52 protein-coding genes are annotated in these 54,836 nt (G+C 72.1%); 26 read left to right on the top strand and 26 right to left on the bottom strand.

Annotated features, from left to right (window positions below):
• Positions 1 to 262 precede the first annotated feature (262 nt).
• Together ACZ4VK_RS16820 and ACZ4VK_RS16815 are read left to right on the top strand one after the other, a co-directional pair.
• Positions 263 to 2,017: an acetyl/propionyl/methylcrotonyl-CoA carboxylase subunit alpha gene (locus ACZ4VK_RS16820; protein ID WP_468352867.1), complete on the top strand. Its 1,755-nt coding sequence runs from the start codon at positions 263 to 265 to the stop codon at positions 2,015 to 2,017.
• A 77-nt stretch (positions 2,018 to 2,094) separates the two neighbouring features.
• Positions 2,095 to 2,640: a TetR/AcrR family transcriptional regulator gene (locus ACZ4VK_RS16815; RefSeq protein ID WP_468352865.1), complete on the top strand. Its 546-nt coding sequence runs from the start codon at positions 2,095 to 2,097 to the stop codon at positions 2,638 to 2,640.
• A 187-nt stretch (positions 2,641 to 2,827) separates the two neighbouring features.
• Here ACZ4VK_RS16815 and ACZ4VK_RS16810 read toward each other — a convergent pair whose 3' ends face one another.
• Together ACZ4VK_RS16810 and ACZ4VK_RS16805 are read right to left on the bottom strand one after the other, a co-directional pair.
• Positions 2,828 to 3,739, bottom strand: a complete 912-nt coding sequence (locus ACZ4VK_RS16810; RefSeq protein ID WP_468353297.1) for a DeoR/GlpR family DNA-binding transcription regulator — start codon at positions 3,737 to 3,739, stop codon at positions 2,828 to 2,830.
• A 237-nt stretch (positions 3,740 to 3,976) separates the two neighbouring features.
• Positions 3,977 to 5,416, bottom strand: coding sequence for an NAD(P)H-quinone dehydrogenase (locus ACZ4VK_RS16805; RefSeq protein ID WP_468352863.1), 1,440 nt, complete (start codon positions 5,414 to 5,416; stop codon positions 3,977 to 3,979).
• A 242-nt stretch (positions 5,417 to 5,658) separates the two neighbouring features.
• Between ACZ4VK_RS16805 and ACZ4VK_RS16800 the strand changes: the two genes are divergently transcribed.
• The 3 genes from ACZ4VK_RS16800 to ACZ4VK_RS16790 all read left to right on the top strand — a co-directional run bounded on the left by ACZ4VK_RS16800 (position 5,659) and on the right by ACZ4VK_RS16790 (position 9,026).
• Positions 5,659 to 6,096 carry a gamma-glutamylcyclotransferase family protein gene (locus ACZ4VK_RS16800; protein ID WP_468352861.1) on the top strand — a complete coding sequence of 146 codons (438 nt, stop codon included), beginning with the start codon at positions 5,659 to 5,661 and terminating at the stop codon, positions 6,094 to 6,096.
• A 190-nt stretch (positions 6,097 to 6,286) separates the two neighbouring features.
• Positions 6,287 to 7,090, top strand: a complete 804-nt coding sequence (locus ACZ4VK_RS16795) for a purine-nucleoside phosphorylase (RefSeq protein ID WP_468352859.1) — start codon at positions 6,287 to 6,289, stop codon at positions 7,088 to 7,090.
• Between the two features lie 283 nt (positions 7,091 to 7,373).
• Positions 7,374 to 9,026 carry a phospho-sugar mutase gene (locus ACZ4VK_RS16790; RefSeq protein WP_468352857.1) on the top strand — a complete coding sequence of 551 codons (1,653 nt, stop codon included), beginning with the start codon at positions 7,374 to 7,376 and terminating at the stop codon, positions 9,024 to 9,026.
• A 192-nt stretch (positions 9,027 to 9,218) separates the two neighbouring features.
• Here the strand turns inward: ACZ4VK_RS16790 and ACZ4VK_RS16785 are convergent, their stop codons facing one another.
• Positions 9,219 to 9,905, bottom strand: a complete 687-nt coding sequence (locus ACZ4VK_RS16785) for a PH domain-containing protein (protein ID WP_468352855.1) — start codon at positions 9,903 to 9,905, stop codon at positions 9,219 to 9,221.
• 316 nt (positions 9,906 to 10,221) lie between these two features.
• Here ACZ4VK_RS16785 and deoC point away from each other — a divergent pair, with 316 nt between their 5' ends.
• The 3 genes from deoC to ACZ4VK_RS16770 are packed head-to-tail and all read left to right on the top strand — an operon-like array spanning position 10,222 to position 13,515.
• Positions 10,222 to 11,181: a deoxyribose-phosphate aldolase gene (gene deoC, locus ACZ4VK_RS16780; RefSeq protein ID WP_468352854.1), complete on the top strand. Its 960-nt coding sequence runs from the start codon at positions 10,222 to 10,224 to the stop codon at positions 11,179 to 11,181.
• Positions 11,182 to 11,186: 5 nt separating this feature from the next.
• Entirely contained in the window at positions 11,187 to 12,623 is a 1,437-nt protein-coding gene (locus ACZ4VK_RS16775; protein ID WP_468352852.1) for an aldehyde dehydrogenase family protein, read from the top strand.
• Entirely contained in the window at positions 12,616 to 13,515 is a 900-nt protein-coding gene (locus ACZ4VK_RS16770; protein ID WP_468352850.1) for an aldehyde dehydrogenase family protein, read from the top strand. Before ACZ4VK_RS16775 ends, ACZ4VK_RS16770 begins: the two co-directional genes overlap by 8 nt.
• A gap of 45 nt (positions 13,516 to 13,560) precedes the next feature.
• Here the strand turns inward: ACZ4VK_RS16770 and ACZ4VK_RS16765 are convergent, their stop codons facing one another.
• Entirely contained in the window at positions 13,561 to 14,361 is an 801-nt protein-coding gene (locus ACZ4VK_RS16765; RefSeq protein ID WP_468352848.1) for a TetR/AcrR family transcriptional regulator, read from the bottom strand.
• Between the two features lie 114 nt (positions 14,362 to 14,475).
• On the opposite strand from ACZ4VK_RS16765, the gene ACZ4VK_RS16760 reads away from it, so the two are divergent.
• Genes ACZ4VK_RS16760 through ACZ4VK_RS16750 form a run of 3 tightly spaced genes read left to right on the top strand, consistent with a single transcriptional unit; the run spans position 14,476 to position 17,310 of the window.
• Positions 14,476 to 15,066 (top strand): NADPH-dependent FMN reductase, encoded by a 591-nt coding sequence (locus tag ACZ4VK_RS16760; RefSeq protein ID WP_468352846.1) that lies wholly within the window; start codon positions 14,476 to 14,478, stop codon positions 15,064 to 15,066.
• Between the two features lie 3 nt (positions 15,067 to 15,069).
• Entirely contained in the window at positions 15,070 to 16,572 is a 1,503-nt protein-coding gene (locus ACZ4VK_RS16755; RefSeq protein WP_468352844.1) for an MDR family MFS transporter, read from the top strand.
• Between the two features lie 42 nt (positions 16,573 to 16,614).
• Positions 16,615 to 17,310, top strand: a complete 696-nt coding sequence (locus ACZ4VK_RS16750) for a uridine kinase family protein (RefSeq protein WP_468352843.1) — start codon at positions 16,615 to 16,617, stop codon at positions 17,308 to 17,310.
• Between the two features lie 145 nt (positions 17,311 to 17,455).
• On the opposite strand, the gene ACZ4VK_RS16745 is transcribed toward ACZ4VK_RS16750, so the two are convergent.
• Complete coding sequence (locus ACZ4VK_RS16745) at positions 17,456 to 18,178, bottom strand: SigE family RNA polymerase sigma factor (RefSeq protein WP_468352841.1); 723 nt, start codon at positions 18,176 to 18,178, stop codon at positions 17,456 to 17,458.
• 168 nt (positions 18,179 to 18,346) lie between these two features.
• On the opposite strand from ACZ4VK_RS16745, the gene afsQ1 reads away from it, so the two are divergent.
• The 5 genes from afsQ1 to ACZ4VK_RS16720 all read left to right on the top strand — a co-directional run bounded on the left by afsQ1 (position 18,347) and on the right by ACZ4VK_RS16720 (position 22,145).
• Positions 18,347 to 19,024: a two-component system response regulator AfsQ1 gene (afsQ1, locus tag ACZ4VK_RS16740; protein ID WP_017239746.1), complete on the top strand. Its 678-nt coding sequence runs from the start codon at positions 18,347 to 18,349 to the stop codon at positions 19,022 to 19,024.
• Positions 19,021 to 20,553, top strand: coding sequence for an ATP-binding protein (locus ACZ4VK_RS16735; protein ID WP_468352839.1), 1,533 nt, complete (start codon positions 19,021 to 19,023; stop codon positions 20,551 to 20,553). Before afsQ1 ends, ACZ4VK_RS16735 begins: the two co-directional genes overlap by 4 nt.
• Entirely contained in the window at positions 20,550 to 21,176 is a 627-nt protein-coding gene (locus ACZ4VK_RS16730) for a hypothetical protein (RefSeq protein WP_468352837.1), read from the top strand. The genes ACZ4VK_RS16735 and ACZ4VK_RS16730 overlap by 4 nt, the downstream gene beginning before the upstream one ends.
• Before the next feature lie 82 nt (positions 21,177 to 21,258).
• Positions 21,259 to 21,855 carry a VanZ family protein gene (locus ACZ4VK_RS16725; RefSeq protein WP_468352835.1) on the top strand — a complete coding sequence of 199 codons (597 nt, stop codon included), beginning with the start codon at positions 21,259 to 21,261 and terminating at the stop codon, positions 21,853 to 21,855.
• Positions 21,856 to 21,944: 89 nt separating this feature from the next.
• Positions 21,945 to 22,145 (top strand): PspC domain-containing protein, encoded by a 201-nt coding sequence (locus ACZ4VK_RS16720; protein ID WP_468352833.1) that lies wholly within the window; start codon positions 21,945 to 21,947, stop codon positions 22,143 to 22,145.
• A 105-nt stretch (positions 22,146 to 22,250) separates the two neighbouring features.
• On the opposite strand, the gene ACZ4VK_RS16715 is transcribed toward ACZ4VK_RS16720, so the two are convergent.
• Together ACZ4VK_RS16715 and ACZ4VK_RS16710 are read right to left on the bottom strand one after the other, a co-directional pair.
• Positions 22,251 to 22,601 (bottom strand): hypothetical protein, encoded by a 351-nt coding sequence (locus ACZ4VK_RS16715; RefSeq protein ID WP_468352831.1) that lies wholly within the window; start codon positions 22,599 to 22,601, stop codon positions 22,251 to 22,253.
• A 180-nt stretch (positions 22,602 to 22,781) separates the two neighbouring features.
• A complete protein-coding gene (locus ACZ4VK_RS16710; protein WP_468352829.1) occupies positions 22,782 to 23,936 on the bottom strand; it encodes an adenosine deaminase in 1,155 nt (384 codons plus the stop codon).
• Positions 23,937 to 24,039: 103 nt separating this feature from the next.
• Between ACZ4VK_RS16710 and ACZ4VK_RS16705 the strand changes: the two genes are divergently transcribed.
• Together ACZ4VK_RS16705 and ACZ4VK_RS16700 are read left to right on the top strand one after the other, a co-directional pair.
• Positions 24,040 to 24,813, top strand: a complete 774-nt coding sequence (locus tag ACZ4VK_RS16705; protein WP_468352827.1) for a GNAT family N-acetyltransferase — start codon at positions 24,040 to 24,042, stop codon at positions 24,811 to 24,813.
• Between the two features lie 88 nt (positions 24,814 to 24,901).
• A complete protein-coding gene (locus ACZ4VK_RS16700) occupies positions 24,902 to 25,675 on the top strand; it encodes an alpha/beta hydrolase (protein ID WP_468352826.1) in 774 nt (257 codons plus the stop codon).
• Here the strand turns inward: ACZ4VK_RS16700 and ACZ4VK_RS16695 are convergent.
• Entirely contained in the window at positions 25,661 to 26,659 is a 999-nt protein-coding gene (locus ACZ4VK_RS16695) for a LysR family transcriptional regulator (protein ID WP_468352823.1), read from the bottom strand. The two genes, ACZ4VK_RS16700 and ACZ4VK_RS16695, sit on opposite strands and share 15 nt — an antisense overlap.
• A 62-nt stretch (positions 26,660 to 26,721) precedes the next feature.
• Here ACZ4VK_RS16695 and ACZ4VK_RS16690 point away from each other — a divergent pair, with 62 nt between their 5' ends.
• The 3 genes from ACZ4VK_RS16690 to ACZ4VK_RS16680 all read left to right on the top strand — a co-directional run bounded on the left by ACZ4VK_RS16690 (position 26,722) and on the right by ACZ4VK_RS16680 (position 29,843).
• Positions 26,722 to 27,999 (top strand): MFS transporter, encoded by a 1,278-nt coding sequence (locus ACZ4VK_RS16690; RefSeq protein WP_468352821.1) that lies wholly within the window; start codon positions 26,722 to 26,724, stop codon positions 27,997 to 27,999.
• Positions 28,000 to 28,077: 78 nt separating this feature from the next.
• On the top strand, positions 28,078 to 28,785 hold the full coding sequence (locus tag ACZ4VK_RS16685; protein ID WP_468352819.1) for a L,D-transpeptidase family protein: 708 nt from the start codon (positions 28,078 to 28,080) through the stop codon (positions 28,783 to 28,785).
• A gap of 86 nt (positions 28,786 to 28,871) precedes the next feature.
• The gene (locus tag ACZ4VK_RS16680; RefSeq protein ID WP_468352817.1) at positions 28,872 to 29,843 is read left to right on the top strand and encodes a sigma-70 family RNA polymerase sigma factor; all 972 of its coding nucleotides are present in this window, start codon (positions 28,872 to 28,874) and stop codon (positions 29,841 to 29,843) included.
• Here the strand turns inward: ACZ4VK_RS16680 and ACZ4VK_RS16675 are convergent.
• A complete protein-coding gene (locus ACZ4VK_RS16675) occupies positions 29,832 to 30,083 on the bottom strand; it encodes an STAS domain-containing protein (protein WP_468352815.1) in 252 nt (83 codons plus the stop codon). The two genes, ACZ4VK_RS16680 and ACZ4VK_RS16675, sit on opposite strands and share 12 nt — an antisense overlap.
• An 86-nt stretch (positions 30,084 to 30,169) precedes the next feature.
• Here ACZ4VK_RS16675 and ACZ4VK_RS16670 point away from each other — a divergent pair, with 86 nt between their 5' ends.
• Positions 30,170 to 30,817 carry an HAD family hydrolase gene (locus ACZ4VK_RS16670; RefSeq protein ID WP_468352813.1) on the top strand — a complete coding sequence of 216 codons (648 nt, stop codon included), beginning with the start codon at positions 30,170 to 30,172 and terminating at the stop codon, positions 30,815 to 30,817.
• Between the two features lie 67 nt (positions 30,818 to 30,884).
• On the opposite strand, the gene ACZ4VK_RS16665 is transcribed toward ACZ4VK_RS16670, so the two are convergent.
• The 11 genes from ACZ4VK_RS16665 to ACZ4VK_RS16615 all read right to left on the bottom strand — a co-directional run bounded on the left by ACZ4VK_RS16665 (position 30,885) and on the right by ACZ4VK_RS16615 (position 44,159).
• The gene (locus ACZ4VK_RS16665; RefSeq protein WP_468352811.1) at positions 30,885 to 32,162 is read right to left on the bottom strand and encodes a thymidine phosphorylase; all 1,278 of its coding nucleotides are present in this window, start codon (positions 32,160 to 32,162) and stop codon (positions 30,885 to 30,887) included.
• Between the two features lie 82 nt (positions 32,163 to 32,244).
• Positions 32,245 to 32,664 (bottom strand): cytidine deaminase, encoded by a 420-nt coding sequence (locus tag ACZ4VK_RS16660; protein WP_468352809.1) that lies wholly within the window; start codon positions 32,662 to 32,664, stop codon positions 32,245 to 32,247.
• Positions 32,661 to 33,923, bottom strand: coding sequence for an ABC transporter permease (locus ACZ4VK_RS16655; RefSeq protein WP_468352807.1), 1,263 nt, complete (start codon positions 33,921 to 33,923; stop codon positions 32,661 to 32,663). The genes ACZ4VK_RS16660 and ACZ4VK_RS16655 overlap by 4 nt, the downstream gene beginning before the upstream one ends.
• Positions 33,920 to 35,038, bottom strand: a complete 1,119-nt coding sequence (locus ACZ4VK_RS16650; RefSeq protein WP_468352805.1) for an ABC transporter permease — start codon at positions 35,036 to 35,038, stop codon at positions 33,920 to 33,922. The genes ACZ4VK_RS16655 and ACZ4VK_RS16650 overlap by 4 nt, the downstream gene beginning before the upstream one ends.
• On the bottom strand, positions 35,035 to 36,747 hold the full coding sequence (locus ACZ4VK_RS16645) for an ABC transporter ATP-binding protein (RefSeq protein ID WP_468352803.1): 1,713 nt from the start codon (positions 36,745 to 36,747) through the stop codon (positions 35,035 to 35,037). Before ACZ4VK_RS16645 ends, ACZ4VK_RS16650 begins: the two co-directional genes overlap by 4 nt.
• Before the next feature lie 106 nt (positions 36,748 to 36,853).
• Positions 36,854 to 37,906: a BMP family lipoprotein gene (locus tag ACZ4VK_RS16640; RefSeq protein ID WP_468352801.1), complete on the bottom strand. Its 1,053-nt coding sequence runs from the start codon at positions 37,904 to 37,906 to the stop codon at positions 36,854 to 36,856.
• 407 nt (positions 37,907 to 38,313) lie between these two features.
• Positions 38,314 to 39,534 (bottom strand): amidohydrolase, encoded by a 1,221-nt coding sequence (locus ACZ4VK_RS16635; RefSeq protein WP_468352799.1) that lies wholly within the window; start codon positions 39,532 to 39,534, stop codon positions 38,314 to 38,316.
• 116 nt (positions 39,535 to 39,650) lie between these two features.
• Entirely contained in the window at positions 39,651 to 40,766 is a 1,116-nt protein-coding gene (locus tag ACZ4VK_RS16630) for a hypothetical protein (protein ID WP_468352797.1), read from the bottom strand.
• Positions 40,763 to 41,656, bottom strand: coding sequence for an N-acetylneuraminate synthase family protein (locus tag ACZ4VK_RS16625; protein ID WP_398006930.1), 894 nt, complete (start codon positions 41,654 to 41,656; stop codon positions 40,763 to 40,765). Before ACZ4VK_RS16625 ends, ACZ4VK_RS16630 begins: the two co-directional genes overlap by 4 nt.
• Positions 41,657 to 41,667: 11 nt before the next feature.
• On the bottom strand, positions 41,668 to 42,870 hold the full coding sequence (locus ACZ4VK_RS16620) for a cytidylyltransferase domain-containing protein (protein ID WP_468352795.1): 1,203 nt from the start codon (positions 42,868 to 42,870) through the stop codon (positions 41,668 to 41,670).
• Entirely contained in the window at positions 42,870 to 44,159 is a 1,290-nt protein-coding gene (locus ACZ4VK_RS16615; protein ID WP_468352793.1) for a DUF6716 putative glycosyltransferase, read from the bottom strand. The genes ACZ4VK_RS16620 and ACZ4VK_RS16615 overlap by 1 nt, the downstream gene beginning before the upstream one ends.
• Positions 44,160 to 44,378: 219 nt before the next feature.
• Between ACZ4VK_RS16615 and ACZ4VK_RS16610 the strand changes: the two genes are divergently transcribed.
• Together ACZ4VK_RS16610 and ACZ4VK_RS16605 are read left to right on the top strand one after the other, a co-directional pair.
• A complete protein-coding gene (locus tag ACZ4VK_RS16610; RefSeq protein WP_468352791.1) occupies positions 44,379 to 45,407 on the top strand; it encodes a glycosyltransferase family 2 protein in 1,029 nt (342 codons plus the stop codon).
• Positions 45,404 to 46,723, top strand: coding sequence for a polysialyltransferase family glycosyltransferase (locus tag ACZ4VK_RS16605; RefSeq protein WP_468352789.1), 1,320 nt, complete (start codon positions 45,404 to 45,406; stop codon positions 46,721 to 46,723). The genes ACZ4VK_RS16610 and ACZ4VK_RS16605 overlap by 4 nt, the downstream gene beginning before the upstream one ends.
• Before the next feature lie 55 nt (positions 46,724 to 46,778).
• Here ACZ4VK_RS16605 and ACZ4VK_RS16600 read toward each other — a convergent pair whose 3' ends face one another.
• Genes ACZ4VK_RS16600 through ACZ4VK_RS16590 form a run of 3 tightly spaced genes read right to left on the bottom strand, consistent with a single transcriptional unit; the run spans position 46,779 to position 49,943 of the window.
• On the bottom strand, positions 46,779 to 47,600 hold the full coding sequence (locus tag ACZ4VK_RS16600) for a MerR family transcriptional regulator (protein WP_468352787.1): 822 nt from the start codon (positions 47,598 to 47,600) through the stop codon (positions 46,779 to 46,781).
• A 37-nt stretch (positions 47,601 to 47,637) separates the two neighbouring features.
• Positions 47,638 to 48,294 carry a leucine efflux protein LeuE gene (leuE, locus tag ACZ4VK_RS16595; protein WP_468352785.1) on the bottom strand — a complete coding sequence of 219 codons (657 nt, stop codon included), beginning with the start codon at positions 48,292 to 48,294 and terminating at the stop codon, positions 47,638 to 47,640.
• A gap of 59 nt (positions 48,295 to 48,353) precedes the next feature.
• Positions 48,354 to 49,943, bottom strand: coding sequence for an acyl-CoA mutase large subunit family protein (locus ACZ4VK_RS16590; protein ID WP_468352783.1), 1,590 nt, complete (start codon positions 49,941 to 49,943; stop codon positions 48,354 to 48,356).
• 204 nt (positions 49,944 to 50,147) lie between these two features.
• Between ACZ4VK_RS16590 and ACZ4VK_RS16585 the strand changes: the two genes are divergently transcribed.
• Positions 50,148 to 51,059 carry a L,D-transpeptidase family protein gene (locus tag ACZ4VK_RS16585; RefSeq protein WP_468352781.1) on the top strand — a complete coding sequence of 304 codons (912 nt, stop codon included), beginning with the start codon at positions 50,148 to 50,150 and terminating at the stop codon, positions 51,057 to 51,059.
• A gap of 167 nt (positions 51,060 to 51,226) precedes the next feature.
• Here the strand turns inward: ACZ4VK_RS16585 and ACZ4VK_RS16580 are convergent, their stop codons facing one another.
• Together ACZ4VK_RS16580 and ACZ4VK_RS16575 are read right to left on the bottom strand one after the other, a co-directional pair.
• A complete protein-coding gene (locus ACZ4VK_RS16580) occupies positions 51,227 to 52,348 on the bottom strand; it encodes a hypothetical protein (protein ID WP_468352779.1) in 1,122 nt (373 codons plus the stop codon).
• Complete coding sequence (locus ACZ4VK_RS16575) at positions 52,348 to 53,037, bottom strand: RNA polymerase sigma factor (protein WP_468352777.1); 690 nt, start codon at positions 53,035 to 53,037, stop codon at positions 52,348 to 52,350. Before ACZ4VK_RS16575 ends, ACZ4VK_RS16580 begins: the two co-directional genes overlap by 1 nt.
• 431 nt (positions 53,038 to 53,468) lie before the next feature.
• Between ACZ4VK_RS16575 and ACZ4VK_RS16570 the strand changes: the two genes are divergently transcribed.
• Positions 53,469 to 54,206, top strand: coding sequence for a Clp protease N-terminal domain-containing protein (locus ACZ4VK_RS16570; protein ID WP_468352775.1), 738 nt, complete (start codon positions 53,469 to 53,471; stop codon positions 54,204 to 54,206).
• Between the two features lie 14 nt (positions 54,207 to 54,220).
• Here ACZ4VK_RS16570 and ACZ4VK_RS16565 read toward each other — a convergent pair whose 3' ends face one another.
• Complete coding sequence (locus tag ACZ4VK_RS16565; protein WP_468352773.1) at positions 54,221 to 54,781, bottom strand: hypothetical protein; 561 nt, start codon at positions 54,779 to 54,781, stop codon at positions 54,221 to 54,223.
• Between the last annotated feature and the right edge of the window lie 55 nt (positions 54,782 to 54,836).

The following is a 54,836-nucleotide window of genomic DNA, read 5'->3' as shown; positions in this document are numbered from 1 at the left end:
GCTCGGCAAAGAATCATGGGCCCGTTCGTAGGGACCCGACAAAGAAACCCGAATGGCGACTGGCCGCGCGAACAGAGACCTGCGCCACACCTCAGAGCTACTGTGCCGTAAAGGAACCCTGCGTACCGTGGTGCGACAAGGGAATTCACGACCCGAGCAGGCCCGGGGTCACGCTCCGTGTGGGCAAGCTCACCACTGGGGACGGGTCGAAAGGCCGTGTCGGCAGTCCCTAAACTCAGCTTGTTTCAAGGAGGGAGCCATCGTGCGCAAGGTGCTCATCGCCAACCGTGGCGAAATCGCTGTCCGTGTGGCCCGGGCGTGCCGGGACGCGGGTATCGGCAGCGTGGCCGTGTACGCCGAGCCGGACCGGGATGCCCTGCATGTCCGGGCGGCCGACGAGGCGTTCGCTCTGGGCGGTGACACTCCGGCGACCAGTTATCTGGACATGGCGAAGGTGTTGCAGGCGGCGAAGGACTCCGGAGCGGACGCGGTCCACCCGGGGTACGGCTTCCTGTCGGAGAACGCGGAGTTCGCGCAGGCCGTGCTCGACGCGGGTCTGACGTGGATCGGCCCGCCGCCGCAGGCGATCCGGGACCTGGGCGACAAGGTGGCGGCGCGTCACATCGCGCAGCGCGCCGGCGCCCCGCTGGTCGCCGGCACCCCCGACCCGGTGTCGGGCGCCGACGAGGTCGTGGCGTTCGCCGAGGAGCACGGTCTGCCGATCGCGATCAAGGCCGCGTTCGGTGGTGGCGGCCGTGGTCTGAAGGTCGCCCGCACGCTCGAAGAGGTCCCCGAGCTGTACGACTCCGCCGTCCGTGAGGCCGTCGCGGCCTTCGGCCGTGGCGAGTGCTTCGTGGAGCGCTACCTCGACAAGCCGCGCCACGTGGAGACGCAGTGCCTGGCCGACTCCCACGGCAACGTGGTCGTCGTCTCCACGCGTGACTGTTCGCTGCAGCGCCGTCACCAGAAGCTGGTCGAGGAGGCCCCGGCCCCCTTCCTGAGCGAGGCGCAGAACGCGGAGCTGTACGCGGCGTCGAAGGCGATCCTGAAGGAGGCCGGCTACGTCGGCGCCGGCACGGTCGAGTTCCTCGTCGGCACCGACGGCACCATCTCCTTCCTGGAGGTCAACACCCGTCTCCAGGTGGAGCACCCGGTCACCGAGGAGGTCACAGGACTCGACCTCGTCCGCGAGATGTTCCGCATCGCGGACGGCGAGGAGCTCGGTTACGGCGACCCCGAGGTGCGGGGTCACTCCTTCGAGTTCCGTATCAACGGCGAGGACCCGGGCCGCGGCTTCCTGCCCGCCCCCGGCACCGTCACCGTCTTCAACCCGCCGAGCGGCCCGGGTGTCCGCCTCGACGCGGGCGTGGAGTCCGGCAGCGTCATCGGTCCGGCGTGGGACTCGCTCCTGGCCAAGCTGATCGTCACCGGCGCCACCCGTGAGCAGGCCCTCCAGCGTGCCGCGCGCGCCCTGGCCGAGTTCAAGGTCGAGGGCATGGCCACCGCCATCCCCTTCCACCAGGCCGTCGTGGTCGACCCGGCGTTCACCGCGGACCCGTTCCGGGTCCACACGCGCTGGATCGAGACGGAGTTCGTCAACGAGATCAAGCCGTTCGCCCCTGCGGGCGCCGAGGCCGACGAGGACGAGGCCGGCCGCGAGACGATCGTGGTCGAGGTCGGCGGCAAGCGCCTCGAGGTCTCCCTGCCGTCCTCGCTCGGCATGACACTGGCCCGCACGGGTCTGGCCGCCGGTGCCAAGCCGAAGCGCCGCGCCGCGAAGAAGTCCGGCCCGGCCGCCTCCGGCGACACCCTCGCCTCCCCGATGCAGGGCACGATCGTGAAGATCGCGGTCGAGGAGGGCCAGGAGGTCAAGGAGGGCGACCTGATCGTCGTCCTCGAGGCCATGAAGATGGAGCAGCCGCTCAACGCGCACCGCTCCGGCACCGTCAAAGGCCTGACCGCCGAGGTCGGCGCGTCGGTCACCTCCGGTGCCGCGATCTGCGACATCAAGGACTGACGGTCGCACCGAGTACGGTACGAAGGGCCCGCAGGCAGCAGCCTGCGGGCCCTTCGCCGAGGGGAGGGCCTTCCACCATGCGAGCCGACGCACGCCGCAACCACGAGCGGCTGCTCGTCGAAGCCCGTGGCACGTTCGCCGAGCAGGGCGCCGACGCGTCCCTCGAGGAGATCGCGCGGCGCGCGGGCGTGGGGATCGGGACCCTCTACCGTCACTTCCCGTCCCGGGCCGAACTGCTGAACGCCGTCTTCCAGGAGGCTCTCACCGCGCTCGTCCGCCGGGCGGCGGAGCTGGCGGAGGCGGAGGAGCCGTGCCGGGCGCTCGTGGAGTGGCTGCGGGCCCTGATCGCGCACGCGGGCGAGTACCGGGGCCTCGCGCATGCGCTGATGTCGGCGTCGTACGACCGGAGTTCGGCGCTCGCCGGATGCAGCGAGCCGCTGCGCGCGGCGGGTGAGCGGCTGCTCGCACGCGCCAGGGAGTCGGGCCGGGTGCGCGCCGACGTGTCGATCGGCGATCTGATGCAGCTGACCAACGCGATCGCGCTGGCGGCGGAACAGTGCCCGGAGGACCCGGAACTGGCGGACCGCCTGCTGGCGCTGACGCTACGGGGCATCAAGGACTGACGTCGTCCTGTACGTACGCGGGGACGGGCGTCGTTCTGTCCCTGAAGGACCGGACCGGGAGTACGACCGAAGGGCAGCCGTCGCTCTGTGCGTCTCGGGCGTCATGGAAGTACGGCCCGAGGACAGCCGTCTTTCCGTGCGTTCCAGGCGGCCCGGGACCCCTGGGGGAAGGTCCCTCGGGCCTCTCTCAGCGGCGGCGCATGTCCGCGACGCGTGCGGTGCGCTCCAGTGTCTCGGCGGCCATCCCTCCGCCCGGTCCCCGGAACTGACCTGCCGCCATCCGTCCGCGCTGGACCGGGAGCGGCATGTCACGGCGGGGCCGGGCGCCCGGGGGGACCTGCTCACCGCCCGGGGGTCCGCCGGCGACGGCGATCTGCACGCCCTGGTCGGCGAGGGCCTGGAGCTCGGTGGCGGCCCGGTCGTCGTGGGCGGGCGGTTCGTCGGTCACCAGGCGGGTGATCACGTCCGTCGGCACCGTCTGGAACATGGTGTCGGAGCCCAGCTTGGTGTGGTCGGCGAGGACCACGACCTCCGCCGCCGCCTGGACGAGCGCCCGGTCCACGCTCGCGGAGAGCATGTTGGACGTGGACAGGCCGCGCTCGGCGGTCAGTCCGCTCCCGGAGAGGAAGGCGCGGGAGACCCGGAGGCCCTGGAGCGACTGCTCGGCCCCGCTGCCCACCAGGGCGTAGTTGGAGCCGCGCAGGGTGCCGCCGGTCATGACGACCTCGACCCGGTTGGCGTGGGCGAGGGCCTGGGCGACGAGCAGGGAGTTGGTGACCACGGTCAGACCGGGCACGCGGGCGAGCCGGCGGGCCAGCTCCTGCGTGGTCGTCCCGGCGCCGACGACGATGGCCTCGCCCTCTTCGACGAGGCTCGCGGCGACGTCGGCGATGGCCGTCTTCTCCGCGGTCGCGAGATGGGATTTCTGCGGGAAGCCGGATTCTCGCGTGAATCCGCCCGGCAACACCGCACCGCCGTGCCGGCGGTCGAGGAGTCCTTCTGCCTCAAGGGCCCGTACGTCTCTCCGTACGGTCACTTCCGAGGTCTGGACGACGCGGGCGAGCTCGCGGAGCGACACGGCCCCATTGGCTCGCACCATTTCGAGGATCAACTGGCGACGTTCTGCAGCGAACACGAAACTGACAGTAACGTGACCGGCCGATAGTTTTCAGCAGTATGCACCGAATTGCAGAAGATGCACACAGACGGGGCCTCCAAGTGGTATGGGAGGCCCCGTCGTTGATCCGCCGCAGGCCTGGGCTATGCCCTGGCTTGCCGGGGGTTGTCCGAGTCGGCGAACCGTTCCCGCAGGCGGGAGCGGGCGCCTCACGGAGAGTTACGCCTCGCCCGAGGTCTTCCGGGTGTGCAACTGCCGTGCCACTTCCGCGATCGAACCCGACAGGGAGGGGTACACGGTGAAAGCATTTGCGATCTGTTCGACCGTCAGATTGTTGTCGACCGCGATCGAGATCGGATGGATCAGCTCGCTCGCCTTCGGGGCGACGACACAGCCGCCGACCACGATCCCGGTGCCCGGACGGCAGAAGATCTTGACGAAGCCGTCCCGGATGCCCTGCATCTTCGCGCGGGGGTTGCGCAGCAGCGGCAGCTTGACGACCTTGGCGTCGATCTTGCCCGCGTCCACGTCGGCCTGGGTGTAGCCGACGGTGGCGATCTCGGGGTCGGTGAAGACGTTCGACGAGACCGTCTTCAGGTTGAGCGGGGCCACCGCGTCGCCGAGGAAGTGGTACATCGCGATGCGGCCCTGCATGGCGGCCACCGAGGCGAGCGCGAAGACACCCGTGACGTCACCGGCCGCGTACACGCCGGGGGCGCTCGTGCGGGAGACCTTGTCGGTCCAGATGTGACCGGAGTCCTTCAGCTTGACCCCGGCCTCCTCCAGACCCATCCCGGCCGAGTTCGGGATCGCGCCGACGGCCATCAGGCAGTGGGTGCCGGAGATGACCCGGCCGTCCGCGAGGGTGACCTCGACCCGGTCGCCGACCCGCTTGGCGGACTCGGCGCGGGAGCGGGCCATGACGTTCATGCCGCGGCGCCGGAAGACGTCCTCGAGGACGGCGGCGGCGTCCGGGTCCTCACCGGGGAGGACCCGGTCGCGGGAGGAGACGAGGGTGACCCGGGAGCCGAGCGCCTGGTAGGCGCCGGCGAACTCGGCGCCGGTGACGCCGGAGCCGACCACGATGAGCTCCTCGGGGAGCTCCTTGAGGTCGTAGACCTGGGTCCAGTTCAGGATGCGCTCGCCGTCCGGCTTGGCGTCGGGCACCTCGCGCGGGTGGCCGCCCGTCGCGATGAGCACGGCGTCCGCGGTCAGCGTCTCCTCCGTGCCGTCGGCGGCCGTGACGACCACCTGGCGGGAGCCGTCCATCGCCTGCCGGCCGGAGAGCCGGCCGCGGCCGCGGAGCACCCGGGCGCCGGCCCGGGTGACGGAGGCGGTGATGTCGTGCGACTGGGCGAGCGCGAGGCGCTTCACCCGTCGGTTGACCTTGCCGAGGTCCACGCCCACGACCCGGGCGGCCTGCTCCAGGTGCGGGGTGTCGTCCGCGACGATGATGCCGAGCTCCTCGTAGGAGGAGTCGAAGGTGGTCATCACCTCCGCCGTGGCGATGAGCGTCTTGGAGGGGACGCAGTCGGTCAGGACGGACGCGCCGCCGAGGCCGTCGGTGTCGACGACGGTCACCTCCGCGCCGAGTTGGGCGCCCACCAGGGCCGCCTCGTATCCGCCGGGTCCGCCGCCGATGATCACGATCCGGGTCACTGGGATCTACGCCTCGCGCTCTCGTTCTGCTGCCGGGGGGTCCCCCGCTGGGATGCAGTGCGTACGCCATTGTCCCGCACGCCTCAAGTGCGTACCCCATTCTCCCGCACGCCCGGCGCGGTCTCACGCCGGGGCCCGCCGAAGGGCGCCCCCGCGCCCGTCCGGCCTCCCGCCGGGCGTGGCCCGCGGCCGCCACCTCGGAGTTCGGCGGACACCCCGCCCGCTCCCGTACCCTCGGTGCCATGTCGCTCTACGCCGCTTTCGCCGGCAACCTCGACGCGCGGCTGATGAGCCGCCGCGCACCGCACTCCCCGCTGCGCGGCACCGGCTGGCTGAACGGCTGGCGGCTGACCTTCGGCGGCGAGCAGATGGGCTGGGAGGGGGCGCTGGCCACCATCGTGGAGGCCCCCCGCTCGCAGGTCTTCGTGGCGCTGTACGACATCGCGCCGATGGACGAGGAGTCCATGGACCGGTGGGAGGGCGTCGGCCTCGACATCTACCGCAGGATGCGGGTCCGGGTGCACACCCTGGACGGCGAGGAGGCCGCCTGGGTGTACGTGCTCAACGCGTACGAGGGCGGACTGCCCTCGGCCCGTTACCTGGGAGAGGTCGCCGACGCGGCCGAGTCGGCGGGCGCGCCGCACGACTACGTGATGGAGCTGCGCAAGCGGCCCTGCTGACGGTGTACGAACGCCCGACAGGTGGGGACGGGGGTGCGCGTGCTCTTTTCGTCGGAAACGACAAGACAACGATCGCATGTCCGTCGGCATCGTCATCTACGCGCGTAGGCAAACTCCGGCTACGCTTCTGCGCGTAGGAAATCAGTCCGGGGCCGCGCCTCGGACCCCCCTCCCCGAGGCGAGAGAGTCAGTGAACGCAACTGCCACCCCGTACGAGGCCGCCGAGGCCGCTGCCGCACGTCTTCGCGAGCTGACCGGAGTCGAGAACCACGACGTCGCCCTGGTCATGGGCTCGGGCTGGGCGCCCGCCGTCGACGCGCTCGGTGCCCCCGAGTCCGAGTTCCCGGTGACCGACCTCCCCGGCTTCCCGCCGCCCGCCGTCGAGGGCCACGGCGGCAAGATCCGCTCGTACAAGATCGGTGAGAAGCGCGCCCTCGTCTTCCTCGGCCGCACGCACTTCTACGAGGGCCGCGGCGTCGCGTCCGTCGCCCACGGCGTCCGCACCGCCGTCGCCGCCGGCTGCAGGACCGTCATCCTCACCAACGGCTGCGGCGGCCTGCGCGAGGGCATGCGCCCCGGCCAGCCGGTCCTCATCAGCGACCACCTCAACCTGACGGCCGCCTCGCCGATCGTCGGCGCGAACTTCGTGGACCTCACCGACCTGTACTCGCCGCGGCTCCGCGCGCTCTGCAAGGAGGTCGACGAGACCCTCGAAGAGGGCGTCTACGTGCAGTTCCCCGGCCCGCACTACGAGACCCCGGCCGAGATCAACATGGTCCGCGTCCTCGGCGGCGACCTCGTCGGCATGTCCACCGTCCTCGAGGCCATCGCCGCCCGCGAGGCCGGCGCGGAGGTCCTCGGCATCTCCCTGGTCACCAACCTGGCGGCGGGGCTCTCGGGCGAGCCGCTGAACCACGAGGAGGTCCTCCAGGCGGGCCGTGACTCGGCGGCGCGGATGGGCGAGCTGCTGACGCGGGTCCTCGACCGGATCTGACACGGCCGGGTCACCGCTGCGCGGAGCTTCCTCCCCACCCCTCCCCCTACGCCTGGCGGCGTGGGGGGACCCCCACTTCCCGAAACTGGGGCTCCGCCCCAGACCCCGCGCCTCACACGCCGGCGAGGCTGGATTTTCCGCCCGGCGTTTGAGGGCACGGCCGCAGGCCGTACGGGGTCTGGGGGCCTGCCCCCAGTTTCGGGAAGGGGCGGGGTGGGGAACGGCTCCGCGCAGCGGCCCACCCCACCCGCGCCCCCTCCCGCCCCACCCCGAAAGGCACACCGTGACCCAGGACGACCTCCTCACCCGGGCCCAGGCCTGGCTCGCCGAGGACCCCGACAGCGAGACCCGCGAGGAGCTCGCCGAGCTGATCAAGGCCGGTGACACCGCCGAGATCGCCGCCCGTTTCGCCGGCACCCTCCAGTTCGGCACCGCCGGACTCCGTGGTGAGCTGGGCGCCGGGCCGATGCGCATGAACCGGTCCGTCGTCATCCGGGCCGCCGCCGGTCTCGCCGCGTACCTGAAGGCGAAGGGCGAGGACGGCGGGCTCGTCGTCATCGGCTACGACGCCCGCTACAAGTCCGCCGACTTCGCCCGCGACACCGCCGCCGTGATGACCGGCGCCGGGCTCCGCGCCGCGCTGCTCCCCCGCCCGCTGCCGACGCCCGTCCTCGCGTACGCCATAAGGCATCTGGGCGCCGTCGCGGGCGTCGAGGTCACCGCGAGCCACAACCCTCCCCGTGACAACGGCTACAAGGTCTACCTGGGCGACGGCTCGCAGATCGTGCCGCCCGCCGACGCGGAGATCGCCGCCGAGATCGACGCGATCCGCTCGCTGGACGACGTACCGCGTCCGGAGACCGGCTGGGAGACCCTCGGCGACGAGGTCCTCGACGCCTATCTGGAGCGTACGGACGCCGTCCTGACCCCCGGGTCCCCGCGGACCGCCCGGACCGTCTACACGGCCATGCACGGCGTCGGCAAGGACGTCCTGACGGCCGCGTTCGCCCGCGCCGGCTTCCCGCCGCCGGCGCTCGTCGCCGCGCAGGCCGAGCCGGACCCGGCCTTCCCGACGGTCGCCTTCCCCAACCCGGAGGAGCCGGGGGCCATGGACCTGGCCTTCGAGGCGGCCCGTGCCGTCGACCCCGACCTGGTCATCGCCAACGACCCGGACGCCGACCGCTGCGCGGTGGCCGTCCCCGACCCGACGGTCGTCGGGGGCTGGCGGATGCTCCGGGGCGACGAGGTCGGCGCGCTGCTCGCCGCGCACCTCGTGCACAAGGGCGCCACGGGCGTCTTCGCCGAGTCGATCGTGTCGTCCTCGCTGCTCGGCCGGATCGCCGAGGCGGCGGGCGTCGGCTACGAGGAGACCCTGACCGGCTTCAAGTGGATCGCCCGCGTCGAGGGCCTGCGGTACGGGTACGAGGAGGCGCTGGGCTACTGCGTCGACCCCGAGGGCGTCCGCGACAAGGACGGCATCACGGCGGCGCTGCTCGTCACCGAGCTGGCCTCGGTGCTCAGGGAGCAGGGCCGGACGCTGACCGACCTGCTCGACGACCTGGCGGTGGAGCACGGGCTGCACGCCACGGACCAGCTGTCGGTGCGGGTCGAGGACCTGACGGTCATCGCGAACGCCATGACGGCGCTGCGCGAGCGGCCGCCGGTCTCGCTGGCCGGTCTGACGGTCGTCTCGGCGGAGGACCTGACGAAGGGCACGGAGTCGCTGCCCCCGACGGACGGGCTGCGCTACCACCTGGAGGGCACGTACAAGGCCCGGGTGATCGTCCGCCCCAGCGGCACGGAGCCCAAGCTCAAGTGCTACCTGGAGGTCGTGGTGCCGGTCGCCTCGGCGGTCGACCTCGCGCCCGCGCGGGCGAAGGCCGCGGAAGTACTGGTCGCGATCAAGCGGGACCTGTCGGCGGCCGCGGGGCTCTGACGCCCGGCCGCGACCGCGAAGGGCCGGTACGGAGTCCACTCCGTACCGGCCCTTCGTCCGTCCGGGTGAACCTGTGCGGCGGGTTCGCCGGCCGCGGCGGATCAGCCCGACGGTGCGGATCAGGCCGACCGTACGCATTCCACGTCCGTACGGATCAGCCCACGTCCGTACGGATCAGCCCGACGCCACGGATCAGCCCGTCGCCATCAGAATCACAAGCAGCAGCAGTCCGGCCACGGCGGGCCCGACGATCTCGTACGCCCAGCGCACGCGCACCGCGCCCTGCGCCCCCGGGGCGGTGGAGCGCTGCTCGGCGAGCTCGCGCAGGTCGGCGACGGTCTGGTCGCTGGGCGCGGTCCGGGAGGCGCTGTCCCGTACGTCGGCGGAGACCGAGGTGCGGCCGTGCGGGTCGTCCTGGGAGGCGCGGGCGGCACGGCGGGCCGCCCTCTTGCGCTGGCGCAGCGAGACGGGGACGGCCCACAGCTGGTACTTGGTGCCGTCCTGGGTGAGGACCTCGCTCGAGTAGCCGGCGCGGACGTCGGCGACCGTCGCCCAGGGCAGCGTGATCGACCGGAACGGGTTGCGGATCCGGAGCCGGTCGTCGTTGGCGTACACGGCGGGCCGGATGGTGAAGGCGACGATCAGCGGGACGGCGAGGATCAGACCCGCGAGCGCGATCCAGGGTGAGCGGCCCTCGCCGCGCAGCAGCACGTCACCGGCGAACACGCACGCGAGGAGCAGCAGGAACACCCCGCTCGCGATTCCCAGCGGCGACCGGAAGACACGGTCGGGGGACGTCTGCTTCGCGGACGGCTGCTCGGGGGTCGACTCGCGGCTCGGCTCGTGGCTGGGCTCGGGGGTCGGCTCGGGGGTCGTCATGGCGCCGATTCTGCCTCAGCGGCCCGGTGGGGGCTCAGGCGGCCCGCACGGCCGTGAGATCCGCGTACGGAATGATGTCGTCGGGGTACAGAAGGATGTCGTCGGGCTTCTCGTCGCCGATCCGGACGCTTGGGCGGGGGACCGATCCGCTCCGTGGCACAGCCACGTGACAGAGGTCACCCCGGATCCCCCGGGTGTGGCCATCTCCGGTTCCCCCGCCGCCGGGACGCCTTCGCCGCGCGCCTTCCCGCACCCCTGAGCCGACCCGTTCCCCTGTACAGGTCGCTACGCGCGTAGATATGCTCGACTGGTGACCATGCCCACCACTGCACCCGCAGCTCTCGCATTCGCCGACGTGACCGCGTCCGACAGTGCGCTGCGCCGTTTCCTCCACGGGCTGCCCGGCGTCGACGCCGTCGGCCTGGAGGCGCGCGCCGCGTCCCTCGGCACCCGCTCGATCAAGACCACGTCCAAGGCGTACGCCATCGACCTGGCCATCTCCATGATCGACCTGACGACGCTCGAAGGCGCGGACACCCCGGGCAAGGTCCGGGCGCTCGCCGCCAAGGCCGTCCGTCCCGATCCGACCGACCGCTCGACCCCGACGACCGCCGCCGTCTGCGTCTATCCCGACATGGTGGCCACCGCCAAGGCCGCCACCGCGGGCTCGGGCGTCAAGGTCGCCTCGGTCGCCACCGCCTTCCCGGCCGGCCGCGCCGCCCTCCCGGTGAAGCTCGCCGACACGGCGGACGCCATCGCCGCCGGCGCCGACGAGATCGACATGGTCATCGACCGGGGCGCCTTCCTCTCCGGCCGCTACCTGGAGGTCTTCGAGCAGATCGCCGCGATCAAGGCGGAGTGCGGCGACCGCGCCCGCCTCAAGGTGATCTTCGAGACGGGCGAGCTGTCCACGTACGACAACATCCGCCGCGCCTCCTGGCTCGGCATGATGGCCGGCGCGGACTTCATCAAGACCTCGACCGGCAAGGTCGCGGTCAACGCCACCCCGGCGAACACGCTCCTCATGCTGGAGGCCGTGCGCGACTTCCGCGCCCAGACCGGTGTGCAGATCGGTGTGAAGCCGGCCGGCGGCATCCGCAACACCAAGGAAGCGATCAAGTTCCTGGTCCTCGTCAACGAGACCGTGGGCGAGGACTGGCTGGACAACCACTGGTTCCGCTTCGGCGCCTCCAGCCTGCTCAACGACCTGCTGATGCAGCGCCAGAAGCTGGCGACCGGCCGTTACTCCGGCCCCGATTACGTGACGGTGGACTGATCAACATGGCATCTGCATTCGAGTACGCACCGGCGCCGGAGTCCCGGTCCGTCGTCGACATCGCCCCCTCCTACGGCCTGTTCATCGACGGCGAGTTCGTCGAGGCGGCCGACGGGAAGGTCTTCAAGACCGTCTCGCCGTCCACCGAGGAGGTCCTCGCCGAGGTCGCCCGGGCGGGCGCCGAGGACGTCGACCGCGCGGTGAAGGCCGCCCGCAAGGCCTTCGAGAAGTGGTCGGCGCTGCCCGGCTCCGAGCGCGCCAAGTACCTGTTCCGCATCGCCCGGATCATCCAGGAGCGCAGCCGCGAGCTGGCCGTCCTGGAGACCCTGGACAACGGCAAGCCGATCAGGGAGACCCGCGACGCGGACCTCCCCCTGGTCGCCGCGCACTTCTTCTACTACGCGGGCTGGGCCGACAAGCTCGACCACGCCGGCTACGGCGCGAACCCGCGTCCGCTGGGCGTCGCCGGCCAGGTCATCCCGTGGAACTTCCCGCTGCTCATGCTGGCGTGGAAGATCGCCCCGGCGCTCGCGACCGGCAACACGGTCGTCCTGAAGCCGGCCGAGACGACCCCGCTCTCCGCCCTGTTCTTCGCGGACATCTGCCGTCAGGCGGGGCTGCCGAAGGGCGTCGTCAACATCCTTCCCGGTTACGGGGACACCGGCGCCGCGCTCGTCGAGCACCCGGACGTGAACAAGGTCGCGTTCACCGGCTCGACCGCCGTCGGCAAGGCCATCGCGCGGTCCGTCGCCGGTACCGACAAGAAGGTCACGCTCGAGCTGGGCGGCAAGGGCGCGAACATCGTCTTCGACGACGCCCCGATCGACCAGGCCGTCGAGGGCATCGTCACCGGCATCTTCTTCAACCAGGGCCAGGTCTGCTGCGCGGGCTCGCGCCTCCTTGTCCAGGAGTCGATCCAGGACGAGCTGCTCGACTCGCTCAAGCGCCGCCTGAGCACCCTCCGCCTCGGTGACCCGCTGGACAAGAACACCGACATCGGTGCCATCAACTCCTCGGAGCAGCTGGCCCGTATCACCACGCTGGTGGAGCAGGGCGAGGCGGAGGGCGCCGAGCGCTGGACCGCCGACTGCGAGATCCCGGCGGCCGGTTACTGGTTCGCCCCGACGCTCTTCACGAACGTCACGCAGGCGCACACCGTCGCCCGCGACGAGATCTTCGGCCCGGTCCTGTCGGTGCTGACCTTCCGTACGCCCGACGAGGCGGTCGCTAAGGCCAACAACAGCCAGTACGGCCTCTCCGCCGGCATCTGGACGGAGAAGGGCTCCCGCATCCTCGCGGTCGCCGGCAAGCTCCGCGCGGGTGTCGTCTGGGCCAACACGTTCAACAAGTTCGACCCGACCTCGCCCTTCGGCGGCTACAAGGAGTCGGGTTTCGGCCGCGAGGGCGGCCGTCACGGTCTGGAGGCCTACCTCGATGTCTGAGAAGTCCGAGCAGCGTCTGAGCGTCTTCAAGACCTACAAGCTGTACGTCGGGGGCAAGTTCCCCCGCTCCGAGAGCGGCCGGGTGTACGAAGTGCAGGACAGCAAGGGCAAGTGGCTGGCCAACGCCCCCCTCTCCTCCCGCAAGGACGCCCGTGACGCGGTCGTCGCGGCCCGCAAGGCGTTCGGCGGCTGGGCGGGCGCGACCGCGTACAACCGCGGCCAGATCCTCTACCGCGTCGCCGAGATGCTGGAGGGCCGCAAGGGCCAGTTCGTGCACGAGGTCGCGCACGCGGAGGGCCTGTCCAAGAACAAGGCGGCCGAGGTCGTCGAGGCGGCCATCGACCGCTGGGTCTGGTACGCGGGCTGGACGGACAAGATCTCGCAGGTCGTGGGCGGTGCCAACCCGGTCGCGGGCCCGTACTTCAACCTGTCGACGCCCGAGCCGACCGGAGTCGTCACGGTCGTGGCCCCGCAGGACTCGTCCTTCCTCGGCCTGGTCTCGGTGATCGCCCCGGTGATCGCGACGGGCAACACGGCCGTCGTGATCGCGAGCGAGAAGGCCCCGCTGCCGGCGCTCTCCCTGGGCGAGGTGCTCGCCACCTCCGACCTGCCGGGCGGCGTCGTGAACATCCTCTCCGGCAAGGCCGCGGAGATGGGCCCGCACCTGGCGGCCCACCAGGACGTCAACGCGATCGACCTGACGGGCGCGACCGAGGGCGACCTCGCCCGTGACCTGGAGATCGCGGCCGCGGACAACCTGAAGCGCGTCCTGCGCCCGCGTACGGAGGACTTCACCGAGTCCCCGGCCCTGGACCGCATGACCGCCTTCCTGGAGACGAAGACGGTCTGGCACCCGACGGGTTCGCTGGGCGCGAGCGGCTCCTCGTACTGATGCCGTATCGAACGGGCCTCCGGGGAAACCCGGGGGCCCGTTCCGTCATGCCCGCCCGTGGCGCTCGACCAGCCCGGCCACCCCGTCGAGGACGCAGTCGAGCCCGGTGAGGAACTGCCACTCCGCGTCGTCCTTGCGCGCGGCCCCCTGCGTGTACCGCCGGTAGGTCGGGTAGCGCCCGGTCTCCATCAGGTACGACATCTGCGGGGCGAGGCCCCGGCGCGTCTCGTCACCGCTCCCCCAGCCCCGCTCCGCCATGTACCGGCGCAGCGCGGCCTCCGCCTGTGTGGCCCCGTGGACGTAGGCGCTGACCGCGCGGAACGCGGCCATCATCGTGTCGGCGTCGAGCCCGAGACCGTCGAGGGCGGCGAGCTGGCGTTCGGCCGCCGCCATCCGGTTCGGGGTGATCGCGAAGAGCGGCGCCGGCATGTGGGCGAGCCAGGGGTGGCGCAGCATCGACTCCCGGGTCCGCAGCGCGTGCGCCCGAAGCGTGCCGCGCCAGTCCGCGACGCCTCCGGCCGACCCGGGCCCGACCGGTTCCGGCCCGGACCCGGGCCCAGGCTCAGCCGCGGCCGCTCCCACCGGTTCCAGTTCGGCCGACACCCGGTCGACCATGAGCGCCCACAGCTCGTCCTTGCCGTCGACGTGCCGGTAGGCGGCCATGGGCGCGACGCCGAGTTCCGCGGCGATCTTCCGCATGGTGACGGCCTCGAAGCCGTCGCGGTCCGCGATGCCGATCGCGACCTCGGCGATCCGCTGCGGGGTGAGGGACGTCCTCGGCGCCGCCGCGGGCCGCTCCAGGCGCTCCCACAGCGAGACGGTGCCCGTCTCTTCCTTCTTCGCCATTCCGGCCTCCCTCTCTCGCGTACAGCGTATGCCTTGTGGACGCTGTACACACCGACGTGTACGTTGTACACCCAAGCGTGTACGCCGTACACGTCACCGCTCCCAGGGGGACCCATGAACACACCGCTCCACCTCGCCGTGATCCAGGGCTCGACCCGCGACGGCCGCCTCGGCCCCACCGTCGCGAAGTGGCTGCTCGCCCACGCCGCCGCCCGCCCCGAGCTGACCACCGACCTGATCGACCTCGCCGAGACCCCGCTCCCGACCGTGTTCCCCCACCTCGGCCAGGCCCCCGAGCGCGCCGAGGACCGCGCCCTGCTCGCCGCCGTGTCACCGCGCCTGGCCGCCGCCGACGCCTTCGTCGTGGTGACGCCCGAGTACAACCACAGCTATCCGGCGTCCCTCAAGAACGCGATCGACTGGCACAACAGGGAGTGGCACGCCAAGCCCGTCGGCTTCGTCGCCTACGGCGGCTTCTCCGGCGGCCTGCGCGCCGTCGAACACCTCCGGGGCGTCTTCGCCGAACTGCACGCCGTCACCGTCCGCGAGGCCGTCGGACTCCAGGGAGTCTGGGGCCAGTTCGACGAGAACGGCCGGGCCGTCGACCCCGCTGCCGACGCCGCCGCGAAGTCGATGCTCGAACAGCTCACCTGGTGGGCGGAGGCGCTCCGCGAGGCCCGCGCCCGCAAGCCCTACGCGGCCTGAGCCATGACGACACCTCAGCGGGCACGCATCCCCTACCTCGGCATCACCGGCCTCATGCTCGGCATCGTCCTCGCCACCCTCGACGGCACGATCGTCGGCACGGCCCTGCCCACCATCGCGGGCGAACTCGGCGGCCTCGACCGGCTGTCCTGGGTCGTCACCGCCTACCTGCTCACCGCCGCCGTCGCCACCCCGCTCTGGGGCAAGCTCGGCGACCTCTACGGCCGCAAGGGCAGCTATCTGTCCGCCGTCGTCGTCTTCCTCGCCGGGTCGGTGCTCTCCGGCGTCGCCCAGACCATGGACCAGCTCATCGCCTTCCGCGCCCTCCAGGGCATCGGCGCCGGCGGTCTGATGGTCGGCGCCTTCGCGCTCATCGGCACCCTGGTGGACCCGAAGGACAGCCCCAGGGTCCAGGCCGTCACCGGCGCCATGCTGCCGGTCGCCTTCGCCGGCGGCCCGCTCCTCGGCGGCGTCCTCACCGACCACCTGAACTGGCGCTGGGCCTTCTACGTCAATCTGCCGGTCGGCCTCGCCGCCGTGCTGATCGTGGCGCTCGCCCTGCGCGTACGGACCGAACGCGTCCGCGCGCGCGTCGACTGGGCGGGCGCCCTGCTGCTCACCACCGGTGTCCTGGCGCTCACCCTGCTCGCCGGCTGGGCCGGCACCGCCCACGCCTGGACCTCGCCGCGGATCCTGGCCCTCGGCGCGGTCGCGGCGGCGGCCCTCGCCTGGTTCGTCCGGGTCGAGCGACGGGCCGAGGAGCCCGTGATCCCGCCCCGGCTCTTCCGCGGGCGCAACTTCACCCTCGCGCAGATCCTGAGCTTCCTGGTCGGCGCGGGGATGATCGCCGCGATGAACTACCTCCCGCAGTACCTGCAGTTCGTCCGCGGCCAGTCGTCCACGGCGAGCGGCCTGCTGCTGCTGCCGCTGATGCTGGCCATGGTCGCCGCACAGCTGGGCTCGGGCCGGTTCATCGCCCGCACCGGCCGCTACCGGATCTACCCGATCCTCGGCGGCGCGCTGATGACGGCGGGGGCACTCGTCCTGCTGCTGCTCGACGTGGAGACCCCCACGGCCGTCGCCTCCGGGCTCACCGTGGTCGTCGGGGCGGGCATGGGCTTCCTCATGCAGGCGACGCTGCTCGTCACCCTGTACGCCGCCGAGCCGCGTGACATGGGAGCGGCGAGCGGCACCGTGACCCTCGTGCGGACCCTCGGCGGCTCGCTCGGCGTGGCCGTCCTCGGCGCGGTCTTCACCGCCCGCCTCGCGGGGACCGACCCGAACGTGACCCCGGCGCAGGCGCAGCGGCTGCCGGAGCCGGTACGGGAGGGCCTGCGCGCGGCGGTGACAAGCGGGCTGCACGGGGTCCTGCTCGGCACGGCCGTGCTCGCCGCCCTGGCGTTCGCCGTGGCCTGGTTCGTACGGGAGGACCCGCTGCGGACGACCGCCGGAGCGGCTCCCGCCACGGAAGCGGCCCCCGCGTCGGCGGGCCCGGGCCGCGGGTGACCCGAGCGCGACCGGGTGGACACGGTCAGTAGTCGGGGTGTGATGCTCGATACCCAGGGCCTTCCTCGGGGGTCCCCCGCACGCGGGAATGGTTCACACTGGTGTCCCGTGAGTTCCCTACCGATCCCGACCCGGGTCGTCCTGCTCGCGGGCCCCTCCGGCTCCGGCAAGTCGTCCCTCGCCGCCGTCACCGGCCTCCCGGTCCTGCGCCTCGACGACTTCTACAAGGAGGCCGGCGACCCGACCCTCCCCGTCGTCGAAGGCAGCGCGGACATCGACTGGGACTCCCCACGGTCCTGGGACGCGGACGCCGCCGTCTCCGCGATCGTCGAACTGTGCCGTACGGGGCGGACCGAGGTCCCCGTGTACGACATCGCCACCAGCTCCCGGGTGGACCGCGAGCGGTTCGACATCGAGCGAACGCCGCTCTTCGTGGCGGAGGGGATCTTCGCGGCCGAGATCGTGGCCCGCTGCCGTGAACTCGACGTCCTCGCCGACGCGCTGTGCCTGCGCGGCCGCCCCTCGACGACGTTCCGCCGACGGCTCGTCCGCGATCTCCGCGAGGGCCGCAAGTCGGTGCCGTTCCTGCTGCGGCGCGGCTGGCGCCTGATGCGGGCCGAACGGGCGATCGTGGCCCGCCAGGCCTCCCTGGGCGCCCACCCCTGCGCGAAGCCCGAGGCCCTGGGCCGCCTGGCAGCGGCCGCGGCGGGCCGCCACCGGACCCCGGCGGCCGGCTGACACGCACGAAGCGGGTCGTACGTGGCCCCCCGGCCCGTACGACCCGCTTCGTTCAACCCGCACCCCCGTACGGGTCCCCCGTGAACAACAACCCCCGCCGGCCCCGTCTCCCCCGTAGGCCCTCGTGGGTCTTTCCCCCCGACCTTCAGGCCACCAGCTCGCCGAAGGACTCCTCCTCGTCACGGCCGAAGCTCAGCACCTCGTCCTCGCGCAGTCGCCGCAGCGAGCGCCAGATGCTCGACTTCACCGTGCCGACACTGATGTCCAGGATCTCCGCGATCTCCGGATCGGTCCGGCCCTCGTAGTAACGCAGCACCAACATGGTCCGCTGGAGCTCGGGCAGCCGGGCCAGGGCCTGCCACAGCACCGTGCGCAGCTCCGTGCCGCGCATCGCGTCCGTCTCGCCCACCGTCTCCGGGAGCTCCTCGGTCGGGTACTCGTTGAGCTTGCGCCGGCGCCAGGCGCTGATGTGCAGGTTGGTCATGGTGCGGCGGAGGTATCCGCCGACCGCGGCCTTGTCGCTGATCCGCTCCCAGGCGCGGTACGTGGAGAACAGCGCGCTCTGCAGCAGGTCCTCGGCCTCGAACCGGTCACCGGTGAGGTGGTAGGCGGTGGCGTACAGGGAGGCACGACGCTCCTGGACGTAAGCCGTGAACTCGGCCTCCGAGCAGGTGCGCTCCCCCGTGACCTCCCCGTACGCCGCTCCCCCGTCAGCGACGGCCACCATGTAAGGCGCCTTGCGCTGACGCCCGACGCTCCGAACGCACCCCCGTCCGTTCGTGATCGCGCCGGACTTCTCCGTGCTCCGTACGACGTCGTGGAGACGCGTGACTACTGCGCTTGAGGTGGTGCTGTGCAGTGCGTTCATCTCGCGCCCCCCGTCGGTTGGAGTGTGTTTCGGTCCGTGTGCCAGAAGCTTGCCCACCGGACTTCATGGCGTTGTCCGCCGACTGTCACAGACGTGTCACAGGGGCCCCGACAGATGCGCGCCTCCCAGCGGTCGAACTCGGACGGCCGCATGCGACAGAATGCGTCCGTGCCTTTTCTGCTGCTGATCGAGGACGACGACGCCATCCGCACGGCCCTCGAACTCTCCCTGTCCCGGCAGGGCCACCGGGTGGCCACCGCCGCGACCGGTGAGGACGGCCTCCAGCTGCTGCGCGAGCAGCGGCCCGACCTGGTCGTGCTCGACGTCATGCTGCCCGGCATCGACGGCTTCGAGGTGTGCCGGCGCATCCGCCGCACCGACCAGCTGCCGATCATCCTGCTGACCGCGCGCAGCGACGACATCGACGTGGTCGTGGGTCTGGAGTCCGGAGCCGACGACTACGTCGTGAAGCCGGTGCAGGGCCGCGTCCTGGACGCCCGTATCCGGGCCGTACTGCGGCGCGGCGAGCGGGAGTCGACGGATTCGGCGACGTACGGCTCGCTGGTGATCGACCGCTCCGCGATGACGGTCACCAAGAACGGCGAGGACCTCCAGCTCACCCCGACCGAGCTGCGGCTGCTTCTGGAGCTGAGCCGCCGGCCCGGTCAGGCGCTCTCCCGGCAGCAGTTGCTGAGGCTCGTCTGGGAGCACGACTACCTGGGCGACTCGCGGCTCGTCGACGCGTGTGTGCAGCGGCTGCGCGCCAAGGTGGAGGACGTGCCGTCCTCGCCGACGCTGATCCGTACCGTGCGCGGGGTCGGCTACCGGCTGGACGTCCCTGCGTGAGCAAGGGGATCCTCACGCGGCTGCGTCTCTCCAGCCTGCGGCTGCGGCTCGTCGTCGTCTTCGCCCTCGTCGCGCTCACCGCCGCCGTCGCCGCGTCCGGCATCGCGTACTGGCTGAACCGCGAGGCGGTGCTGACCCGCACCCAGGACGGGGCGCTCAACGACTTCCGGCAGGAGATGCAGAACCGGGCGGCGACCCTGCCGCTCCGGCCGAACCAGGACGACCTGCGGCGGACCGCCGAGCAGATCGCGAGCGGCAGCGGCGCCAACTACCAGGTGCTGCTGCTCGGGGAGCGGGCCGCGGGCAAGCCGATCGTCGGCGCGTCGGACCCGGACGACTTCACCCTGGCCGACGTGCCGCGCTCGCTGATGGACGCCGTGGACACGAAGCGGGCGGTGACGGAGGCCAACCCGTACCCGTACCACCTGTTCTGGCAGCGTACGGAGCGGAACGGGACGCCGTACCTGGTGGGCGGGACGCGGATCGACGGCGGCGGGCCCGCCGGCTACATGTTCAAGTCGCTGGCCGCGGAGAAGGCCGATCTGAACTCGCTCGCCTGGTCGCTCGGGATCGCGACGGCGCTCGCGGTGGCCGGTTCGGTGCTGCTCGCGCAGGTCGCGGCGACGACCGTGCTGCGTCCGGTGCACCGGCTCGGCGAGGCGGCGCGGCAGCTCGGCGAGGGCAAGCTCGACACCCGTCTGCGGGTCACCGGCGCGGACGAACTCGCGGATCTCTCCCGTACGTTCAACAGCGCGGCCGAGTCCCTGCAGAAGAAGGTCGCGGACATGAGCGCCCGGGAGGAGTCCTCCCGGCGGTTCGTGGCCGACATGTCGCACGAGCTGCGGACCCCGCTGACCGCGCTGACCGCGGTCACGGAGGTCCTGGAGGACGAGCAGGACTCCCTCGACCCGATGATCGCGCCGGCGGTGGCGCTCGTCGTCAGCGAGACGCGGCGGCTCAACAACCTGGTGGAGAACCTGATGGAGGTGACCCGTTTCGACGCGGGCACCGCCCGGCTCGTCCTCGACGAGGTGGACATCGCCGACCAGATCACCGCGTGCATCGACGCGCGGGCGTGGCTGGACGCGGTCGACCTGGACGCCGAGCGCGGGATCGTGGCACCGCTCGACCCGCGCCGGCTCGACGTCATCCTGGCGAACCTGATCGGCAACGCGCTGAAGCACGGCGGTTCGCCGGTGCGGGTCTCGGTGCGCACCGAGGACGACGAACTGGTCATCGCGGTACGCGACCACGGCCCCGGCATCCCCGAGGAGGTGCTGCCGCACGTCTTCGACCGGTTCTACAAGGCGAGCGCGTCCCGGCCCCGGTCCGACGGCAGCGGTCTCGGTCTTTCGATCGCCATGGAGAACGCGCTGATCCACGGCGGTTCGATCACCGCCTCCAATTCGGTCGGCGAGGACGGGACGGTGGACGGCGCGGTGTTCGTGCTGCGGCTGCCCCTGGACGCCTCGGGGATCACCCGCGAGGTGCAGACCCGCAGCAGTCAGGGCGAGGTGGAGGAAGCGTGAGGCGCCGCACCTTCGGGCGTACGGCCCTGACGGCGGTCGCGATGGCCGCCCTGGTCACCGGCTGTGGGATCAGGACGACGTCGGTCCCGGTCGACGCGGGCGCGGCCCCGTCCCGGGTCCCGTGCAGCACCGCCGAGGGCGGTACGACGGGGGCGGCGCTGCGGGGCGTGCCGGTCAGGGTGTTCCTGATCTGCGGGTCCCAGCTGGAGGCGGTGGACCGGCGCTCGCCGCTGCCGGAGGAGAAGGCGGGCGGCGACCCGGTGCGTACGGCCGGGGGGCTGCTCGCGCAGCTGCTGGCCGAGCCCTCGGAGAGTGAGCGGCAGGCCGGGTTCTCGACCGCGGTGCGCGGCCCGCTGGTGGTGCGCGGCGGCCGCGAGGGCGACCCGGCGGGCACGCTGCGGCTGAGCCGGCAGCCGGAGGACCTGGCGCCGGCGGCGCTGTCGCAGCTGGTCTGCACGTTCGCGGGGAGTTCGGCGGGCGCGGGTGACCACACGGTTCTGCTCGGCGGGCCCGGCGCGTACGCGCCGAAGCGCTACCGGTGCACGACGGACCTCAGGGAGCGGCCCGAGTCGGCGCCGCCGACGGCCGCCGTGCCCGGTCCTCCGGCCGCCCCCACGGGCTGACCCGAGGCCCTTCAGGGGTGCTCCGGCGGGCTGGGCCGCGTCCGGCGGAACCGATTCCGCGGTGCGGGGCGTCTTGGGGGGCGTGCAGCGTCAAGGTTCGGGCGGCAGTGCCGCCGTGGTCGTCCGCGTGGCGGGGTTCGTCCTCGTCGTCGCGCATCTGCTGCTCGTCGCCTGGGTCAGCCTGCGCCCACGGGACGTGGCCTGGGTGACCGCGCCGAACACCGTCCCCCTGAACGGCCTCCGGGCGGATCTCGCCCTCGGCGCCGCCGAGGCGGCCCGGCTGATCGGCGAGGGTCTGCTGCTTCTGGCCCCGCTCGGGGTGCTGCTGCCGATGGCCGACGGACGGCTCGACGTCTCCCACTGGGCCTCGCTGGTCCGGACGACCGCCGCCGGTGCGCTGGTGTCGCTCGGCGTGGAGCTGCTGCAGACCGCCGTACCCGGCCAGGTCGTGGACGTGGACTCGATCCTCCTGAACACCGCGGGGGTGGCGCTCGCGCATCTGCTGCTCGTGCCGGCCGGGCGGACGTGGCTGCGGCGCAGGGCGGACGCGGGGCGGTCGGACAGGGGGCGGTCGCGCTCCTCCGCGGGGACCAGCCGCGGTCAGGGTGCCGCCCTGCTGGGGGACGAGGGGTCTCAGGGTGCGACCCCGACGATTTCCAGGGTGCCGGTCGCCCGGTAGACCGACGCCGGGGATCCCGTACGGCGGCAGTATGGAGTCATCGGGAGCCCGACGGAGCGGCTCCCGGACCGACTCCGAAGGAGCCCACCATGGCCGCACTTGCCCGCCCCCGTGACGGACGCATGATCGGTGGAGTGTGCGCGGCGCTGGCCCGGCGCTTCGGCACCTCCGCGTCGACGATGCGCGTGATCTTCCTGGTCTCGTGTCTGCTGCCCGGCCCGCAGTTCCTCATCTATCTGGCCCTGTGGGTCTTCCTGCCGGCGGAGAAGGGCGCGAGCACCGCCTGGTGACCACCGCGCGCGGGACCGCCTGCCGGCCGGCGCACGCCGAAGGGGCGCGTGCCCGGAAGACCGGGTGCGCGCCCCTTCGGCGTCGTACGTGTCCCGTGGTGCGGGTCAGCCGAGCGGCAGACCGGTGGCGCCCAGCGGCAGGCCGCCGAGGAGGCCGCCGAGCGAGCCGCCGAGACCGCCGGTGACGCTGTCGAGGGGCTTGGTGGCCTGGCCGGCGGCGGCCGGGAGCGTCTTCGCCCCCTGGTCGAGGGCGCCCTGGCCGGCACCGAGGGAATCGGCGGCGCCGGCGGGGAGCTCGGTCAGGCCGTCCCCCAGCGGGACGGCCTGGGTCACCGTGCCCAGCACGTCGGCTCCGACGGGCAGGGACGGCGCGGCGGAGGCCGTGCCGGCGGCGGTGGCGGCGAAAGCGGCACCGAGAGCGGCGACACCGAGCTTCTTGGCGGCAGACTGCTTCATCTGAAAATCATCCTTGGGGAATCCGGGGGCTTCCGGGAAAGCCGGACGGGGAAATCCTGAGAATTGGGAATGCAGAGCGGCTCTGCAACCTAACCATCCCGAGATCTCTCCGCAAACACCGGAAAGCGGCCGGGTGTCGCGCTCACCCGGCCGCTCGCCTCCCCTTGACGGGGTACCGTCTCAGCCCGTCGTGCGGGAAGACTCGCTGGTCGTGGCGGTCTGCTGGAACAGCCATGCGGACTTCAGCTCCGCGTATCCGGGCTTGATGACGTCGTTGATCATGGCCAGGCGTTCATCGAAAGGAATGAACGCTGATTTCATCGCATTGACAGTGAACCACTGCATGTCATCGAGCGTGTAATCGAATGCCTCGGTCAGCAGCTCGAATTCCCGGCTCATCGACGTCCCGCTCATCAGCCGGTTGTCGGTGTTGACCGTGGCCCGGAAGTGCAGCTTGCGGAGCAGCCCGATGGGGTGCTCGGCGAACGAGGCGGCGGCCCCGGTCTGGAGGTTGGACGAGGGGCACATCTCCAGCGGGATCCGCTTGTCGCGGACGTACGCGGCGAGCCGGCCGAGGGTCACCGAGCCGTCGTCGGCGACCTCGATGTCGTCGATGATCCGGACGCCGTGCCCGAGCCGGTCGGCGCCGCACCACTGGAGCGCCTGCCAGATGGAGGGCAGTCCGAAGGCCTCGCCCGCGTGGATCGTGAAGTGGTTGTTCTCCCGCTTGAGGTACTCGAAGGCGTCGAGGTGGCGGGTGGGCGGGTAGCCGGCCTCGGCGCCCGCGATGTCGAAGCCGACGACACCGGAGTCGCGGTAGCGGTTGGCGAGTTCGGCGATCTCCAGGGCGCGGGCGGCGTGCCGCATGGCGGTCAGCAGGGCGCCGATCCGGATGCGGTACCCGTTGGCGATGGCCCGCCGCTCGCCCTCGCGGAAGCCCTCGTTGACGGCCTCCACGACCTCTTCGAGGGTGAGTCCGCCCTCCAGGTGCTGCTCGGGGGCGTAGCGCACCTCCGCGTAGACGACGCCGTCCTCGGCGAGGTCGACGGCGCACTCCGCGGCGACGCGGAAGAGGGCGTCGCGGGTCTGCATGACGGCACAGGTGTGCGCGAAGGTCTCCAGGTACCGCTCGAGGGAACCGGAGTCGGCGGCTTCGCGGAACCAGATGCCGAGCTTGTCGGGCTCCGTCTCGGGGAGCTGCTGATAGCCCTGCTCCCGGGCGAGTTCGATGATCGTGCCGGGGCGCAGCCCGCCGTCGAGGTGGTCGTGGAGCAGCACCTTCGGGGCGCGGCGGATCTGGTCCGCGGTGGGAACGCTGGGGGTCTGGCTCGTCATTTCCGCACTGTAGCGCCTACGCGCGTAGAACGGGCCTCCCTGCGCCGTACCGCGTGCGGTTTTCTCGCTTTCGGGCCCGGTGGTCCGCACCTAGTGTCACCGTATGACCGCATCCACGAACGACGTCGAACTCCCGCGTGTCCACGAGTTCATGGCCTCCTTCCACCGCGCGCAGGCGGGCCGCACGGCCGACTTCCCCGGGGGGTTCGCGGCGCTCGACGACACGTACGCGCACTCCCGGGGGAACAACCACCTCCTGGTGACCGGGTCCACCGACCCGGAGGCGCTGCCGGGTCTTGCCGACGAGTTGCTCGGCCACCTTCCGCACCGGCTCGTGTACGTCTTCCCCGAGGAGGTCGCGGCCGCCTGCCGGGGCCCCCTGGAGCGGGCGGGGTACGCGTACTCGACCACGTACGTCATGCGGCACACCGGCCGGGTCCCGGCGCACGGCGGGGCGCGGGAGGTGGACCTCGACGCGCTGCGCGAACCGGTCGCCGCGTCCTGGCGGCGGCTCGCGCCGGAGGTGACGGACGAGCAGGTCCACGACCTGGTGGAGCGGCGGACGGCCCGGCGCGGGGGCGCCGCGGACGTACGGTTCCTCGCCTCCCGCTCCGAGGACGGCGAGGTGGCCTCCTGGGCCGACCTCTACCTCGACCCGGCCGCCGGGATCGCCCATATCGAGGACCTGGTCGCCGCGGAGGCCCATCTCGGGAAGGGGCACGCCGGGCGGGTCCTGGACACCGCGCTGCACCTCGCCGCGGAGGCCGGCTGCGGCCTCCGCTTCCTGACGGCCCACGCCTCGGACTGGCCGCACCGCTGGTACGGGAGGAAGGGCTTCACCATCGTCGGCCGGATCCACATCTTCGAACGGGCGTGAGCCGCGCGGACGTTCGCTGACCGGACGATACGTAACAGTGACCGCGCGTACGGCTGGCGTACACCTCCGCTTCTGAGACTGTTCTGCCATGGCGCACTTCGCACTCGTGGGGCCGTCCGACGCCCGCAGACCCCGGCTCGGACGGCCTGTCGGAGGTTCACGGACGTCGGCGGCGGGCGGCGTGGTGCTGCTCCTGCCGGACGGCGAGCCGGTGTCGGGGCGGCGCGCCTCGGCGCGGGCCCACGCCGCGATGCTGCCGCTCGGGCGCGCGCTGGTCCGCGCGGGCCGGGCCGAGGGCCTCGTCGCCCATGTGGTGCGCTACCGGGGGCGCGGCTGGAACGGGGCCGACGCGAACCTGGCGGAGGACGCGGCCTGGGCGGTCTCCGAGGCGGTACGGCGGTACGGCGACGTCCCGGTCTGTCTCGTCGGGCACGGGCTCGGCGCCCGGGCCGCGCTGCGGGCGGCCGGGCACGGCGCGGTCGGCGCGGTCCTGGGGCTCGCCCCCTGGCTGCCGGAGGACGACGTGGCGGCGGAGCCGGAGGCCGTACGGCAGCTGGTGGGGCGCAGGGTGCTGCTTGTGCACGGCACGAACGACGCGAGGACGGACCCGGAGCTGTCGTTCCGGTTCGCCGAGCGGGCGAAGAAGGCGAACCGGGACACCTGCCGTTTCGAGGTGCACACGGACGGCCACGCGCTCCGCCAGTACGCGGACGAGGTGCGGGCCCTGGCCGCCGACTTCGTCCTCGGCGCGCTCTTCGCCCGCCCGGTCGCCCGCCCGGTGACCGACGCGATGGCCGCTCCCCCGCCGCTCGGCCTGCGGATGCCGCTCGCGGCGGGCTTCGGGGGCTCAACCCGGCGGTGAGGGCTCCGTCGCGAGCAGCGGTGCCGACGGCTCCTTCGGGAGCAGATGGCCCCTGCGGCTCAGCAGGAACTTCTTGAAGGCGGCCACCGGGGCGGTGTCCGGGTGGCCGTCGAGCCAGGCGACGCCGATCTCGCGGACCGCGCGCGGGGCGGTGACGGTGAGTTCGACGACGCCGGGGCGCGGGACGGCCGGCGGCGGCAGCAGGGCGACGCCGAGACCGGCGGCGACCAGGCCGCGCAGGGTCTCGGCCTCCTCGCCCTCGAAGGCGATCCGGGGCTTGAAGCCGGCGTCCGCGCACAGGTCGTCGGTGATGCGGCGGAGCCCGTACCCCGGTTCCAGGGTCACGAAGGTCTCGTCCGCGGCCTCGGCGAGGCGGACCCGCTTGCGGCCCGCGAGCCGGTGGTCGTCGGGGACGACGAGCCGCAGCCGCTGCTCGTCGAGGCGGCGGGCGACCAGGTCGGGGGCGTCCGGCACCGGGGAGGTCAGACAGAGGTCGAGGTCGCCGGCCCGTAGCCGTTCGATCATCGCCTCGCCGTAGTTCTGGACGAGGGTGAAGCGGATCCGGGGATGGTCCACGCGGAAGGCGCGGATGAGGCCGGGGACCGTCTCCGAGCCCATGGTGTGCAGGAACCCGAAGGCGACGCGGCCCGCCGTGGGGTCGGCGTCGGCCCGTACGGTGTCGGCGGCCCGCTCCACCTCGGCGAGCGCCCGCTCGGCGGCGGTGAGGAAGCGGCGCCCCGCGGGGGTGAGGGAGACCGTGCGGCCCCGGCGGGCGAAGAGGCTGACGCCGAGGTCCTGTTCGAGCCGGACCATCGCCCGGGAGAGTGTGGACTGCGGCACGCCCATCTCGGCCGCGGCGCGGGTCACGTGCTCGTGCCGGGCGACGGCGGCGAAGTACGCGAGCCGCGGCGCGAGCAGCGGTCCCATGTCTTCTTCGTTACTGTTCGGTGACAGGCGAGGCTGTGACCTGTACTCATGCACCATGGGAACGATTACAGCAGTTCCGTGCATTGGACGCATGAAACGGGGCGTCCTACGTTCGTGACATGCCTTCCGCCAGTACCAAGGCGGCCGCCACCCACGCGTCCGCCGACTCCCGCCCCGCCGACACCCGCCTCGCCCCCGGCGCCCCCGGCTACCGCCGGATGAGCCTCGCGCTCTTCGCCGCCGGCCTCGCCACCTTCGCCCTCCTCTACTCCACACAGGCCCTCCTCCCGGCCATCTCGGCCGAGTTCGGTGCCACCGCCTCCGCCGCCTCCTGGACGGTCTCGGCCGCGACCGGCGCCCTCGCCCTGTGTGTCCTCCCCCTCAGCGCCCTCTCGGAGCGCTTCGGCCGGCGGGCGATGATGACCGCCTCCCTGACGCTCGCGGTCGGCGTCGCGCTCCTGGTGCCGCTCGCCCCGAACCTGGAGTCCCTGATCGCCCTCCGCGCGATCCAGGGCGCGGCGCTCGCCGGGCTGCCGGCCTCGGCGATGGCCTTCCTCGCCGAGGAGGTACGGCCCAAGGCGCTGATCGCCGCGATCGGCCTGTTCGTGGCGGGCAACTCGATCGGCGGCATGAGCGGCCGCCTGGTGACCGGCTGGGTGGCCCAGATGTGGGGCTGGCGCGCGGGTCTGGCCGCCGTCGGCCTGACCTCCCTCCTGTGCGCGCTCGCCTTCCGGGCGCTGCTGCCGAAGGCACGGCACTTCACCCCGGGCACGCTGAACCCGAAGGCGCTCGCCAGGACCGTACGGACGCATCTCGCGGACCCGCTGCTCATGCGGCTCTATGTGATCGGCGCCCTGTTCATGACGGTCTTCGGCGCGGTCTACACCGTGATCGGCTACCGCCTGGTGGAGGCCCCGTTCTCGCTGCCGCAGGGCGTGATCGGCTCGATCTTCCTGGTCTACCTGGTCGGCACGGTCTCCTCGGCGGCGGCCGGGAAGCTCGTCGGGCGGCTCGGTCGGCGCGGGGCGCTCTACCTGGCGGTCTCCACCACCGCCGCGGGCCTGCTGCTCTCGCTCGCCGACGCGCTGCCCGCGGTCCTCGCGGGGCTCGTCCTGATCACGGCCGGCTTCTTCGCGGGCCACGCCGTCGCCTCCTCCTCGGTGAGCCGTACGGCGAAGACGGGGCGCGCGCAGGCCTCGGCGCTCTACCAGTCCGCGTACTACCTCGGCAGCAGCGCGGGCGGCACGCTCGGCGCGGTCGCCTTCCACGCGGGCGGCTGGGCCGGCACGGTCCTGATCGGCCTCGTCGCGGTCCTCGGCGTCGTGTCCGTGACCCTGTACGGGACACACAGCGCCCGCGCCGAGGCGCGGCGGATCCAGCTCGCGGCGTCCTGCTGATTCCGCCCGGATTCCGCTGCAACTGAGCCGCTCCCCCGGACGTCATAAGTCATAGGACTCAAGGGGGAGTTGACGATCATGAAGAGAATCGCGGGTCGGACAGGCAGAAGAGCGGGCATCGCGGCCGGCCTCACCTCGCTGCTGGTGCCGATGACGATCGCGCTCGGTGCGGCGCCGGCGCAGGCGGCGTCCTGCAACGTGACGACGGGGCCGTACCAGAAGCAGGTCGAGAAGTTCCTCGGGCGGACGGTCGACGGCCGGCAGTCGCTCGGCGACTGTCAGGCCATCCAGGCCTTCCAGCGCAAGCACGGCATCACCCCGACCATGGGGTACGCCGGGCCGCTCACCTGGCGCACGATGAACACGATGATCCAGCAGAAGGCCGCCGGCACCACCCCCAACCGGGCGGGCACCTGCCCGACCAACCGGGGCCGGATAGCCTGCGTCGACCTGACCCGCCAGCTGAGCTGGATCCAGGACGGCTCCCGCCTCAAGTACGGCCCCGTACCGGTGCGTACGGGCAAGGACGGCACCGAGACGCGCACCGGCTCGAAGAAGATCTACTGGCGGAACATCAACCACTGGTCGACGATCTACCACGTCTCCATGCCGTACTCGCAGTTCTTCGACGGCGGCCAGGCCTTCCACTCGACCACCAAGTCCATGTGGAACCCGCCGGGCTCGGGCGGCTGCGTCAACATGCGCCCGGCCGACGCCAAGGCGTACTGGAACCTGCTCAGGAACGGCGACGACGTCTTCGTCTACGGACGGAAGCCGGGAACCTGACCCGGACTGTCAGTCGCCTGCGGTAGCTTCCCTCTCATCGGCACCGGACGGGTGCCGATGAGGGGTGAGTGTGGGGTGTGGACCCGATGAGCGACGTGGCTGCCGCGACGACCGACGAACTCGACAAGTACCGCAGGGAGCTGACCGGTTACTGCTACCGGATGCTCGGATCGTCCTTCGAGGCGGAGGACGCGGTGCAGGACACCATGGTGCGGGCCTGGAAGGCCATCGACTCCTTCGAGGGCCGCTCGTCGTTGCGGTCCTGGCTGTACCGGATCGCCACCAACGTCTGCCTCGACGCGCTGAACGCCGGCAACAAGAGGGCACGGCCGATGGATCTGACCTCCCCCACGCCGGTCGCGCAGGCGCAGCTCGTCAAGCAGCCGGAGATCACCTGGCTGGAGCCGATCCCCGACGGCCGGGTGCTGCCCTCGGTCGCCGACCCGGCGGAGACGGCCGTCTCGCGGGAGACCGTGCGGCTCGCGTTCGTCGCCGCGCTCCAGCACCTGCCGCCCAAGCAGCGGGCGGTGCTCATCCTGCGCGAGGTGCTGGCCTGGAAGGCGAGCGAGGTCGCGGAGCTCCTCGACACCACCGTCGCCTCGGTCAACAGCGCCCTCCAGCGGGCCCGCGCGACCCTGGCCGAGCAGGCGCCGGCCACCTCCGACCCGGCGAACCCGCTCGACGAGGAGCAGAAGGCGCTCCTGGAGCGCTATGTCGCCGCCTTCGAGGGCTACGACATGAAGGCGCTGACCGCGCTCCTCCACGAGGACGCGACCATGTCCATGCCGCCGTACGACCTGTGGCTCCGGGGTCACGACGACATCGTGGGCTGGATGCTGGGCGTCGGCGAGGTCTGCTCCGGCTCGAAGCTGGTGCCGACCGTGGCGAACGGCTCCCCGGCGTTCGCGCAGTACCACCCGGACCCGGCGGGCGGCTTCGCGCCGTGGGCGCTGATCGTCCTGGAGCTGCGGGACGGGAAGGTCGCCGGGATGGACTTCTTCCTGGACACCGAGCGCTGGTTCCCGCTCTTCGACCTGCCGGCGCGGCTAGAGGCCTAGGGACCCGTCCAGGCCTGTCAGCAGGAGCAGGGCCCGCAGGTCGGGTCCTGCTCCGTGGAAGCGGATCCGGTGGCCGCGCCGCCCGGCCGCGAGTCTCAGCCGGGCGAGGGCGTCGACGGCGGCGAGATCGGCGTGCGCGAGGGCGCCGACCTCGCAGACCACCTCACCGGGCGGGGCGGCGGCGAGCTCGGCACAGAGCCGCGCCACCTCGTCCCGGGTGGGGCGGGCGGGCAGGGTCACGACAAGCGGTTGACTGGTGTCCACGTCCGTTGAGACCGGGTGGCGGGCGAGAACTCATCGGGGCCCGTGTCGCTAGGGTCTGGATCATGACTCACGAGCCTGTCGAACTGGTGATCTTCGACTGTGACGGCGTTCTGGTGGACAGCGAGAAGATCTACTGTCGCGTGGACCGGGAGGTGTTCGCGACGCTCGGTGCGGAGTTCACCGAGGCGGAGATGGTGGAGCACTTCGTCGGCTCCTCCCACGAACTCCTCACCTCGATCCTGGAGGAGCGCATCGGCCGCCCCCTGGAGACCGGCTGGAACGCGCCCTTCCGGCAGCGGTACGAGGACGCCCTGGACGCGGAACTGACCGCCGTGGAGGGCGTCACGGACCTCCTGGACACCCTGCCGCTCCCGTACTGCCTCGCCTCCAACGGCAGCCACGCCTCCATCCGCAAGAACCTGGGCAGGACCGGTCTCCTCGACCGCTTCGAGGGCCGCATGTTCAGCGCCCGTGACGTCGCCCGGGGCAAGCCCGCCCCGGACCTCTTCCTGCACGCGGCGGCCACGATGGGCGTCCCCCCGGAGCGCTGCGCGGTCGTCGAGGACAGCCCGTACGGCGTCCAGGCGGCCCGCGCGGCCGGGATGCGCGCCTTCGGCTACTGCGGCGGGCTGACACGGGCGGACCGGCTGATGGGCCCGCACACGGTGGTCTTCGACCACATGCGGGAGCTGCCGGGGCTGCTCGGCTAGCCGGGCATGCCGAACGGGACCGGGTGGAGGTCCACCGGTCCCGTTCGGTGTCCGTCTCGGTCGACCCCTAGGCGATGCGGTCCAGGACGATCGGGTTCGGGGTGAAGGACGTGCCCTCCGCCGCGATGTCCCACGCCGCATCCAGCGACTTCAGGGCGTAGTCGAACTTCTCCGGCGTGTCCGTGTGGAGGGTGAGCAGCGGCTGGCCGGCCGTCACCGTGTCGCCCGGCTTGGCGTGGAGCTCGACGCCCGCGCCGGCCTGCACCGGGTCCTCCTTGCGGGCGCGGCCCGCGCCGAGGCGCCAGGCGGCGATGCCGATGTCGTACGCGTCGAGGCGGGTGAGGACACCGGTCGACGGGGCCGTGACGACGTGCTGCTCGCGGGCGACCGGGAGGGCCGCGTCCGGGTCGCCGCCCTGGGCCGCGATCATCCGGCGCCAGTGGTCCATCGCCGAGCCGTCGGCCAGCGCCTTCGCCGGGTCCGCGTCCTTGATGCCGGCCGCTTCGAGCATCTCGCGGGCCAGCGCGATCGTCAGCTCGACGACGTCCGCCGGGCCGCCGCCGGCGAGGACCTCGACGGACTCGCGGACCTCCAGGGCGTTGCCGGCGGTGAGGCCGAGGGGGGTGGACATGTCGGTGAGCAGGGCCACCGTCTTCACTCCGCTGTCGGTGCCGAGGCCGACCATCGTGGAGGCCAGCTCACGGGCGTCCTCGATGGTCTTCATGAAGGCGCCGGTGCCGACCTTGACGTCGAGGACCAGGGAGCCGGTGCCCTCGGCGATCTTCTTCGACATGATCGAGCTCGCGATCAGCGGGATCGCCTCGACCGTGCCCGTCACGTCGCGGAGCGCGTACAGCTTCTTGTCCGCCGGGGCCAGGCCGTCGCCCGCCGCGCAGATGACCGCGCCCGTGGTGTCGAGGACGTGCAGCATCTCCTCGTTGGAGAGCAGCGCCCGCCAGCCCGGGATGGACTCCAGCTTGTCGAGGGTGCCGCCGGTGTGGCCGAGGCCGCGGCCGGAGAGCTGCGGGACGGCCGCGCCGCAGGCGGCGACGAGCGGGGCGAGCGGGAGGGTGATCTTGTCGCCGACGCCGCCGGTGGAGTGCTTGTCGGCGGTGGGGCGGGAGAGGGAGTCGAAGTTCATGCGCTCGCCGCTGGCGATCATCGCGGCGGTCCAGCGGGCGATCTCCGCGCGGTTCATGCCGTTCAGGAGGATGGCCATGGCCAGGGCGGACATCTGCTCGTCGGCGACCGCACCACGGGTGTACGCGTCGATGACCCAGTCGATCTGCTCCGGGCTCAGCTCGCCCTTGTCCCGCTTCGTGCGGATGACGGAGATGACGTCCATGAGGTGGTTCCTCTTTCTACGCGCATAGAGGGGGAAGGGGGGAGCGACCCTCCCATCGTGCCGGAAGGGCCGCTCCGAGGTACTACTTCGACAGGTGGTCCGGGCCGAAGGCCTGCGGCAGCATCTCCGCGAGGGTCAGGAACCCGGCGGGCGTCTCCAGGACGAGCTCGGGGCCCCCGAACTCGTAGAGGAGCTGCCTGCAGCGCCCGCAGGGCACCAGGGACTCGCCCCGCCCGTCGACGCACACGAAGTGGGTCAGACGGCCGCCGCCGGTCGCCTGGAGGGCCGAGACGAGCCCGCACTCGGCGCACAGGCCGAGGCCGAACGAGGCGTTCTCCACGTTGCAGCCGGCGACCGTCCGGCCGTCGTCGACGCGGGCCGCCGCGCCGACCGGGTAGCCCGAGTACGGGGCGTACGCGCGGGACATGGCCTCGCGGGCCGTGACCCGCAGGGCCTCCCAGTCAGCCTCGGAGAGACCCGCCCCGGGCAGGGCGCCGGTCACTTGCCCTGGCCCTTGCGGTACGGCAGTCCGTCCGCCTTGGGCATGCGCAGGCGCTGCGCCGACAGGGCGAGCACGAGCAGGGTGGTGATGTACGGCGCCGCGTCGACGAACTGGCTCGGGACCTCGTCGGTCAGCGCGTACCAGAGGAAGAATCCGGCCGAGAAGGCCGCCGCGACCACACCGGCCACGTACTTCTTCTTGTACAGCTGCCACAGCGCGGCGATCAGCAGGAGCACGGCGACGAGCAGCAGCAGCGCGTGGACGTTCTCGGCGCCGCCGCGCAGCTTGAGGCTGTCGGTGAAGCCGAAGAGGCCGGCGCCGAGCGCCATGCCGCCGGGCATCCAGTTGCCGAAGATCATCGCGGCGAGACCGATGTAGCCGCGGCCGCCGGTCTGGCCCTCCTGGTAGATGCCGGTGGCGACGATCGCGAGGAACGCGCCGCCGAGGCCGGCGAGGGCGCCGGAGACGGTGACGGCGATGTACTTGTACTTGTAGACGTTCACGCCGAGGGACTCGGCGGCGACCGGGTTCTCACCGCAGGAGCGCAGCCGCAGGCCGAAGGCCGTACGCCACAGCAGCCACCAGGTCGCCGGGATCAGCAGCAGGGCCACGACCGTGAGCAGCGACAGGTTGGTGACGAGGCCGCCGAGGATGCCGGCCAGGTCGGAGATCAGGAACCAGTGTTTGCCCTGGAGATCGGACAGCCAGTCGGACATGCCTGGGATCGTGATCTTGGTGATCTGTTCGATGCGCGGGGACTGCTTGGAGGAGCCGCCATCGGCCTCGGCGAACGTGAAGTTCGACAGGTACTGGGTGAAGCCGACCGCGAGGATGTTGATCGCCACACCGGAGACGATGTGGTTCACGTTGAACGTGACGGTGATGATCGCGTGCAGCAGACCGCCGAGCGCGCCGCCGAGGAGACCGAAGAGGACGCCCACCCAGGGGCCCCACTGGTATCCGGCCCAGGCGCCGAACCAGGTGCCGAGCACCATCATGCCTTCGAGGCCGATGTTGACCACGCCCGCGCGCTCGGCCCAGAGACCGCCGAGACCGGCGAGGCCGATCGGGACGGCGAGCTGGAGCGCGCCGGAGACCTGGCCCACCGAGGTGAGGTCGTTGGCCCCGGAGACGGCCCGGACGAGCGAGAAGAGCAGGAGACCGGCCGCGACGATCAGCATGATCCACGGCCAGGTGAGCTTGCGGCGTCCGCCGCCCTTGGGCGCGGCGCTCGGCTTGGTGACAGTGCCGGTGCTCATGCCGAGACCTCCTTGTCGGTCTTGATGGCGCCGCCGGCGGCGAGTTCCTCGCCGACCTTCTGCTGCTGGCGGCGGAGGCCGTAACGGCGGACGAGCTCGTACGAGACGACGACCGCGATCACGATGATGCCCTGCATGATCTTGGTGATCTCCTTCGGGTAGCCCTCGGTGTCCAGCGACGAGGAGGCCTTGTCGAGGAACGCGAAGAGCAGGGCCGCGAAGAAGATGCCGACCGGGTGGTTACGGCCGAGCAGCGCGATGGTGATGGCGGTGAAGCCGACACCGACGGGGAAGTCGAGGCTGTACGTGTGGGACTCGCCGAGCAGCGTCGGCATGCCGGCGAGACCGGCGAGCGCGCCCGAGATGAGCATCGAGGTGAGGATCATCTTCTTGGCGTCGACACCGCTGGCCTGCGCGGCGGACTCGCTGGCGCCGGTGGCGCGCAGGTCGAAGCCGAAGCGGGTGCGGTTGAGGGCGAACCAGTAGACGACGCCGAGGGCGAGCGCGACGAACGTGAAGCCGTAGATGACTCCGTTGCCCTCGCCCATGTCGATGCCCGGGAACCAGCCGGACTCGGAGATCTCACCGGTGGTGAGGTTGTTCGACCCCTCCGGCTGGAAGCCGAAGTTCTTCGGCAGGATCAGCCACGCCACGAGCGAGGTCGCGATGGCGTTCAGCATGATCGTCGAGACGACCTCGGAGACACCGCGGGTGGTCTTCAGGATGCCGGCGATGCCGGACCAGAAGGCACCGGTCAGCATCGCGACGAGCACGATGAGCAGGATGTGCAGCGGTCCTGGCAGCTCGACCGAGGCGCCGACCAGGGCCGAGACCATCGCGGCGAGCCGGTACTGGCCGTCGACGCCGATGTTGAACAGGTTCATCCTGAAGCCGATGGCGACGGCCAGGGCTGCCAGGTAGTAGATCCCGGTCTGGTTGACGATCAGGACCTGGATGTCCGAGTACGCGGCGTTGTCGATCATCAGCGTGATCGGCTCGATCGGGTCGAGGCCCGTCGCGAGCAGCACCAGGACGGTGAGCACGAACGAGGAGACCAGCGCGAGCACCGGTCCCGCCGCGCCCAGGATCAGCTTGTCCTTGTCGAATTTCATCATCGGGCGTCACCGTCTTCGGGCTGCTCTTCGTTGCCTTCGAGGTGACCGCTGGCCGCGCCGGTCATGGCGGAGCCCAGCTCCTCGGGCGTGATGGTGGCGGGGTCGGCGTCCGCGACGAGCCTGCCGCGGTACATGACCCGGAGGGTGTCGGAGAGACCGATCAGCTCGTCGAGGTCGGCGGAGATCAGCAGCACCGCCAGGCCCTCGCGGCGGGCGTCCCGGATCGCGTCCCAGATCTGCGCCTGCGCGCCGACGTCCACACCACGGGTGGGGTGGGCGGCGATCAGGAACTTGGGGGCGTGGCTCATCTCGCGGCCGACGATCAGCTTCTGCTGGTTGCCGCCGGAGAGGGAGGCCGCGGTGACGTCGATGCCGGGGGTGCGCACGTCGTACTCGCGGACGATCCGCTCGGTGTCCTTGCGGGCGCCCTTGGGGTCGAGGATGCCGCGCTTGGAGTTGGGCGCCTCGGTGACGTGACCGAGGATGCGGTTCTCCCAGAGCGGGGCCTCGAGGAGCAGGCCGTGGCGGTGGCGGTCCTCGGGGATGTAGCCGATGCCGCCCTCGCGGCGCTTGCGCACCGAGACCTTGGAGATGTCCTTGCCGTCGAGGGAGATGACGCCCGCGTCGGGGGTCGCCATGCCCATGAGGGCCTCGATGAGCTCGGTCTGGCCGTTGCCCTCGACGCCCGCGATGCCGAGGATCTCGCCCTTGTGGATCGTGAGGGAGATGTCGTCGAGGAGCTTGCGACCGACGCCGACCTCCTGGAGGGCGACCGCACCGGACGGGTCCGGCGGGGCGGCGGTGGTCAGCGGGGCGGCGGCCGCGGCGCCGCTCTCCGTCAGGGTCAGGTTCTCGACCTTGAGCATCGGCACGGTGGTGACCGTCGACTCGCGGGTCTCCGGCGAGGGCAGCTCGCTGCCGACCATCAGCTCGGCGAGCTGCTTGGTCGTGGCGGTCTTCGGGTCGGCGGTGCCGACCGTGGTGCCCCGGCGGATGACGGTGATGTCGTCGGCGACCTTCAGGACCTCGCCCAGCTTGTGCGAGATGAAGATGACCGTCAGGCCCTCGGACTTGAGCTCGCGCAGGTTGTCGAAGAGCGCGTCGACCTCCTGCGGGACGAGCACGGCGGTCGGCTCGTCGAGGATGAGGATCTTGGCGCCGCGGTAGAGGACCTTGAGGATCTCCACCCGCTGGCGGTCGGCGACTCCGAGGTCCTCGACGAGCGCGTCGGGGCGGACACCGAGGCCGTACGCGTCGGAGATCTCCTGGATCCTCCTCCGCGCCTTGGCGCCGATGCCGTGGAGCTTCTCGCCGCCGAGGACGACGTTCTCCAGGACGGTGAGGTTGTCGGCGAGCATGAAGTGCTGGTGCACCATGCCGATGCCGCGCGCGATGGCGTCACCGGGGCTGGAGAAGGTGACCCGCTCGCCGTCGATGGCGATGGTGCCCTCGTCCGGCTTCTGCATGCCGTAGAGGATCTTCATGAGGGTCGACTTGCCGGCACCGTTCTCGCCGATGAGGGCGTGCACGGTGCCCTTGCGGACCGTGATGGCGATGTCCTTGTTGGCGACGACGCCGGGAAATCGCTTGGTGATGCCGTGCAGTTCTACGGCAGGGGGGCTGGACGCGTTGATGACGCACTCTCCTTGGCCGGAAGGAGTGGGAGCGGGAGGGCAGGGCGGGGCGAAGTTATCGTGCCAGGGAGACATCTACACGCGTAGCGCTGCCGGAAAGTGAAAACCTGTACGGGAACGGGGCCCGGCCCCGGTGGGGGTCCCACCGTTGCCGGGCCCTGAGGTCGTTGACCTGCTGTCCTTACGGAGCGGTCTTGACCGTGATCTTGCCGTCGACGATGTCCTTCTTCGCCTTCTCCACGGCGGCGGTGACATCGGTCATCTTCTTGTACGCCGGGTTGGAGTCGGACAGGCCGACGCCGTCCGTGGCGAGGCCGTAGCGGATCTCACCGGTCTGCGGCTTGCCGTCCTTGACCGACTTGATCAGGTTGAAGACGGAGTCGGAGACGTCCTTGGTGACCGAGGTGAGGATGTGCTCCTTGTAGGAGGACAGACCCGCCTGGTTGTACTGGTCGGAGTCGACGCCGATGGCCCACTTGCCGGCGGACGCGGCGGCCTCGATCGAGCCGGAACCGGCCAGACCGGCGGCGGCGTAGATCACGTCGGCGCCCTTGTCGAGCTGGCCCTGCGCGGCGGCCTTGCCGAGGTCGGGCTTCGAGAAGCCGTCGAAGTTCGGCGGCTGGGTCAGGTACTGGACGAGCACCTTCGCCTTGGGGTTGGTGTCCTTGACGCCCTGCGCGAAGCCCGCCTCGAACTTCTTGATCAGCGGGACCTCGACACCGCCGATGAAGCCGACCGTGCCGGTCTTGGACGCCTTGGCGGCGGCGACGCCGGCCAGGTAGGAGCCCTGCTCCTCGTTGAAGACGAGGTTGGCGATGTTCGGGCCGGTCTTCGACGTGTCGTCGATGAGGCCGAAGGTGGTCTTCGGGTAGGCCTTGGCGACCTTCTCGATCGCCGGCGCGTAGGCGAAGCCGACGCCGATGACCGGGTTGTTGCCGGCGCGGGCGAGCGCGGTGAGGCGCTGCACCTTGTCGGCGTCGCCCTCACCCTCGGAGGGCTCGGCCTCGGAGCCCTTGACACCGAGCTCGTCCTCGGCCTTCTTCAGGCCCGCGTAGGCGGCGTCGTTGAACGACTGGTCGCCACGGCCACCGATGTCGTACGCGATGGCGGCCTTGGCGGCCTTCGAGTCCGTGCCGGAGCCGGAGTCGTTCGAAGACTTGCCACACGCGGTGGCGGACAGGGCGAGGGCCGCGGAGGCGATGCCCACGGTCGTGATCCTGGTGATCCGGCGCAAGAGGAGGGTCCCTTCAAGACTGACCGAAAGCGCCTCTTCCGGCGCTGGTTTCGCGGCGATCGTAACGCGCGTAGATGTCAGTTAAAGACCCGTTCATGAGTCGTTATCGGATCGTCGCGAACCGGCCAGTCGAGGCGACCGGGGGCGTTCGGCCCGGTACGGCCGGTTATACCGCCGTAAAGCGGCGGCGGGAGAGGGACCGGGGGGCGCCACGCCGGGCGGTGGGCCGAAGGGGGGAAAGCGGTCGGCCGGACGGATGAGGGTCCGTCCGGCCGGAATTCAGGGCTGCGGTGCCGCGTCGGCCGGGGCCGGGGCGCGGTGTCGGTCAGGGCCGGGGCGCTGTCCGGTCAGGCCGGCCGGACAGTCCGGTCAGGCCGGCCGGGCTGTCCGGTCGGGCCGGCCGGGCTTCAGGGCCTCGGTTCGGCGTCGAGCAGGGCCGCGGCCGTGAAGAGTTCCACCGCCGTCTCGATGCAGCGCTCGTCCACGTCGAAGTCGCCGGCGTGCAGGTCGCGGACGCGGCTGTCGCCGGGGGTGCGGACGCCGAGGCGGGCCATGGCGCCGGGGACGTGCTCCAGGTACCAGGAGAAGTCCTCGCCGCCGAGGCTCTGCTCGGTGTCCTCGATCGCGTGGACGCCGCGGCGGGCGGCCATGGCGTCGTGGAGCAGTTCGGTGACGCCCGGGTCGTTGACGACCGGGGGGACGCCGCGGACGTAGTTCACGGTCGACTTGGCGCGGTGCAGGGTCGCGATCTCGTCGATCGCCGCGTGGACCAGGTCGGGGGCCTCGCGCCAGGTCGGCAGGTCGAGGCAGCGGACGGTGCCGGAGAGCTCCGCGTGCTGGGGGATGACGTTGGGCGCGTGGCCGGACTCGATGCGGCCCCAGGTCACCGAGAGGCCCGAGCGGGCGTCGACGCGGCGGGCGAGGACGGCGGGGACGTCGGTGGCGACCCGGGCGGCGGCGGTGACGAGGTCGGTGGTGAGGTGCGGGCGTGCGGTGTGGCCGCCGGGCCCGTCGAGGGTGACCTCGAGGCGGTCGCAGGCGGAGGTGATGGCTCCGGCGCGGAGCCCGATCTTCCCGGCGTCCACGCGGGGGTCGCAGTGGAGGGCGATGATCCGGCCCACTCCGTCCAGGACCCCGGCCGCGACGGCGTCGGCGGCGCCGCCGGGGAGGACCTCCTCGGCGGGCTGGAAGATCAGCCGCACGGCGTTGGGCAGCAGGCCCTGCCGGTCGAGTTCGGCGAGGACGAGTCCGGCGCCCAGGACGGTGGTGGTGTGGACGTCGTGTCCGCAGGCGTGGGCGCGGTTGGGCACGGTGGACCGGTAGGAGACGGTCTTGACGTCGGGGATCGGCAGCGCGTCGAGGTCGGCGCGGATCGCCAGCATGGGTCGGCGGTGGTCCGGGGTGCCGATGTCGCAGATGAGCCCGGTGCCGGCCGGCAGGACCTTCGGCGCGAGGCCGGCCGCTTCGAGGTGGGCCTTGAGCGCGGCGGTCGTACGGAACTCCTGGTTCCCGAGCTCCGGGTGCATGTGTACGTCCCTGCGGAAGGCGATCAGCTCGAGGCGCAGGGGGTCGGACAGCGTTCCGGGCAGGGTGACGGAGCCTGGCTCACGGGACTTCAACTGGTTCACCTTTTGAAGGGTAGGCCTTCAGACAGGTCAACTGCCCGTTGATCACGAAAACTTCAACCCGTTAGGGGAAAGAAAATCCGTTCACCAGGTATGAAGGACTTTCGATGTGGGTAAGCTCACCCGAATTCGAGCCGGTCCCTGGGGTTCGACGCCCGGGCGGTGAGCCGGTCGACCTCGTGGGCCGCGGTCCCCGCCACCCCGGACAGGAATCCCTGGGCGCGCGGTGAGGCGCTCTCCCGGAGCCACTCCGGCGCGATCTCGCAGACCGCCACCTTCACGCCCGTCCCCGCGAGGGCGAGCGGCAGGGTGTGCACCACCGTGGACGGGAAGCTGACGATCGTGCGGCCGACGGGGCCGCGCCGGGCGATCAGCTCCAGGGGCAGCTCCGGCCTGACCACCTGAAGGCCCGTCTCGACCGCGATGCGGTGCAGTTTCTCGGCGCTCTCCCTGCGGTGGGCGAAGTAGCGCGTGGCGCCGTGGGTGCGGGCGAGCTCGCCCACCACCCGGTCGTAGTGGCCGGCGTCGACCACGCCCGTCTCGACCAGCGAGGTGCCGACCAGGTCCGCGCCGCCGGTGAGCAGCGGCGGGCCGAAGCGGGTGCGGGTCCAGGCGAAGGAGTTCTCGGTGACCGTGATGCCCTCGGGGGCCTCCACGGGCAGCGAGGTGAAGATCTCGACCGTACGGCCGCGGGCCGGGGCGAGGCGCCGCCGGGCGAGGGAGGTCACCGGGGCGAGGACCAGCTCGCGCGGGCCCAGGCTGCCCTTGCGGTGCCACCGCACCAGGCGCTCGCCGCGGCCGATCTGGGCGGCGAACTCCATGGTGGCGGTGCCGTCGTCGACCACCGTCAGGTGCCGGGGGCCGAACAGGGTCAGGAGCAGCTGGACGTACCGGGAGAACGGGTCACCGATGATCACCCGTTCCGCCGAGCGCAGCGGCCGGGCGAGCTCCCGCAGGGTGCGGACGAGCGCGCCCCGGCCGCCGCGGGCCTCCTGCCAGCGGACGGTGAGGCCCTCGTCGCGGGCCAGCTGGGCCATCCGGCGCAGCTGACCACGCGACATGGGGTCGGTCGGCGAGAGCACGACGACCGTGAGGGGGGGTGCGGCGTCCGCCGTACCGGGCATGCCGGTGGGAGCGGTGCGGGGCGTGCCCGTGGCGGGTGCCCGGGTGTGCGCCCATTCCAGGACGTTGAGGAGCTGGACCGGGCTCTCGACGAACGCCAGCTGCCCGGTCATGCGGCGACGAGCCCCTGGACCCGGCGGAGCTTCTTCATCGGGCCGAGCTCCGACTCGTAGACCTTCTTGACGCCGTCGCCGAGCGCGGCCTCGATGGTGCGGATGTCGCGGACCAGGCGCTGCAGGCCCTGCGGCTCGACGGACGCGGCCTGGTCGGAGCCCCACATGGCGCGGTCGAGGGTGATGTGGCGCTCGACGAAGGTGGCGCCGAGGGCGACGGCCGCGAGGGTGGTCTGGAGGCCGGTCTCGTGGCCGGAGTAGCCGATCGGGACGTTCGGGAACTCCTCCTGGAGCGTCTGGATGACGCGCAGGTTCAGCTCCTCGGCCTTGGCCGGGTACGTCGAGGTGGCGTGGCAGAGCAGGATGTTCGCGCTGCCGAGGACCTCGACGGCGTGGCGGATCTGCGCCGGGGTGGACATGCCCGTGGAGAGGATGACCGTACGGCCGGTGGCGCGCAGCGAGCGGAGCAGCTCGTCGTCGGTGAGGGAGGCGGAGGCGACCTTGTGGGCGGGGACGTCGAACTTCTCCAGGAAGGCGACGGCCTCGGTGTCCCACGGGGAGGCGAACCAGTCGATGCCGCGCTTCTTGCAGTGCTCGTCGATGGCGCGGTACTGGGTCTCGTCGAACTCGACGCGGTGACGGTAGTCGATGTACGTCATCCGGCCCCACGGCGTGTCGCGCTCGATGTCCCACTGGTCGCGCGGGGTGCAGATCTCCGGGGTGCGCTTCTGGAACTTGACGGCGTCGCAGCCGGCCTCGGCGGCGACGTCGATCAGGGCGAAGGCGTTGTCGAGGTCACCGTTGTGGTTGATGCCGATCTCGCCCGTGATGTAGACGGAGTGGCCGGGGCCCGCGGTCTTGTCGCCGAGGGTGCGGATGCGGGTGTTCATGGTGCCGTTCCTTAGGAGTTGGGGGTGTTGAGCTCGGGTCCGAGGAGCCAGGCGGCGATCTCGCGGATCGCGCCGGAGCCGCCCGGGGTGACGGTGACCGCGCGGGCCGCGGCCCGTACGGAGTCGTGGGCGCTGCTGACCGCGACGGGCCAGCCGACGAGGTGGAAGCAGGGCAGGTCGTTGACGTCGTTTCCGGCGTAGAGGACGCGCTGCGGGTCGATGCCCTCGGCGTCGCACCACTCCTTGAGGGCCCGGTCCTTGCGGTCGATGCCGTGCAGGACGGGGATCTTGAGCTTGCGGGCGCGGGCGGCGACGACGGCGTTCTGCTCGGTGGAGAGGATGAGGACCGGGAGTCCGGCGCGGCGCAGGGCGGCGATGCCGAGGCCGTCGCCACGGTGGGCGGAGACGAACTCCCGGCCCTCCGCGTCGAGATGGACCCGGTCGTCGGTCTGCGTGCCGTCGAAGTCGAGGACCACGGCGTCGATGTCGGCGAAGCCGGGGGTGTCCGGGGTGTCGAGCAGCGGCGCGAGGGCGCGGGCGCGGGCCAGGTCGTGCGGGTCGTCGATCTCCAGGACCCGGGCGGGGTCGGTGACGACGAGCGCGGTACGGCCGAAGAAGCGGTGTGCGTGGGTACGGAAGCCGGCCGCGTCCATGGCGTAGACGGCGCCGGTCTCCAGGTACTCCGGCTCCCGGTCCTGGCGGCGGGGGCGGTGCGCCTTGTCGTGGTTGACGCCGGTGGCGCCCTCCTCGACCGTCTCCCGCCAGAGGAAGCCGTGGGTGGGGGCCGCGGTGAAGGCCGTGTCGGCGGCGCCGGAGGCGACGCGCTCGGCGGTCTCGGCGACCTCGGCGGAGGTGAGGAAGGGGCTCGTGCACTGGACGAGGAGGACCACGTCGGCCGGGCGGCCGTGGGCGGCCTCGAAGGCGTCCATGGCGTGCAGGACCGCGGCCTCGCTGGTGGCGGTGTCGCCCGCGATCTCGGCGGGGCGCCGCACGGCCTCGGCTCCGGCGGCGCGGGCGGCGGCCGCGATGCCGGCGTCGTCGGTGGAGACCAGGACGTGGGTGACGGAGCGGGCGCCGAGGCAGGCACGGACGGCGCGGGTCACCAGGGGGACGCCGGCCACCGGGGCGAGGTTCTTGGCGGGGACACCCTTGGAGCCGCCCCGCGCGGGGATCACGGCGAGCACGGTCGGGGTGCTCGGATTCGTCGTCGGCATCACAGTTCTCCCAGGCGGCGGATGACGGGCGCGACGCGTTGCACGCCGTGGCGGTACGCGCCCCGCGCCGCCTCCCGGACGATCCGGCGGAGGCCGCTCTCGCGGGGCTCCGACGCGGTGACGTCCAGGCGGTGGCGGGCGAGGATCCCCGGCAGGTAGCCGGGGGCCGTCTCCGCGGTGTAGTAGGGGGTGATCGGGGGCAGCGCGGGCAGCGCCAGGAGCTCGGTGACCCGGTCGCGGGCCGCGTCGAAGGCCGCCTCGTACGGGCTGTCGGACGCCACGCCCTGCCGGGCGAGCCAGGTCTCGTCGGGCGTCGGCGCGAGCCCCTTGTCGAGCGCGTCGAAGGAGGCGAGCAGGCCGGAGCCGACGAAGTGGTGGTTGCCGAGCGCCTCGCGGACCCCGAGGTCGGTGAGGATCGCCGTCGGGATCCGGCGGTGGAGCGCTTCGAGGGCGGCCGTGGAGGAGACGGTGACCAGGAGGTCGGTCCGGTCGAGGACCTCGCCCATGTGCCCGTACACGAGCCGGAAGTTGGCGGGCGGGTCGAGCTCGCGGACCAGCTTCTGGAACGGGAACTCCTCCAGGTGCGTGGTGTGTTCGCCCGGCTTGGAGCGGAGCTTGAGCAGCACCTCGCGCCCCGGGTGGAGGCGGGCGTGCCCGATGAGGCGCCGCAGGACGTAGGCGCGCTCGGCCCGGGTCGCCGGTACGGAGGGCTGGGCGGCGAAGACCAGGGTGTCGCGGCCGTCCTCGGGGGCGTACGGGGCGCCGCCGAGGAAGGGCAGCGCGGCCTCGACGACCGCGTCGGCTCCGGCGCCCACTCCCTCGTACACGGCGCGGAAGCGCTCGGCGTCGTGGAGCGAGTTGGCGAGGACGACGTCCGCGCCGTGGCGCAGCAGCAGGCCGTCGGTGAGCTTCTCGTAGACGACGCCGACGTAACCGGTGACGATCACGGGGCGCCGGTCCAGGTCCAGATCGGCCAGGCCCTGGAGGACGGCCCTGACGGTGCCGCCGACGAGGGCGAGCACGAGGACGTCGTACCCCTCGCCGCGCGTCTCCGCGTCCCGTACCGCGCGCAGGAACTCCGCGCCCGTCACCTCGCGCGGGGTGGCCGTGGACACCCCGGTCTCGGCGAGCTGGCGGGAGGTGGGCGTCGCCCGTCCGCGCAGGACGAATCCGGTGGGTTCGGCGGTCGCCGTGGTGATGCGGCGCGCGGTGAGGGCGCCCCATTTCCACCGGGTGTCGGAGTCGGCGAGTACGGCGACCCGTACCGCTTCTCTGGTACTTGCTTGCACGCCGAGGACGCTAGAAGGGCATTCCGCTTTCCGGCCCAACTGGGCCACAACAAACGGTGAACAGAGCCTCTCCGCCCGCTGAAGTGGGTCGGGAACCGGACGTGAGGGGGCCGGATTCGCCTGCCGGTAAAGGCGGTTAATCGGCCCGCCGCCTGGTGTTCACCGAATCGCTGCCCACCGGTCGGGGGGAATGCCGGGGCGGCGCCTAGCGTCGGCCGCGTGGTCAAGCTCTCCGTCGTCGTGCCGTTCTTCAACGTGCAGACATACGCCCCCGACACCCTCATGAGCCTGCGGGCCAACGCCCGGGAGGACTTCGAGTTCCTGCTCGTCGACGACTGCTCGTCGGACGGGACCCCGGAGCTCCTCGAACGGGCCGCGCGCGAGATCCCGGGTGCCGTCCTGATCAGGCACGCGCACAACGAGGGTCTCGCCACGGCCCGGAACACCGGGCTCGACGCCGCCCGCGGCGAGTACCTCACCTTCCTCGACGGGGACGACTGGCTCGCCCCCGGCTACTACTCCCGCCTGGTCGCCGCCGCCGAGGACCTCGGCTGCGACTTCCTGCGCACCGACCACGTCTCCGTCACCGGCAGGAACCGCGGCATCCGCCGGGTGCCGGTCCCCCGGCGCGGCGAGGCGCTGAACCCGCGGGACGCGATCCTTCCGGCGCACCGGACGACCTCCGTGGACTACCCCTACGCCTGGGCGGGGATCTACCACCGGCGGCTCCTGGACCGCGGCCTTCTGCACTTCCCGCACGGTCTGCGGACGGCCGAGGACCGGCCGTGGATCTGGCGACTGCACCGGGAGGCGGAATCGTTCGCCGCGATCGGTGAACTCGGCGTCTTCTACCGGCGGGGAGTGGCGACGTCGCTCACCCAGATCGGCGATGTACGGCAATTGGATTTCATTCGCGCTTTCGACCAGGTGATCGAGGAGACCGCGAAGGATTCGGACGCGGATCTCCTTCTTCCGAAGGCCGTCCGCACCTATTGCGCGGTCATCTCCCATCACATGGGTTCGATCGGCCGATTCGAGCCGGAGGTGGCGCGTCAATTGAAGGCGATGAGCGCGGGGGCGCTGCGGCGGATGCCGCAGGGGGTCCTCGACGAGGCCCTGACGGCGATGGGCGGGGACCGCGCGACGATGCTGCGCAAGCTGCGCCGCCGGCGTCCGGCACCACCGCCGGCCCCCGGCGCGGGCCCGGGCGCCGGAACCGGCCAGGCCGTCGCGGAGGTGGCCGCGTGAGCACCCGCCGGACCACCCAGATCTTCTGCGCCTCCACCCTCTACGGGGCGGTGACGCTCGCCGCCGCCCTGGACAGCGGCCGCTTCGGCAGCGCCGACCGCCGGATCCTCCTCGTCACCAACAACGCGGCCGTGCCGGAGACCACCCCGGCCCTCGACGAGGCCGAGGGCTTCGACCGGCTGCGCGGCCGCTTCGACTCCGTCCTCTCCTGGAACGAGACGATCTCCCCGCTCCACCCGGGCGGCTGGACCCCGCGCCCGAGCGATCTGCCGATGCTCCAGCGCCATCTGCGGAAGCTCTGGAGCCTCGGCGACGACCGCGTCGAACTCGCCCTGGAATCGCTCCAGGTGACGCCCGCCCTCGCCATCGCCCAGCTGCTGCCCGAGGCGCCGATCACCGTGTACGCGGACGGGCTCATGAGCTACGGCCCGACCCGTAACAAGATCGACCCGCTGATCGGCGGGCGCGTCGGCCGGCTGCTCCACCTGGACCTCGTCCCCGGGCTCGCGCCGCTGCTGCTCGCCGAGTTCGGGGCGGTGCCGGAGGCCGTACCGACGGAGGCGTTCACCAAAGTCGTCGAGGAGCTGGCCGGTGGCCCCGCCGCGTCCGGGGACGGGCCCGCGCTGCTGCTCGGCCAGTACCTGGCGGCGCTCAACCTGCTGACGGCCGCCGAGGAGGAGGAGCTGCACCTGCGGATGGTCAGGGGCGCGGTCGCCCTGGGCCACCGGCGGCTCGTGTTCAAGCCGCACCCGACGGCCCCCGACGCCTGGTCGCGGACGCTGGTGCGCGCGGCGGAGGCGCTCGGTGCGGAGCTGACGGTCGAGGACCGGCCGGTGCTCGCCGAGGTCCTCTACGGCGAGCTGCGGCCCGCGCTCGTCGTCGGCTGCTTCTCCACGGCGCTGCTGACCGCACAAACCTTCTACGGGCTGCCGGTCGCCCGGGTCGGCACGGGCACACTGCTCGAACGGCTCACCCCGTTCCAGAACAGCAACCGCATCCCGCTCACGGTCGTGGACGCCGTCGTGCCGCCCCTGGAGGAAGGGGAGCCCGGTGACGCCGGGGTGGTCGCTCCGGAGCAGCTGAACGACCTGGTCGCGGCGGTCGGCTTCGCGATGCAGCCGAAGATACGGCCGGAGCTGCGGGAGTCGGCGGTACGGCATCTGTCGGGGCCGCTCGCCGAGCGCACCCGGCACCACTTCACCCGCCGCCGCCTCACCGTCCTCGACCTGCCCGGCGGCCTGCCGATCCCCCGCCACCCGAAGGTCCGCCGTCTCGCCCGGCGCGCGCTGCGGCTGCGCAAGGCGCTGAAGAGGTAGCGGGCACGGGCCCGGGCCCCGTGCGGGGGTCCCGGGCCCGCAGGCGCGTGCGCGCTCAGGCGCGGGTGATCGCCTCCTGGATCTCCGTCACCCATCGCGACCGGTCCTCCGGGCACTCCAGGTACAGCTCGCGGGCATGGCGCAGCGAGCGGTAGCCGTTGGCCTCGATCCAGAGGGCGAGGGTCTGGGCGGTCGGCAGGACGGTGTCCATCGAGCCACGGTGGACGACGGTCGCCGCCTCCTCGATGCCGGGCAGGACGTGCACCTCGACGCCCTCCACGACCGTGCCCTCGGGGACGGTCATGGCGGCGTGCACGACGACCGAGCCGTCGCCCCTGCCCGCGTCCTCGTAGAAGGCGATCCCGGGGCCGAATCCGGTGAGCCCGGCCGCTTCGAGCCGGCCGCACAGCTCGTCGTACAGGGGTCCGATGACCGGGCCGATGTCGTGGGGGCCGAAGCTCGCGGCGACCGCGCTCAGCTCGGCGACGCGCACGGCGGGGATCTTCTTGACGACGACGTCCTGGGTGGACATGCGTCCCTCGCTCTCGATGGCTCGGAGCCGCGCGCCGACCTGGGCGAGCCGGGCCCGCGCCTCCGCCAGGGCCGCTTCGAGCTCGGCCTGGCGCAGTCGCAGCATGCCCCGCAGCTCCTCCGCGTCGATCGTGTCGTCGAGGATCGTCCCCACCTGTTCGAGGGTGAAGCCGAGGTCCTTGAGCGCGATGACGCGGTTGAGCCGGGCGAGCTGGTCCGCCGTGTAGTGGCGGTAGCCGCTGTGCGGGTCGACGTGGGCCGGGCGCAGCAGTCCGATGGCGTCGTAGTGACGCAGCATGCGGACCGACACCCGCCCGTGCCGGGCGAAGTCTCCGATGGTGAACATGACGCCCCCTACGGAAGGACCTCACACGGTGTGAGGGTCAAGCGGCGCTGCTGAGGGAGAGCTTCGCGGCGAAGCCGAGGAAGAGGGCTCCGGCGGCGGAGGTCGCGCCCGCCGAGAGCCGCCTGCGGCGGCGGAACGTCGCGGCGAGCCGGGTCCCGCCGAAGATCAGCATCGTGAGGTAGAGGAAGCTGCCGATCTCGAGCAGGGTGCCGAGGACCAGGAAGGAGAGGGCCGGGTAGGCGTACGCGGGGTCCACGAACTGCACGAAGAAGGAGATGAGGAAGAGGATCGCCTTCGGGTTGAAGAGGCTGATGACGAGGGCCCTGCGGTACGGGTTCTCCCCCGTCGCCGTCCGGTCCCGCTCCGGCTCCTCGGTCACCGTCTCCGCGCGCGACCGCCACATCGCCCAGGCCGCCCGCAGCATCCCGTACGCCATCCAGGCCAGGTAGCCCGCGCCCGCGTACTTGACGATCGTGAAGAGCAGGGGCGTGGTCTGGAGCAGCGAGGCGGCGCCGAGCGCGGCAAGGGTCATCAGGACGGCGTCGCCGGTGAAGACGCCGGCGGCGGCCTTGTACCCGGTCCGGGTGCCCTTGCGGGCGGCGACGGACAGCACGTACAGCGAGTTCGGCCCCGGCAGAAGGATGATGAGGACGAGGCCCACGAGGTAGGTCGGAAGATCGGTGACACCCAGCATGAGGCGGATCCTCGCACACGGGTACGACGATCCGCCTCGGGGTTCCGCATGCCGGAAGTTCAGAAGGCGTCGGTCGGGACGTACGTGCCCCAGACCTCCCGCAGCGCGCCGCAGACCTCGCCGACCGTGGCCCGGGCCTTGAGGGCGTCCTTCATCGGGTACAGGACGTTGGCTGTGCCCGCGTCGCTCCCCGCCGCCTTCTTGAGGGCGGCGAGCGCCGCGTCCACGGCCGCCTGGTCGCGCTCGGCGCGGAGCCTCGCGAGCCGCTCGGCCTGCTGGGCCTCGATTGCCGGGTCGACGCGCAGCGGCTCGTAGGGCTCCTCGACGTCGATCGTGTAGCGGTTGACGCCGACGACGACTCGCTCGCCGCTGTCGGTCTCCTGGGCGATCCGGTAGGCGGAGCGCTCGATCTCGCCCTTCTGGAAGCCGTGCTCGATCGCGGCGACCGCGCCGCCCATCTCCTCGACCCGGTCCATCAGCTCCAGGGCCGCGGCCTCGACGTCGTCGGTCATCTTCTCGACCACGTACGAGCCGGCGAAGGGGTCGACGGTGGCGGTGACGTCCGTCTCGTAGGCGAGGACCTGCTGGGTGCGCAGGGCGAGGCGGGCGGACTTGTCCGTCGGCAGGGCGATGGCCTCGTCGAAGGAGTTGGTGTGCAGCGACTGCGTGCCGCCGAGGACGGCCGCGAGGCCCTGTACGGCGACGCGCACGAGGTTGACCTCGGGCTGCTGGGCGGTGAGCTGGACGCCGGCGGTCTGGGTGTGGAAGCGGAGCATCAGCGACTTGGGGTTCGAAGCGCCGAACTCCTCCTTCATGACCCGCGCCCAGATCCGGCGGGCCGCCCGGAACTTGGCGACCTCCTCCAGGATCGTCGTGCGGGCCACGAAGAAGAAGGAGAGCCGGGGCGCGAAGTCGTCGACGTCCATGCCGGCGGCGACGGCGGTCCGTACGTACTCGATGCCGTCGGCGAGGGTGAAGGCGATCTCCTGCGCGGGCGAGGCACCGGCCTCGGCCATGTGGTAGCCGGAGATCGAGATGGTGTTCCACTTCGGGATCTCGGCCCGGCAGTACTTGAAGATGTCGGCGATCAGCCGCAGCGAGGGCTTCGGCGGGAAGATGTACGTGCCGCGGGCGATGTACTCCTTGAGCACGTCGTTCTGGATCGTGCCGGTCAGCCGGTCCGCCGGCACGCCCTGCTCCTCGCCGACGAGCTGGTAGAGCAGGAGGAGGAGCGCGCCGGGGGCGTTGATGGTCATCGACGTGGAGACCTTGTCGAGCGGGATCCCGTCGAACAGGATCCGCATGTCGTCGATCGAGTCGATCGCGACGCCGACCTTGCCGACCTCGCCGTGCGCGAGGGGCGCGTCGGAGTCGTGCCCCATCTGGGTCGGCAGGTCGAAGGCGACGGAGAGGCCCGTCGTGCCGTGGGCGATGAGCTCCTTGTAGCGGGCGTTGGACTCGACGGCGGTGCCGAAGCCCGCGTACTGGCGCATGGTCCAGGGCCGGCCGGTGTACATCGAGGGGTACACGCCCCGGGTGAAGGGGTACGCGCCGGGTTCGCCCAGCTTCTCCGCGGGATCCCACCCGTCAAGGGCGTCCGGTCCGTAGACCGGTTCGATGGGCAGCCCCGACTCCGACTCGCGCGCCATGCGTTGTGCCTCCCGATAGATGTGCCGGCTGGTCACTCAGCGGTACCGACCTTCGCGACGGACTGTAGCGGCGGCCGTCCCGGGCGGTGGAGAGCAGCACGCTGGGACCTTCCTCACAGCATGCGCGGTCCGTGGTCGGGGTGCGCAACCGCACACGCGCGGAAAGCATCCCTACGTACACACGACACGTCCCGGGGGGCAATGATGAAGCGGTCTACTTCCGTCATACGCAGAGCGGTACTGGCAGCGGCCTCGGTGGCCCTCGCCACCGCCTGTACGGCCCAGGCGGCCGGCTCGGGGGGTTCGGCGAGCCCGACGAAGGCGCCGACGACGGCCGCGCCCGCGCCGACCGCTACCCCGACCGGGGACGGCAAGGCGCCGTCCCCGTCCGCCACGCCGACCACGGAGGCGCCGAGCACCGGGACGACACCGACCACCGAAGCGTCGACCACGGGGCCCGCGCCGACCACGGAGGCGCCGAGCCCCGAGGTCATGATGCGTGACGGGGACGAGAGCGAGCAGGTCCGCGAGCTCCAGGCGCGGCTGCGGCAGCTCGGTCACTTCGACCGTGCCCCCACCGGTTTCTACGGGACGATGACGGCCGGTGCGGTCAAGGCGTTCCAGAAGAAGCAGGGTCTGGAGCGGACGGACTGGGTCGACGAGGCGACCTGGGGGAAGCTGCTCGGCGCGAGCCGGAAGCCGACGGCCGACGAGCTGAAGCCGTCGACCACCAACAAGCTGGACACCCCCGACGCCCGGTGCATGACCGGCCGGGTGCTCTGCATCAGCAAGGAGAGCCGGACCCTCGCCTGGATGATCGACGGCAAGGTGGTCTCGGCGATGGACGTCCGCTTCGGCTCGGAGAACACCCCGACCAGGGAGGGCACGTTCAGCGTGGGCTGGAAGGCCCGCGAGTGGACGTCGACGATCTACCACACGCCCATGCCGTACGCGATGTTCTTCAGCGGCGGCCAGGCGGTGCACTACTCGTCGGACTTCGCGGCCCGCGGCTACAACGGGGCCTCGCACGGCTGCGTCAACGTCCGGGACCGGGCGAAGCTCGCGGCCCTCTTCGACCAGGTGAAGGTCGGCGACAAGGTCGTCGTCCACTGGTGAACCAGGAGGGAGACCGGGAGGGAAGAGAGAGGGCGCGGGTGGGACCGGGGGAACGTGTCCCACCCGCGCCGGGTGCGCGGAGCCGTAGGTACGGGGGGAACCCCGGCTCGCCGCGCGGCCGATGACCAGTCGGCACATTCCATACTGCGCCGACGGGCCGAGAAGTGTTACACCGCGAGCGGAACGCGTGCGGTGACGGTGATTCCGAGGGGCTGCGCGACGGAGAGCCGGACGGAGTCCGCCGCCGTCCTGGCGGTGTCACGGCGGTCCGTGCCGCCGCCTCCGGCGGGGCTGTCGCCGGAGCCCCCGCGCTTGTCGTCCGGTGCGCGGTCGCGCGGCCGGTCGCCGTTCTTGGCGTCGCCTTCGGGGTCTTCCTTGGAATCGCCCGGGGAGTCGTCCTTGGTGCTGTCCTCGGGCGTGCCCGTGGCGCCGCCGAGGATCCGGTCGCAGTAGCGGCGCAGGGTCTCGCCGCCGCGCAGGCCGTTCGTGAGCTGCTTCCGGCCGGTGGCGTCGAGCCTTCCCGACCGGTACTCCCGGCAGGCCTTGACGGCCTGCGCCAGGGAGGGCGCCGTCCCCGGGGTCCCTTCCGTGGCGCCGGGGCTCTTGCCCGTACCGCCCGGGGGCGTTGCCGGGCCGGCCGTGGTCCTGCCCGGCCGCGGAGTGCCGGGGGTGCCCGTTCCGGCTCCGTCCGGGGTTCCGGTGGGCGGTGCGACGGTGCCGGCGGAGGGGGTCACGCCCGGCGTGGGTTCGCCGTCGGCGCCCGGTTCCGTCGGGGGCGCCTCGGGGTCCTCGCGTATGCCGGGCTCCTTCGAGACGAGCGGGTCGGCCGTCTCCCCCGCCGTGACGGAGCTGGCGGGCGCCGGACCGACCAGCGGCAGCACACCTGTTCCAGCGGCTACGGCGACCCCTCCGACGGTGACGGCGGCGACCGCGGCGGCGAGTCCGAACCGTACGGAACGGCCCCAGCGGCGCGCCGGAGCGGTGGCCGGCGCGAGCCGCACCCGGCCGAGGTCGGCGTGGACGGTACGGGCGGGCGCTCCGGTCACCTCGGGGGCGCGGACGGCGGCGCGACCGGCGGTGGCCTGCCGGAAGGCGGCGAGCGCGGCCGCCTCACCCGGCAGTTCGCCGCGCCCGTCCAGGGGTGCGGCGGGGGTACGGGCCGCTTCGAGTGCCACGGCGAGGCGCTCGGCCTCCGCGCGCGCGTGGTCGTCGACGGCGTCGACCGGCTCGCCGCGGAGCAGCCGCTCCGCGGCCTCCTGGTCGAGCCACTGGTACCGCTCGTCGGCCATCACATGTCCTTCTGCGTACGGGGACGTGATTGCGTCACACCGCGGGGCGGCACGGACCCCGGGAGGCGCCCGCGTTGCGGAGGCACACCGTCCAGCGCGGCGACGGCCTCGGCGGCGCCGTCCGCCCCGTCCGTGTCACCGTCCGCGCCGAGGAGTTCCGCCAGCTTCTTCAAGCCACGGTGGGCCGCCGTGCGGACGGCGCCGGGGCGTTTCCCCAGCGTGTCGGCGGCGCTCTTGGCGTCGAGGCCGACGACGACGCGCAGGACGACGGCCTCGGCCTGGTCCTGCGGAAGCTGGGCGATCAGCCGCATGGTGTGACCGGTGGCGAGGGCCTCCAGGGCTTCGCCCGCGGTGTCGGAGGCGGCGGGGCGCTCGGTGAGTTCGGCCTCGTCGGCGCCGGCGGCGGGGCGCCTGCCGCGCATCCGTATGTGGTCGAGGGCGCGGTTGCGGGCGATCCGGGCGGCCCAGCCGCGGAACCGGTCCGCGTCACCGTCGAAACGGTCGAGGTCACGGGCGATCTGCAGCCAGGACTCCGAGGCGACGTCCTCCGCGTCGGAGTCGCCGACCAGTGTGCGTATGTAGCCGAGCAACCGTGGATGCACGGCGCGGTACACAGCACGGAAGGCGTTCTCGTCCCCGTCCTGCGCAGCGAGCACCGCGGCCGTCAGCTCCGCGTCGTCCCCCAGCACTCCCCAAACCCTGTTCGTCGGTCGCGTCGTCGCTTCATCGCGGCTGGTCACCACCGCCACGCGCTGCCTCGCGCACCTGCACGCTACGTCGTGTCGCGGCGCCGCGTCCACGCGATCCGGGGTCTTTGTGCAACTTGCAACCTTCGGACGACGGCGTACGAGGAGCGTGCGGGGGCGCGGTCGCACGCGGGCGCGCGGGGCGGTGTGACAGAAAACGCACCCTCGGCGCTGAAGGTAGTACGGAGCCGTGCTGCGGCTCCGTGGATGACGACCGGGGCCTCTCCTGTGGGGGGTGGCGGCCCCGGTCGTCTCCCATTTTCCGGGCCCTTTCCGGCACTTTTCGCACGCTCTTCCCGCCCGGGGAGCGGTGCGCCCTCTTCACTGTCAACCGATGGTTGACAGTGAAGGAGTGTCAACCTAGGGTTGCACTCATGACGAATCCAGTCGTTCCGAACGTTCCCGTCCGTCTCGACGAACTCATCGAAGCGATCAAGAAGGTCCACCCCGACGCCCTGGAGCAGCTCTCCGGCGCGGTCATCGCGGCGGACCACCTCGGCGACGTCGCCGACCACCTCATCGGCCACTTCGTGGACCAGGCCCGGCGCTCCGGTGCCTCCTGGACCGACATCGGCCGCAGCATGGGCGTCACCCGCCAGGCGGCCCAGAAGCGTTTCGTCCCCAAGGAGCCGGACGCGGAGAAGGCGGACCCGAACGCCGGGTTCAACCGCTTCACCCCCCGCGCCCGGAACGTGGTGATGGCCTCCCAGAACGAGGCCACGGCCGTCGGCAACGCCGAGATCACCCCCGCCCACCTCGCGCTCGGCCTGCTCGCCGAACCCGAGGGGATCGCGGCGTACTGGATCACCTCCCAGGGCGTGACCCTCGACCAGGTCCGCGAGGCCGCCGCCGCGACCCTGCCGCCGGCCGTCGACGAGCCGCCCGCCCTCGTCCCGTACGACGCGGCGGCGAAGAAGGTCCTGGAGCTGACGTTCCGCGAGGCCCTGCGCCTCGGCCACAACTACGTCGGCACCGAGCACATCCTGCTCGCGCTGCTCGAGCACGAGGACGGCGCGGGCGTGCTCACCGGTCTGGGGCTCGACAAGGCCACGGCGGAGCGTCAGATCGCCGAGACCATCGCCTCGGCGACCATCGAGGCGCCCGAGTCCTGACCTGACCGGCTCCCTCAGGCGGTGCGGGCCCGGCGCGAGACGACCGCGCGCAGCACCCGGCCGCCCTCGACGGAGAGTTCACGGGCCCGGCGCAGACCGGTCGGGCCGTGGGCGACCGTTTCGAGGACGGCCTGCTGGCGGCGGAGCTCACCGGCGAGCAGCGGGCCCGCGCCGTCCGCGTCCCCGGCCCGGCAGCGCTCGACGAGGCCGTCGGTGACCTCGGCGGCGTCGTACCGGCCGTGCAGGGCGAGGGCGGTGGCCGAGCAGGCGTGGGCCCAGGCGCGGAGGTCGCCGGCGGTCCAGGCCGCCGGTGCGGCGGCCAGCATCCCGCGTACGGCCCCGGCGTCCTCCGTGGCGTCGGCGTCCAGTTCGACCCGGGCCTTGGCGACGGCCTCGCCCCAGGCGCTCCCGTCGCCGCGCGCGACGGCCGCCCACACGGGCCGCAGGGCGTCGCCGCGGTCGGCGGCGATCAGCGGGAGACAGCGGTCGAGGCAGGCGAGACCGGCCGCGGCCAGCCCTCGCTCGTCGGCCCCGTCGATCAGTTCCAGCAGGCTCCGGCCGTTCCCCGACGTCATGGACGCCTCCTCGCCACCCGATGCGGACGCAGTACTTCCCCTACTGCGCCGAGGG

The sequence above is a fragment of the Streptomyces sp. NPDC028711 genome, assembly GCF_055565415.1.
Note: the sequence above shows the minus strand (reverse complement) of the source record. Positions and strands in the feature narration are given on the sequence as shown.

What these genes read in the sequence shown, in the direction of transcription:
- ACZ4VK_RS16815 (WP_468352865.1), top strand. Translation starts at nt 2,095, where the DNA reads ATGCGAGCCGACGCACGCCGCAACCACGAGCGGCTGCTCGTCGAAGCC.
- ACZ4VK_RS16810 (WP_468353297.1), bottom strand. Translation starts at nt 3,739, where the DNA reads ATGGTGCGAGCCAATGGGGCCGTGTCGCTCCGCGAGCTCGCCCGCGTC.
- ACZ4VK_RS16800 (WP_468352861.1), top strand. Translation starts at nt 5,659, where the DNA reads ATGTCGCTCTACGCCGCTTTCGCCGGCAACCTCGACGCGCGGCTGATG.
- ACZ4VK_RS16785 (WP_468352855.1), bottom strand. Translation starts at nt 9,905, where the DNA reads ATGACGACCCCCGAGCCGACCCCCGAGCCCAGCCACGAGCCGAGCCGC.
- deoC (WP_468352854.1), top strand. Translation starts at nt 10,222, where the DNA reads ATGCCCACCACTGCACCCGCAGCTCTCGCATTCGCCGACGTGACCGCG.
- ACZ4VK_RS16775 (WP_468352852.1), top strand. Translation starts at nt 11,187, where the DNA reads ATGGCATCTGCATTCGAGTACGCACCGGCGCCGGAGTCCCGGTCCGTC.
- ACZ4VK_RS16770 (WP_468352850.1), top strand. Translation starts at nt 12,616, where the DNA reads ATGTCTGAGAAGTCCGAGCAGCGTCTGAGCGTCTTCAAGACCTACAAG.
- ACZ4VK_RS16765 (WP_468352848.1), bottom strand. Translation starts at nt 14,361, where the DNA reads ATGGCGAAGAAGGAAGAGACGGGCACCGTCTCGCTGTGGGAGCGCCTG.
- ACZ4VK_RS16760 (WP_468352846.1), top strand. Translation starts at nt 14,476, where the DNA reads ATGAACACACCGCTCCACCTCGCCGTGATCCAGGGCTCGACCCGCGAC.
- ACZ4VK_RS16755 (WP_468352844.1), top strand. Translation starts at nt 15,070, where the DNA reads ATGACGACACCTCAGCGGGCACGCATCCCCTACCTCGGCATCACCGGC.
- ACZ4VK_RS16750 (WP_468352843.1), top strand. Translation starts at nt 16,615, where the DNA reads ATGCTCGATACCCAGGGCCTTCCTCGGGGGTCCCCCGCACGCGGGAAT.
- ACZ4VK_RS16745 (WP_468352841.1), bottom strand. Translation starts at nt 18,178, where the DNA reads ATGAACGCACTGCACAGCACCACCTCAAGCGCAGTAGTCACGCGTCTC.
- ACZ4VK_RS16720 (WP_468352833.1), top strand. Translation starts at nt 21,945, where the DNA reads ATGGCCGCACTTGCCCGCCCCCGTGACGGACGCATGATCGGTGGAGTG.
- ACZ4VK_RS16715 (WP_468352831.1), bottom strand. Translation starts at nt 22,601, where the DNA reads ATGAAGCAGTCTGCCGCCAAGAAGCTCGGTGTCGCCGCTCTCGGTGCC.
- ACZ4VK_RS16710 (WP_468352829.1), bottom strand. Translation starts at nt 23,936, where the DNA reads ATGACGAGCCAGACCCCCAGCGTTCCCACCGCGGACCAGATCCGCCGC.
- ACZ4VK_RS16705 (WP_468352827.1), top strand. Translation starts at nt 24,040, where the DNA reads ATGACCGCATCCACGAACGACGTCGAACTCCCGCGTGTCCACGAGTTC.
- ACZ4VK_RS16700 (WP_468352826.1), top strand. Translation starts at nt 24,902, where the DNA reads ATGGCGCACTTCGCACTCGTGGGGCCGTCCGACGCCCGCAGACCCCGG.
- ACZ4VK_RS16695 (WP_468352823.1), bottom strand. Translation starts at nt 26,659, where the DNA reads ATGGTGCATGAGTACAGGTCACAGCCTCGCCTGTCACCGAACAGTAAC.
- ACZ4VK_RS16690 (WP_468352821.1), top strand. Translation starts at nt 26,722, where the DNA reads ATGCCTTCCGCCAGTACCAAGGCGGCCGCCACCCACGCGTCCGCCGAC.
- ACZ4VK_RS16685 (WP_468352819.1), top strand. Translation starts at nt 28,078, where the DNA reads ATGAAGAGAATCGCGGGTCGGACAGGCAGAAGAGCGGGCATCGCGGCC.
- ACZ4VK_RS16680 (WP_468352817.1), top strand. Translation starts at nt 28,872, where the DNA reads ATGAGCGACGTGGCTGCCGCGACGACCGACGAACTCGACAAGTACCGC.
- ACZ4VK_RS16670 (WP_468352813.1), top strand. Translation starts at nt 30,170, where the DNA reads ATGACTCACGAGCCTGTCGAACTGGTGATCTTCGACTGTGACGGCGTT.
- ACZ4VK_RS16665 (WP_468352811.1), bottom strand. Translation starts at nt 32,162, where the DNA reads ATGGACGTCATCTCCGTCATCCGCACGAAGCGGGACAAGGGCGAGCTG.
- ACZ4VK_RS16655 (WP_468352807.1), bottom strand. Translation starts at nt 33,923, where the DNA reads ATGAGCACCGGCACTGTCACCAAGCCGAGCGCCGCGCCCAAGGGCGGC.
- ACZ4VK_RS16650 (WP_468352805.1), bottom strand. Translation starts at nt 35,038, where the DNA reads ATGATGAAATTCGACAAGGACAAGCTGATCCTGGGCGCGGCGGGACCG.
- ACZ4VK_RS16645 (WP_468352803.1), bottom strand. Translation starts at nt 36,747, where the DNA reads ATGTCTCCCTGGCACGATAACTTCGCCCCGCCCTGCCCTCCCGCTCCC.
- ACZ4VK_RS16630 (WP_468352797.1), bottom strand. Translation starts at nt 40,766, where the DNA reads ATGACCGGGCAGCTGGCGTTCGTCGAGAGCCCGGTCCAGCTCCTCAAC.
- ACZ4VK_RS16625 (WP_398006930.1), bottom strand. Translation starts at nt 41,656, where the DNA reads ATGAACACCCGCATCCGCACCCTCGGCGACAAGACCGCGGGCCCCGGC.
- ACZ4VK_RS16620 (WP_468352795.1), bottom strand. Translation starts at nt 42,870, where the DNA reads ATGCCGACGACGAATCCGAGCACCCCGACCGTGCTCGCCGTGATCCCC.
- ACZ4VK_RS16600 (WP_468352787.1), bottom strand. Translation starts at nt 47,600, where the DNA reads ATGTTCACCATCGGAGACTTCGCCCGGCACGGGCGGGTGTCGGTCCGC.
- leuE (WP_468352785.1), bottom strand. Translation starts at nt 48,294, where the DNA reads ATGCTGGGTGTCACCGATCTTCCGACCTACCTCGTGGGCCTCGTCCTC.
- ACZ4VK_RS16590 (WP_468352783.1), bottom strand. Translation starts at nt 49,943, where the DNA reads ATGGCGCGCGAGTCGGAGTCGGGGCTGCCCATCGAACCGGTCTACGGA.
- ACZ4VK_RS16585 (WP_468352781.1), top strand. Translation starts at nt 50,148, where the DNA reads ATGAAGCGGTCTACTTCCGTCATACGCAGAGCGGTACTGGCAGCGGCC.
- ACZ4VK_RS16580 (WP_468352779.1), bottom strand. Translation starts at nt 52,348, where the DNA reads ATGGCCGACGAGCGGTACCAGTGGCTCGACCAGGAGGCCGCGGAGCGG.
- ACZ4VK_RS16570 (WP_468352775.1), top strand. Translation starts at nt 53,469, where the DNA reads ATGACGAATCCAGTCGTTCCGAACGTTCCCGTCCGTCTCGACGAACTC.
- ACZ4VK_RS16565 (WP_468352773.1), bottom strand. Translation starts at nt 54,781, where the DNA reads ATGACGTCGGGGAACGGCCGGAGCCTGCTGGAACTGATCGACGGGGCC.